We start from the raw sequence: 57,671 nt of genomic DNA on the forward strand, positions 1-57,671 counted from the left end.
GGCCGGCATTTAGCAGAATTGCTAGGCCGTGATTTTATTGATAGCGATCATGAAATCGAACGTAAAACAGGTGCCACAATTCCATGGATTTTTGAAAAAGAAGGGGAAGTCGGATTTCGGTTACGCGAAACCAATGTATTGAATGACTTAACCTCTCGTCCATTATTGGTATTGGCCACAGGCGGTGGTGCAGTCACGCAAGTCAAAAACCGGGAATTTCTTAAACAGCGTGGTATCGTTGTCTATCTTTATACGCCTGTAGAGCTCCAGCTACAGCGCACCTATCGCGATAAAAATCGCCCTCTCTTACAAGTCGAAAATCCAGAGCAAAAACTACGTGACTTATTGGCCCTGCGTGATCCTTTATATCGCGAAGTCGCACATTACGTCATTGAAACAAATCAAGGTGCGGCACGGGATTTGGCACAACGTATCTTGCACGTCATTTTATCTAAACAAGTTAAGTAATCGCTGGTTGGTTGTTATTATGCAAACGTTACATGTTGAGTTGGGTGACCGTCGTTATCCCATATTTATAGGCAGTCATTTAGACCCGAAAACATTGCTTGAGCCGTATTTACATGGTCGACAAGTAATGCTGGTATCTAACTCAACAGTTGCGCCTTTGTATTTACAACATTATATGGATGCCTTGATCCAGCTGGATAAACAGGTTGCGCAATGCATTCTGCCTGATGGTGAGCAATATAAAGATCTTCAGCATTTGAATCTTATTTTTGATGCTTTGCTTGAAGCCGGTTTTAACCGTGACTGTACCGTACTGGCATTGGGCGGTGGAGTGATTGGCGATATGGCTGGTTTTGCCTCAGCCTGTTTCCAGCGTGGCGTTTATTTTGTGCAGGTGCCGACAACGTTATTGTCACAGGTTGACTCAAGTGTCGGTGGCAAGACCGGGATTAATCATCCCTTGGGTAAAAATATGCTGGGGGCTTTCCAGCAGCCACAAGTGGTGCTGGCGGATATGGCGCAACTGGAGACCTTGCCAGATCGCGAACTGTCTGCGGGACTATCAGAAGTGATTAAATATGCCTTATTGGGTGATGTTGATTTTCTGGTCTGGCTAGAGCAAAACATGGATGGATTGATCGGACGTGATGCAAATTTATTGGCAGAAGCGGTTTATCGCTCATGTGCTCATAAAGCGCGGATTGTGGCCAATGACGAAAAAGAGCAGGGCGAGCGTGCCTTATTAAACCTGGGGCATACCTTTGGCCATGCCATAGAATCTTATCTGGGTTACGGCACCTGGTTACATGGTGAAGCGGTGGCGACCGGTATGGTGATGGCAGCAGATTTGTCTCATCGTTTAGGCTGGATTTCAGCCGAAGATGTGCAACGTACAAAAAATATCATTCAACGTGCCAATTTACCGATATCATGTCCAAAAATTCCATTAGATGAATTCTTGGCTTATATGTCGCATGACAAAAAAGTCTTAAACGGTCAATTACGTCTGGTTTTATTGAAAAGCTTGGGTCAGGCCGTCATTACCAAAGACTTTGACGTTGAGTTAATGAAACAATCTATTCTTGCGAATCAATCTGCATAATTAATTATTTGGGTAAAGCATGGCTGTGTCACGATCAATTTGGCAAAATATTCAACAATATAGCTGGCTGGTTTTTGCGCTGGCTTGTTTAATTGCTGCGTTGATATTCTGGGGCGTTACCGATACCAAGGCATTGGTGAAAGAGCAACAGCCCGCTGAAACCGAAGCACAGGTTCAGATTCAACCGGAAAAAGTGGCGGCGACTGCGCATCTGGGCGCACTCTCGGACGAAGTCAAACCTTTGGATCTGACCACGCGCGTGGTGGTGGCCAATGACCATGCACCCGAATTTCGTGGCACCAAATATATGAAGGACCATCAACGTCAGTGGACTGTGGAAATTTTCCGCAGTTCCGATGAGGCCATTATTAAAAATTTCTTGCTCAATCGTTCAGACCGCAAGAAGTTTGTGTATTTCCGTCTCAGCGGCGAAGATCAGGTCGAGCAATATGTGCTTACTTATGGTGCTTTTTCAAATGCAGAAGAAGCTACCCGTCAATTTGCACAGCTTAATCTGGCGCTGCCTGATTCGGTCAAACCCAAAGCCCAGCAATTGTCGACCTATGCTGAATTAGTCAATGATTTGGGCTCTGATGAAATGAAATCGGCGTCCAATCAGCTTTATGCGGTTCAGCTCAGACCTGCGGCATTGCCAAAAGTTGATGAAACCCTGTTAATGAATCGAGCACCAGTAATGAGCAACCGGACGGCTGAATCATCAACCACAGTAAAAACCACGGTGACTCAACGTGATGCACAGGGCAATGTGGTAAATGTCAAACAAAGCCAATCTGCACCTTCAGCACCAGCAAATGCTGAAAAAATAAAAGAAAATTCAGATTCTTCTAAACGAGAAGTCAGCGATCCATTTAATTAATGGTGCACTAAAATTGTGCACACATGATTCTTTTTATAGCACCCTGATTATTTTTGGTGCACTTTTCAGACAGGGGCAAGTGGTTTGCCCCTTATAACTTAAAGTTATTTTAATTTTTTTAATGATTTAGTAAACCTAATTTTACATGGCATGTTTTTTGCATCCTTGTGGTGCTAATTTGTCTGCTCATTGCGCCTTTTGAAACTAAATGATTCATTAGTTTCGTGAAATGGAAAGTTTTTGTGCTTTACAAACTTTTTTGAGGGTGTAATAACTGAAAACACTTTAGATGGCGAAATGCACTGCGTCTTGAAAAAGAAAGGCGTATATTGCAAATCCGCCAGTAAAAATGTTTTCGCGAAGCATTGAACTTTAAATGAGTTGATCGGCAATATCGCAGAAAATGAATTGAATGTTTGTTGCTCGAAAGAGCCATGTTGAAAGAAGGGTACGCTATGCACATGCCATCGCCTAATACTGTAGCTCCCGCTCAAGGTTTATATCAGCCTGACGAGTTTAAGGATAACTGTGGTTTTGGTCTGATCGCCCACATGAAGGGTGAATCAAGTCATCATCTTGTAGAAACCGCGATTCACAGTTTAAGTTGCATGACGCACCGTGGTGGTATTGCCGCAGATGGCAAGACGGGAGATGGTTGCGGCTTATTATTGGCGATGCCAAAGCAATTTTTCCGTGATGAAGCAAAAAAACTGAGTGATATTACACTGAGTGAAATTTTTGCTGTGGGTACCGTATTTTTAAATGTAGATCCGGCATTAGCGCAACATTCCAAAAATATTTTAACCAAAGAAATCGAGTCGGATGGCTTACGCGTACTGGCTTGGCGTGTGGTTCCGACCAATAACGACGTCCTCGGTGAAATTGCGCTGCAATCTCTGCCTGCATTTGAACAGGTCATTGTGAACTGTCCAATGGGGGTAAGTGAGGTTGAGTTTAACCGTAAGCTTTTCCTGGCACGTCGTCGTGCAGAACAACAATTACAAAACGATCCGTCATTCTATGTAACCACGCTTTGCTCGACTGTGATCAGCTATAAAGGCTTGATGATGCCGGCTGCGATTGCAGACTTCTATACCGACTTGGCCGATGAGCGTTTAAAATCGCATATTGTGGTGTTCCACCAACGTTTCTCGACCAACACCTTGCCACGTTGGCCTTTGGCGCAACCTTTCCGTTACCTTGCGCACAATGGTGAGATCAATACCATTACCGCAAACCGTAACTGGGCATTGGCACGTACTCCGAAATTTGAAAACCCGTTATTGCCTGGCCTGACTGAGCTGAATCCGATCGTTAACCGGACAGGTTCAGATTCGTCAAGTCTGGATAACATGCTTGAAATTCTGGTCGGTGGGGGCATGGATCTGTTCCGTGCACTCCGTATGCTGGTTCCACCGGCATGGCAAAACGTTGAAACTCTGGATGCTGACTTACGTGCTTTCTATGAATTTAACTCGAAGCATATGGAAGCTTGGGATGGTCCGGCAGGTCTGGTGATTCAGGATGGTCGTCATGCGATCTGTATGCTGGATCGTAACGGCTTGCGTCCAGCGCGTTGGGTCATCACCAAGAATGATTACATTACCCTTGCCTCTGAAATCGGGGTATGGGGCTACGAGCCAGAAGATGTGGTATCTAAAGGCCGTGTCGGTCCGGGCCAAATCCTGGTTGTCGATACCTTGACAGGCAAAGTGCTGGATACCAAGGATGTCAGCAATCATCTCAAGAACATGCGCCCATATCGTGAATGGCTGCGTGATCATGCGATTCGCCTGCAGGCCAATCCACAGCTTGAAGAGCAACTGGTCGATCAAGGTTTAACCGGCGACAAGTTAAAAGCAGCGCAAAAAATGTTCATGGTGACATTTGAAGAGCGCGATCAACTATTACGTCCGATCGCTGAAAGTGGTCAGGAAGCGGTTGGCTCAATGGGCGATGATACCCCAATGGCGGTATTGTCTCGTCAAGTGCGCCATGTGTCTGACTATTTCCGTCAGCAGTTTGCTCAGGTCACCAACCCGCCAATCGATCCATTACGTGAATCGATCGTGATGTCACTGGAAACCTGTTTAGGCCGTGAACAGAATGTGTTCGAACAAGGCCCGGAACATGCGGATCGTATCATCATTTCCAGCCCAGTCTTGTCTAATTCAAAAATGCAGCAACTGCGTGATGTAGAAAAAGATCGCGAAGGCTATGGTGTAGTGGATATTGACCTGAACTATGCAGAAGCTGAAGGTTTACAGGCCGCGATTGAGCGTATCTGTGAAGAATCGGCACAGGCGGTTCGTGATGGTAAAACACTGATTGTATTAACCGATAAAAATTTCCGCGAAGGGTATTTGCCTGCAAATGCTGCCTTGGCCACAGGTGCGGTACATCACCATTTAATCAAGACCGGTTTGCGTACTGACGCGAACATTATGGTTGAAACCGGTTTTGCGCGTGATCCACATCAGTTTGCGGTATTACTTGGCTTTGGTGCGACTGCGGTTTATCCATATCTGGCCTATGATGTGATCAATGATCTGGTTGCGAAAGGTGAGCTACTGGGTGATCCAATTCAAGCGCAAGCCAACTTCCGTAAAGGGATTGAGAAAGGCTTACTGAAAGTACTGTCTAAAATGGGGATCTCGACGGTTGCTTCTTATCGTGGCGGTCAGCTATTTGAAGCAGTGGGTTTATCCTCTGAAGTGGTAGATAAATGTTTCCTTGGCGTGCCAAGCCGTATTCAAGGTGCAACCTTTGCCGATCTGGAAAATGACCAGAAGAAATTGGCGACCACGGCTTGGCAGAACCGTAAGCCGATTGATCAAGGTGGTTTGCTTAAATTCGTATTTGGTAAAGAGTACCATGCGTTTAATCCAGACGTGATCAATGCCTTGCATAAAGCGGTACGTTCAGGCCAATATCAGGACTTTAAAGAATACGCAGAACTGGTGAATAACCGTCCAGTGGCGACCATTCGTGACTTATTCAAGTTAAAAACCACTGCTGGAATTGCGCTTGATCAGGTTGAAACGATTGAAGAGATTCTGCCACGTTTTGACTCTGCAGGTATGTCTTTAGGTGCATTATCACCAGAAGCACATGAAGCAATTGCGATTGCCATGAATACGATTGGTGGTCGTTCTAACTCGGGTGAGGGCGGTGAAGATCCTGCGCGTTATGGCACGATTCGTAACTCGAAAATCAAACAGATTGCTTCTGGTCGTTTTGGTGTAACGCCAGCTTACTTAACGTCTGCTGAAGTATTACAGATCAAAGTGGCACAAGGTGCAAAACCGGGTGAGGGTGGTCAGTTACCAGGTGGTAAAGTGAATGGCTTAATTGCACGTTTACGTTACTCGGTGCCGGGTGTAACCCTGATTTCACCACCACCGCATCATGATATTTATTCGATTGAAGATTTATCACAATTGATCTTTGACTTGAAACAGGTCAATCCTCAAGCCATGGTATCAGTCAAACTAGTCTCTGAGCCGGGTGTGGGAACCATTGCTGCGGGTGTTGCAAAAGCCTATGCCGACTTCATTACCATTTCAGGTTATGACGGTGGTACAGCGGCATCTCCACTGTCATCGATTCACCATGCGGGTTCTCCTTGGGAATTGGGGCTAAGCGAAGCGCATCAAGCCCTCCGTGTTAATGACTTGCGTGGCAAGGTTCGTGTACAAACCGATGGTGGTTTGAAAACGGGTCTGGATGTGATCAAGGCCGCTATTTTAGGTGCGGAAAGCTTCGGTTTCGGTTCTACGCCAATGATCGCATTGGGCTGTAAATATCTGCGTATCTGTCACTTGAACAACTGTGCAACCGGTGTTGCAACACAGCAAGATCATTTACGTCAGGAACACTATATTGGTGAACCTGAAATGCTGATCAACTTCTTCAAGTTTATTGCAGAAGAAACCCGGGAATGGTTGGCTGCATTGGGTGTCGCTTCACTGAAAGACTTGATTGGTCGTGTTGATTTACTTGAAGTTTTACCAGGTGAAACAGACAAACATGCCCATCTTGATCTCAGTGCATTATTGACTTCACATCCTGCTGCTGAAGGTAAGGCACAATATTGCCAGGTTCAGGGCAATGCACCATTTGATAAAGGTGTCTTGGCTGAGCAAATGGTGGCAGAAATGTTGCCGGCAATTGAAGCGGGTACAGGTGGTTCATTCAACTTCACTGTCGGTAACTGTGACCGTTCGATTGGTGCGCGTATCTCAGGTGAAATCGCCCGTCGTTATGGCAATCTGGGGATGGAAAACAATCCAGTGGTCATGAACCTGATCGGTACTGCGGGTCAGTCACTCGGGGTATGGAATGCGGGTGGTTTGCATATCAAGCTTGAAGGTGATGCCAACGACTATGTCGGTAAAGGTATGGCGGGTGGTCGTGTCTCGATCTTCCCGCCAAAAGGATCGCCGTTCCAGACCCAAAATACGGCCATTATCGGGAACACCTGCTTATATGGTGCGACTGGCGGTAAAGTCTTTGCTGCGGGAACTGCCGGTGAGCGTTTCGCGGTGCGTAACTCAGGCGCATTTGCAGTCATTGAAGGTGCGGGCGACCACTGCTGTGAATACATGACCGGTGGTGTGGTAACCGTATTAGGTAAAGTGGGCCATAACTTCGGTGCAGGTATGACCGGTGGTTTTGCGTATGTCCTTGACCTTGATAATGACTTTGTCGACTACTATAACCACGAACTGATTGATCTGAATCGTATCTCGACAGAGGCGATGGAAGACCATAAAGAAAACCTACTGCGTATTCTGGATGAGCACATTCAGGAAACGGGTAGTGCATGGGCTTACAAGATCCGTAATGAGTTCGACTTCTATAGTCGTAAGTTCTGGCTGGTGAAACCAAAAGCTGCTAATTTACAAACGCTTTTGAAAACCACCCAAGCCGATCCACAATAATTCCACGACTGCATAGACATAGGCAGGTGCAGAGATGAGGGACATCGCTGCGCCTACCCACGGAGAGAGACATGGCAGAGCGCCTTAATAATGACTTTCAATTTCTGGATGTAGCACGCCAAGATCCAGAGAAAAAAGATATTACTGTCCGCAAGGCAGAGTTTGTGGAAATTTATAAACCTTTTACTGCGGAAGTGGCTGCCAATCAGACCCATCGCTGTTTAGGGTGTGGTAACCCTTATTGTGAATGGAAATGTCCGGTACATAACTACATTCCAAACTGGTTAAAACTGATTGCAGAAGGCCAGATTTTTCAGGCCGCTGAATTGTGCCATCAAACCAACACCTTGCCGGAAGTCTGTGGTCGCGTATGCCCGCAAGACCGTTTGTGTGAAGGTGCCTGTACCTTAAACGACGGTTTTGGTGCAGTGACCATTGGTAATGCTGAAAAATATATCAATGATACTGCTTTTGCTTTGGGCTGGCGACCAGACATGTCTGGCGTTAAGTGGACCAATAAAAAAGTCGCGATCATTGGTGCAGGCCCGGCAGGCTTAGGCTGTGCGGATATTCTGGCGCGTGGTGGCGTAAAGCCAGTGGTATTTGATAAACGTCCAGAAATTGGCGGTTTGCTCACATTCGGTATTCCAGAATTTAAAATGGAAAAAGATGTGATGAAGCGTCGTCGCGAAATCTTTACCGGTATGGGCATCGAGTTCCGCTTAAATACCGAGATTGGCGTCGATGTCACTATTGAACAATTGCTGGCTGAATACGATGCGGTGTTCATGGGCATGGGAACCTATACCTATATGAAAGGTGGTTTCCCGGGTGAAGACCTGAATGGTGTTTACGATGCATTAGATTTCCTGATTGCCAATGTCAACCGTTGCCAAGGCTGGGAAAAAGATCCAAGCGAATACATCAGTGTTGATGGCAAGAAAGTCATCGTATTGGGCGGTGGTGATACTGCGATGGACTGTAACCGTACTTCATTGCGCCAAGGTGCGCACGATGTGACCTGTGCATATCGTCGTGACGAAAGCAACATGCCGGGTTCTGCACGTGAAGTGAAGAATGCCTATGAAGAGGGCGTCAAATTCCTGTTCAACCGCCAACCGATTGAGATTGTCGGTGAAAACGGTAAAGTGACTGGCGTTAAAGTCGTGACCACGCAAATGGGTGAGCCTGATAGCCGTGGCCGTCGTAGCCCTGAGCCTGTTCCTGGTTCTGAAGAAATCTTGCCTGCAGACGCAGTGTTGCTTGCCTTTGGTTTCCGCCCAAGTCCTGCAGACTGGTTTGGTGGCGCCAATGTAAGTCTAGATGGTTCAGGCCGAGTGGTTGCGGCAGAACAGCAAGAATTCAAGTTCCAGACTTCGAATCCAAAAATCTTTGCCGGTGGCGATATGGTACGTGGTTCTGATCTGGTTGTGACTGCGATCTGGGAAGGCCGTCAGGCAGCGGAAGGTATTCTGGATTATCTTGGCGTGTAAGCTCTTTTTCAGTATTTAATTTTTAAATGCCCAAGCCTCATGCTTGGGCATTTTTCTATATGAATTAAAGGCATTGGATAAAAGCGATTGATGGTCAGCATCTATGCAATAAGTAGAATAATGAAAAGACTTGAATAAAAGCGCAATAACTTGCTATCCTTTAAATGATAATAATTCTCATTTTAAAGCAGATAGAATAATGACATCAAAACTTAATGACAGGCTGTTAATTGCCGCACTGTATACCAGTACCTTTCTTTGCCTGGTTGATTTGAGCAGTGTCAATCTGGCTTTAGCTGCAATCCAGACGCAGTTCAATAGTCACCTTGCCGATTTACAATGGGTGATTGATAGTTATGCTTTGAGCATGTCGAGCTTGATGCTCGCGGTGGGGGCGTTAAGCCAGTGGCTAGGACGTAAACGCTTATGGTTGGCTGGTGTCGTGATTTTTATTTTCGGCTCGGTGATTTGTGCGGCAGCACCTGCTTTTAACGTATTGATCGTGGGGCGAGTGATTCAGGGCATTGCAGGGGCGATATTGATTCCCCTGACTTTGGCGATCATCGTGCATCATTTTACCCAAGCCAATCGGAAGGCACGGGAAATTGGCAACTGGAGTTCATTCAGTGCCTTTGCCTTGATTGTTGGGCCCTTGATGGGCGGCCTCATGGTGCATTATCTGGGCTGGCAAAGTATTTTCTGGTTAAATCTTCCGGTTGGATTGTTGGCATTATTTTTAGGCTGGAAAGGCATTGTTGCCGATGAGCATCAGCAAAGCATTAGGTTTGACTATTTGGGACTAATTTATAGTGTAGTTGCAATTGCCAGCTTAACTTATAGCATCATCATGGTACAGCAAGTACATATTGGCTATCTGATTGTCTTTAGTTTCCTGCTTTCGATGGTGTTTGCGCTGATTTTTATACGACATCAGAACACGGCTTCGTATCCGCTTATTCCACGTCATTTATTCCATAACCGTATTTTTTTACGATTTAATCTGATCTCCTTTCTGTTGGGATTTGCAGGCTATAGTTCCTTATTTGTTTTTGCCCTGTTTTATCAGGAGCAGGTGCATTTAAGTGCGGCCCAGGCCGGTTGGTTGATCGCCCCGCAATTTCTGATGCAGGCGGTGGTTTCTATTGGCTTTGGTCGCTTACAGCAAAGTTATGGCGTATTGCCCTTACTCAAAATGGGGTTGCTCATTTCGGGTATCGCCTTGATCGCGATGATCAGTTTCCAGAGTAACGCTTCTTATCTGTTATTTATAGGTTTAAGCGGCATGCTGGGGGCCGGTATTGGCTTGATTGTCCCCAGTTCCAGTAGCTTGAGCTTGCATGCGGTATCGCAGACAGATGCCAGTTTTGCTGCGGCAATTTTAAATATGCTCAGACAACTAGGTCTAACTTTTGGGATAGCAGTATTGGGTACGCTGACTGCATTTATGATCAAATGGGCGGTGACAAGCTTGCATTATTCCATGGCTCAAGCCCAGTTATTGGCCTTTCATAGTGTGGTTGCCATCATGGGTGGATTATTTCTGGCAGCCCTATTAAGTCTGAGGAAAATCAAACAAGAGGAATGTGTCGCGCCTGTTTCATCGATCTAGACCAGTCATCATTTTGGTAGTTTTGGCAAATCTTCTAAGCTTTTTTGCCCTGTCCTAGAGTTTTTTACAGCGCAATACTCGAAGACGGACTATAAAATGAACAAGGTAATCGCGATGGCACTTGCAAATGCGAATGTAGGAAAAAGCTATTTAAATCGTCCCAAGGCATTGGGGATTACTGTACGTCGTCTGCAATTTAACCCAGAAAAAATCAAGCGTCATTATTTTGCCAATTCACCTGTGATGTCGCATCTGCTGACGGCACTGTCTTCCACTTTCCCGATTGGCGAGCAGTATTTTGTCAATAGTGTCCGCAATGTTCGCGACAAAGTAAAAGATCCCCAATTACAGGCACAAATTGCGGCTTTTATCGGGCAAGAAGCGATGCACTCCAAGGCCCATACCGAATTTAATGATGCATGGCGACGCGATGACTATAATCTAGACCGTTTTCAGGCGTGGCTGGCAAAACGCGATGAGCTGCTTCGTAATATTCATCCTAAATTACAGCTGGCCTTGACCTGTGCCTTTGAACATTTTACTGCCATGCTGGGCGGCTATATCCTGAAACATCCAGAAATTTTAAGTACGCTGGATGAGGATGCCATGAAACTGTGGGTATGGCATGCGATTGAGGAAATTGAGCATCGTTCGGTAGCTTTCGATGTCTATCAGCACGTTTATGGTGATGACCGTATCCGCCGTCTATTGATGCGTAGCGTGACTACGGGCTTTGCCAGCCTGACTTTTTACGCCACGTCACGGCTGATCTGGCAGGACAAATGGAAAAGCCTGCCTAAACTGGGTGGCAATCTGTTCGGGACCTATTTACTGGCGAAAATGTTAATCCAACTGATTCCAGAATATTTGTCCTATTATCAGGCGGATTTTCATCCGGCAAAACATGATTACACGCAGTTGGTCAATTACTGGAAGGCACGTATGGCCGATGAGTATGACATGGCCAGTTTTCAGGAGGGCGCCACACCTCAATTGTATAGTTAAATTCCCTCTTAAAATAAAGTTTGCTTAGCGCGGCATTACATCAACAGGCTTGAGTAATGCCTTTTTTATTTAAACAGTCTCATTCATCAACTTTAATAAATGTTACACAGCAGGCAAAAAAATCCCATTACAATGAACTAACGCAAAAATATAAAGAAAAACTTGAGGATAAATTTTTATGAAAGTCATGAAACAAACCGCACTGGCAACCGTATTGGCAAGCACGCTTCTGTTCACAGGGTGTGGCTATAACACTTTACAAGTGAAAGATGAGGCGGTGAACGCATCGTGGTCTGAGGTACAGAACCAGTATCAACGCCGTGCTGACCTGGTGCCGAACCTGGTCAATGTGGTAAAAGGCTATGCCAAACACGAAGAACAGGTGCTCACTGAAGTGACTCAGGCGCGTTCGAATGTGGCAGGCTTGAAAGTTGATAAAGAAGTGCTGGAAGATCCTGCATTATTTGAGAAATACCAACAGGCGCAAAGTCAATTGACCGGTGCATTGTCACGTCTGATCGCCGTTTCGGAAAACTATCCTGACCTGAAAGCCAATGAACAGTTCCGTGATCTTCAGGCGCAGCTTGAAGGCACTGAAAACCGTATTGCGGTTGCGCGTAACCGTTATATTACAACGGTTCAGGACTATAACGGCTATGTACGTCAATTCCCTCAAGCCTTGACCGCTAAAGTGATTGGCATGAAAACCAAGGAAAACTTCAAGGCGGAACAGTCTGCCCAACAGGCGCCAACAGTTTCATTTAACTAAGTTTTGAAATTGTTTTTGAATGCTGGGGAGTGACCGTATGTTCGCAATGTTAACGCAAAGATTAAAACAGCAGCTTGGGGCTGCATTGTTGCTGGTATTTGCGACATTTTGTTTTCAACATACGGTCTGGGCCGAGGTTGCAACTGCAACGGATCAAAGTGATCTGGTGGTTGCAGGCAAAATTATTCAGGAACAGCAAAACAATAAAACTGCTCCTGCAAGTAGCTCGAATGCTGAAACACCGGTATTGCCCAAAGTCGCCGATGATATGGCGGAGGGTGAGTCCATTCGTGGCTTACCCACGTTAAACCAGCCGGTCATTGATCAGGCCAAAATCCTGAGTGAGGCTGAAATGCAGCAGCTCAATCAGAAAATTCTAAGTCTTTATCAGCAAGGGAAGGCCCAAGTCGGTGTGATTATCGTGCCGACCACCGGGCAGGAAGCGATTTTTGATTTTGCCCTGCGAGCTGGGGAAAAATGGCAACTGGGTTCAGCCAAACGTGATAACGGTTTGTTAATGGCAATTGCGGTGAATGACCGTAATATCCAGATTCTGACGGGTTATGGTCTGGAAGGTGTACTACCAGATCTGGTACTGAGCCGGATTATTCGCAACCAGATCACACCTTATTTTAAACAGGGCCAATATGCACAGGGCATCTCAGCGGGTCTGGATGAAATCACCCGTATTGTGAATTTAGACCCTGAAATTGCCCAGCAGGCGGCTCAAGAGTTGAAAGACCGACATGAGCAGGCCTTACATGCGCAGCAAGCCAAAGACAATACCCTCATGATGGCCTTATTTATCCTGATTGCGGGTGTGGTCGGCTCATTTATTATCGGCAAGCGCTTGAGTGCCTCAACCGCCGCCGTGGCAGCAACGGTTGCTGGCTTGGTCAATGGTGCAGGTCTGGTGATGAGTTTGTTACTCGGTGTCGGGGTGTTCTTTTTATTGATTACCTCACTGGCACAACTGATTTTCCAGATGTTCTTGTCAGGTAGCGGCCGCGGAGGCGGTGGTGGTGGAGGTTTTGGCGGCAGCGGCGGTGGCTATAGTGGCGGCGGTGGTAGCTTTGGCGGGGGAGGAGCATCAGGCTCATGGTAACCAAGACAGATACAACACAGATTATTACCCAGCCGAAACTGGAAGAGCATGTTCAACCGAGTTTAAAACGCTGGTTCAAGCATTTCCTCTATGTTTCATCGGCGCATCGTTATTTTAGCAAGCAGGACCGGACCGAAATTGCCAAAGCGGTACAGCAGGCAGAAAAAGGCCATGTCGGTGAAATACAGGTGGTGATTGAAGGGCATATCCCATGTTCTCAAGCCTATCAGCAGAATACCCGCTTACGGGCACAGCAACTGTTTGCTGAACTGGGTGTTTGGGATACTGAGCTGAATAGCGGAGTGTTGTTGTATTTGAATCTGTGCGAGCGTAAAGTTGAAATCGTGATTGATCGTGGCTTAAAGAACGCGACCCAGACTGAAATCTGGAATGGCATTTGTCAAAGTATTGTCGTATTACTTGCTCAGAAGCAATATCTGCAAGCGGTGACCAACGGAGTGACAGAAATAGGGCAGATTCTAGATCAGTATTATGTAAAATCAGACCTGAATGATCAAAATGAATTGCCAAATGAACCGATCATTTTAAATTAAGTTCGGTTTTTAATTTTCATCAAAAATCTGGCTTGTTATTTTAGAAAAAATAAACTATTGTGCAGACTATTCTGTATATATAAATTTCTGAATCACAAGCCTTCTTATCAGCTTCCGATAAACGGCAAGAAATAATAAAAAATAATTGAAATAAATTTTGTGTGATTCAGGTCGCTCAATTTAAATACAATTCGAAAGTAGTCAAATTTGATATCTAAAAAAACGCATAATAAAGCAGTAAAGCTGACGTTATTTGTCATTTTTTTTCTTAAAACGTCTAAATTGCTCTGCTTTTATACAACATGAAAATTTTTTAAGTCCCTGTTTTTTTAGAGTAAAATTGGCTAAGCTAAGGACTGGCATAAAACATGCTAAATACTAAGTAGCTGAAAAAAGCTTATAAAAAATATCCATTGGAGAAATGTTATGAAATCAATGCAAAAGGGTTTTACTCTTATCGAATTGATGATCGTTGTAGCGATCATTGGTATTTTGGCTGCGATTGCGATTCCGCAATATCAAAACTATGTGACTAAGTCGCAAGTAACTCGTTTTGTTGGTGAAACTGGTTCACTACGTACTTTAGTTGATCTATGTTTAAGTGATGGTAAAGAATGTAACTTCAACGTACCTGGTTCTAGCTTAGGTGAAGATGGTGTAATGCCTGAAGGCGGAGCTAAGGATGCGAATGGTTTACAACAACCTGCTTTAGCATTCGATATGGCTACAGGTGCCGGTACCATTACAGGTACGTTTGGTGTGGGTGCAAGCGGTGTATTAAAGGGTAAAACAGTTATATGGACTCGTGCGGCAGATACAGCTGGTGGTGCTTGGGGTTGTAAGACAACTGCAGATACTAAATTTGCACCTGCAGGTTGCCCAGCAGAAGGTAGCTCATCAGGCGATCAATAAAATTATTATTTTTTTAAAAACACCTCTCATTTGAGAGGTGTTTTTATTTGTTCAATATAAATATCTATATATCTAAAATTTGAGAATATTTTATGTCTAGAGAGTTGAAAGTTTCTGAATATATTCTTGTGATATTTTTACTTATTTTGGTTGTGGTCTTTATTTATTTTTATGTCAATACGATTGAACGAAATAAGCTCATTGTTAAATTGTATCCAGTACAAGCATATTTTGAAAAAAAAGCGATACAATGCTCTAAAAATAGTCCAGCTTGGTTGAAAGATACGATTTTAGAAACAACAATGACACATCAGGCGCCGAATAACCAGATTGCCTATTTGGATCCAAATGGAAATTTATATCATTGTGAAAGTGGTTATTTGGGTTGGCCACTGTTCTCAAAAAAAGTAGATGAAAATACTCGTTTTCGTTATGCCAGTGTTTCTAAGCTATGGGCCAGTGATGCAATTTTAGATTTAGTTAAACAAAACGAAATTCATCTAGAAACACCTATATTCAAACTATTACCCCCTATGCCTACGCCAAGAGATAAACGTATTGAAACTATAACGGTACAAGATCTACTACTCCATCGGGGCGGGTTTAGTCGTAAGGGATTGATGGGAGATGAAATGTTTCAATCCAAGCAACCTTTCTGTCCAAATCATCTGGAAAAATTATCACAAATGCAATTGAGTGCAGAACCAAATACAGTGTATCAGTATTCAAATTTGGGATATTGCTTACTCGGTGAAATTATTGCTGATCAAAGTAAAATAACATATCAAAAATATATTAAAAAACATGCACAGATTCAAAAGGATCAGATTCAGTTTCTTGAAAATAAGCGTTTTGATGACGAGGCTAAATATTATTATATAGAGACATCATTATCGGGTTATAGTGATATCTATACGGCATTTGATTATTCTGCCTTAGGTTCATCCGCAGGACTTTCTGGAAGTGCAATAGCATTAAGCTATCAAGTCAAAAAGATGATTGAAAAACCTCAACCAAATATTTTAAGTGAACCTAATTTAGAATGTAATTTGGCAAAGTTACATGACTGTTATGGTTATGCCATGTTGCCTTATCAGCAGAATAAAAATAGTTTAAAAGTCTATTTTAGAGATGGCGTTTTATTAGGTGCAACTTCCTTAGTTGTTGTAGATGATCGTGGTGGAGTTGTAGCACTTTTATCCAGTGGACAAGCTGAAAAAAGACAGTGGCAATATGATCAAACAAAGATGAAAATTTATCTAAATCTTGTTCAAACATATTCGTCGCGCTAGATGCACTCTTTGGGAATTAAATAGTAGGGAATCCCTACAGTTTTACAGCTATATTTTCCTAAAGGAGTGCGTGTAAGATAAATTTCGGCTGTGGTTTCTAATGATGACTTATCTTTAAGAGAACAACTTAAAACTTTGGTTTCTGTCTGATTGAGGTCAGGAATCGCTACATTAATACTACATGTGCTGGTTTCTGCTTGAATATATAAATCAGCAGGTGTTATTAATGCAGGTGCATTTTGAGTTACTATAATTTCATAAGCTGGTTTTGCAGCAGAAATTTCATACATGGCGGTATGAATCCGTGTTTTAACAGTGAATAGATGATAAACAGGAATAGCAATTGCTGTTAAAATGCCAATGATTGCAACTACAATCATTAACTCAATTAATGTAAACCCCTTTGGCATAACATATTCTCTTAGTTTGAATATTTATATAGGCAAGAATTATGCCTAATTTAAAAAACAATATAAAACAGTTGTTTATTTTGTTTTTGTGAGTTAGGGTTGATAAGAAATGGCAGCAAGATGACAATTTTTGTTATATCTCATCATATTTTATGGTGTTGTTTTAGATAGAGTAATTGTATGCCATTCATATATAATTATTACAACACAATTTTATGGATAGTATTTGTGTCAAAACGCATAAAATTTTTTATTAGTCATTTAGCCATTTCTTTTTTCATTGCTTTAATTGTTATTGGGGTGGTTTTCTTTCTATGGTATCCAGCCCCCTTAGCAAAAGCGGTAGGGGTTACCAATATCTTTTTAATGATGCTGGCGATTGATGTGATCATTGGCCCTGCACTAGGCTTGTTGGTTTATAAAGAAGGTAAAAAAACGCTCAAAATGGATTTGACCGTCATTATTGTCATTCAATTAGCTGCGCTTTGTTATGGGGTATATAGCATTGCACAAGGGCGTCCTGTCTGGATTGTACAGAATGGCGAGCGCTTTGAACTGATCCGTAGTAATGATATTAATAAAGAGCATCTCGATAAAGCCAAAGCGCAATATCAGACACCGTCTTGGTTTAGACCTCAATTTGTTGCGGTAAATGCGGGAAATACAGTTGAAGAGCGCAATAAGAATCTATTTCAAGCGGTGACAACCGGAATTTCTAATGCGATGCGTCCAGAGCTTTATCAAGCCATTGAAATGAATAAGCAACAAATACAAAAAAATGCCCATCAGCTTGAAGCATTAAATGACTTTAACCAGATGCATGACGTTGAAGAAATTATAAAAAAATATCCGCAAGCAGATGCATGGTTACCTTTAAGCTCTACAAGCATGGATATGACCGTTCTCATTAATAAAGAAAAAGGCGAAGTAGTTAAAATTGTCGACTTACGTCCGTGGAAGTAAATTGTAGTTTTTATCTAATATTGGATTTCTATCCCAAGGCTTAACGATATAATTCGCTAGGCCTTTTTTCATGTATGACCTATGCAATTTTTATGCTTTTTACTTGCCAGCATCTTGTTTAGTTTTGCTTGGCTATCTCCAGTCCATACCTATCCCTGGGTGACTTTTTCCAGTGAACTGGCAAGCTTTGGCGGTGGCGTGGCGTTATTAGCCCTGCTGTTCAATAAAAATGTAAAAATCCCGCGTCCACAGATTTTGATGCTGGGCATTGCGTTTATTCCGCTATGCCAGTGGGCTTTTGGTTTAATTACGGATTTTAGTACCGCATTCCTGAGCTTCGGTTACCTGTTTGTGTTCTGGTTAATGATTGTTGCGGGCTACAACTTAAGCCTGCAAGCAGAGCAACGGGAACGAATCATGCTGGGCGTAAGCTATCTATTGCTGAGTATTTCGTTCATCAGTGCAATTATGGCCATCGTGCAGTGGTTAAATCTCGAAGCCTATATCGATGGAATTATACAGCTCAAAACCAGACGACCTTATGCCAACTTTGGACAACCGAATAATCTGGCCACCTTTTTAATTATGGGCCTGATGGGTGGCTTATATTTATATGAAAAAAGAAGGTTGACCTTATGGTTGTTAATCCCAGCAAGCTTGGCCACACTCTTTGCCATCACGCTGACGCAATCCAGAACTTCCTGGGTGGTGTGTATATTCCTGTTCTTTTACTGGATTTATAAACAATATAAGAATTCACCGCGATTTAATTTCCCAAGATTACTGCTTTGGGTTGGATTGTATTTAGTCATTGCTGGTTACTTACTCCCTGTGCTGAGCCAGCTCTTAAGCTCAAGTATTGATACGGGGGTAACCCAGACGGCATCCATTGCGCAACGTGCAGGGTCGGGCCATGAGCGCCTGGGTATGTGGGTGCAGATTTTACATGCCATTGTCGAGAAGCCATGGTTTGGTTATGGCTGGAGTCAAACCAGTATTGCGGTGTTCGAGAGTATTCAGTTCAATACTGTACAGGTCTGGTTTAACAGCGCACATAATGTACTGCTGGATCTTCTGGTCTGGAATGGTGTGCCACTCGGGCTGTTGATTATTGGCTATATCTCGCTGTGGTTGTTCTGGCTGAATAGGAATGCCAAGGAAACCAGCTCGATTATTGCGATCTTGATGGTCTGTGCCATCCTGATTCATGCCATGCTGGAGTTTCCACAACGATATGCTTATTTCCTGCTACCTATGGGCTTCTTGCTGGGATTGATTCAGGCACAGACACCAAAACTAAAAGGCATAACGGTCACTAAGCATGTCATTCGCTGTATTGGAGTGCTGGCGTTGATCGTGGTATTACTGATCTGGCGTGATTATAAGCTTTATCAGGAAAATAGCCGTCTGGTCTTTAAAAACCAAATGCCTACAGCAGAAATCCTGGGCAGTTCAAAAATATTATTACTGACCCAGTTTCAACAACGTCTTGACTGGATTGCTTTAAAACCGCAAACCAAAATGTCTGAGACTGAGCTAAGCCTGTTGGGAGAAATGGTCAAGAATAAAGCCACCCCTTATAACCTGAAGAAGTATGCGCAGTTACTGGCCTACAATCACAAGTTGGAGCAAGCAGAGCAACAGTTGGTGGTTTTGAGGCAGTTGTATAAGCAAAAGGTGAGTCTGGCAGAGATTATCGAGTTAAATAATAAGACACAGATAAAACAGTCTTAAGCTAGGCTGTTTACAATAAAAAAAAACCAAAGCAAAGCTTTGGTTTTTTTTTATTTGTTGCAGGTTTAAATCTGGCTTTGAATATAGTTTTCAATACCCACATTTTCAACCAGATCAAGTTGGGTATCGAGCCAGTCCCAATATTCTTCTTCTTTCTCTAGAATTTCCTGGACCAGATCACGGGTCACATAATCTTGTTGAGCTTCGGCAAGCTCAACCGCTTGCTTGATCGCTTCAATATTTTCTTTCACTTTACGAATATCACAGTTCAGCACTTCTTCGGTATGTTGGCCGATATAGAGTTTGCCTAAATGTTGTAAATTCGGTAAGCCTTCCAGAAATAAAATACGCTCAATGACTTTATCGGCGTGTTTCATCTGACGGATCGATTCTTTGTATTCAGCTGAACCTAACTGTTCAATCCCCCAGTCATTAAACATACGCGAGTGTAAGAAATACTGGTTGATGGCGGTTAAATGGTGGTAAAGCACCTGATTCAGTTGGTTGATAACTTCGCGATTGCCTTTCATTGCGTTTACTCCAAAAACACCAAGTGTTGATGCCCTAGTAGCTAAGGCAATTTATCTTATATTAATCAACAAATAATGTTCTGGCGAGTAATTTATAGAACGGCAAATGAAAATCACAATCATAAGAGGAGTATTTGAAACAACCGAAATTCAGTTAGGGATGTGATTTTCATAAAAAAACCGCTGGATGAGGAACCTTTGCGGTTCTGCAAGAAGCGGTGGAGTCGTAAAAGATACTTTACATGAATAAGTTGTTTTTAAATTAAATCAGGCTGCAATGGAAATACGTGCTGCAATTTCAGCAAGCTCATCACTAATAATTGCGCGTGCTTCAGGCGCACAGCGACCACAACATGTACCTAGGTCGAGTAGGTCACGGATTTCACGATAGCTTTCAGCACCGTTTGCAACAGCGTCTTTGATATCCTGATCTGTAATTCCACGACATAAACAGACATACATGGGAGTGATCCACAAATATAAATGCGATAATTGATATTATTGATAATTGTTATCGTTTGTCAATGAATTTCATTCTAATGCAGCTCATAACTTTATTGGGAATTTGAATAAAAAAATACCGCTTGATCGGCGGTATTTTGAGTGTTTTTTATCTTATTGATAATTATAAGTTAAAAATATCTTATGCAATGATGACAATGCCATCCATTTCGACCAGTGCACCTTTGGGTAGACTCGCGACACCCAGTGCTGCACGTGCTGGATAAGGTTGAGCAAAATATTCGCCCATGATCTGGTTCACCAGTTGAAAGTGTGAAAGATCGGTCAGGAAAATATTCAGTTTGGCAATATCCGCCAAGCTACCGCCAGCAGCAGTACATACTGCTTTCAGATTGTCGAATACACGGCGGATTTGCGCTTCAATGCCTTCTACAAGTTCCATACTGTACGGATCTAAACCAATCTGGCCTGAGAGATAGAGCGTGTTGCCAACAAGAATTGCCTGAGAATATGTTCCGATAGCAGCAGGGGCGTGTTCAGTATGAATAACTTGACGTGACATTAAGCTCTCCTAAGTCCTATGTTTTCTCTTAAACAATGCGACTTTAACACAAAAGTGCAGACACGAAAGCGCTGAATACTGTTTAGTCGCTGTTGTTTGAATCTATTCTTGAGTTTTTACTGGATTCGAATCTGTGCAATGTTGATTACGGCACAGCCTGGGGGTTAATGCACTGTTTCGGCTTTGGCAACTTCGGGCTGCACAATTGGCATATTCAGGCGTTCAATACGCGGGAAACCAAAGTGCATGCGTAAGTCACGAATGATCTGGGCAATCTGGTTACGGTTACTGACGACGATGTTGACATAGGTTTTCTGGTCTTGGGAATGGACCATTTCAACGCCTGTTTTGGCCTTACGGCATTGATAGATCAGGTCAGAGATTTGTTCATCATTCATTTCCATATGAATGCATAGATATGCACTGAAGCGGACATCATCAATTTCTTCAGATTGCCAGTTGAGCGGCATAATATTTTCTGGATGTAAGTGCTGTTCATGCAATAAATTACGACAGCGTGAGCGATGCACGATTAAACCCCGTCGTGATAAGTGTCCCTGAATCGGATCGCCTAGAACCGGATTGCAGCAATGCGCATATTTGACATCGACCCCTTCAGTCCCTGCGATCAAGCGGTCGGACGTTTCCTGATGCTGTGAATAGTCTTGCGAGAATAAGTGATTAGCCACCAGTTGTGGTAGCAAATCACCGACAGCAATCTGTTCAAACAGGGTATCTTTGCTACTTAAATGACGCCATTCAAGTACGTTAATCCAGTCGGTTTGCGACAGGTCGTTGATTGAACGCTGGAACAGTTTTAAGGCCCGGTTCAAGGCTTGCTGACCGACCAGACGTTGCTCATCAATGTCTTGTTCACGTAGCATGTTCTGTAAGGCACGACGGGCTTTCTGGGTATTGATAAAGCTGAGCCAGTCCGGATTGGGTGTGGCCAGTACATCGGTAATGATCTCGACCACCTGTCCGCTATGCAAAGGGGTCGATAAAGGACGGATTTCGCCATCGACTTTGGCACCGACCGCATGGTTGCCTAAAAATAGGCTGGCTGAATAGGCAAAATCAACCACCGTTGCGCCTTGCGGTAATTCGTGTAATTGCCCGTGTGGGGTATAGACCCAAATTTTTTCCTGATGCAAATAGTCCAGCAAGTCGCTAAATGTGGTTTTGGCACAACCGCTATCGATCAAGGTATTCAGATTCTGCATCGACGCTTGGATCGCAGAACGGCAGGCCTGTGGCGCATTTTCACCCAGCACCACGCCGAAACGTGCAGCTTTACGCATCAGTTCGGTTTGAATGGTCAAGGAAAGCGTGGTTTTCTCGCCCTTGAGCTTGATCATTAAGGACTGGTTACCCCCCGGAAGAGGGCGGCGAATATGGTCGCTATATTGTAAAACCTGAAAATTATCTTTGAGCGCATCGACCAGACGGTCACAGTCAGCGATGCTTTGTAAAATGATTTCAAAGGCATGGCTATGGCTGAGTTCATTCAGATCGATTTCATTTTTAACAAAGTGACGCAGTAATTCGATATTGTTATTTTTCTTTTTAATGCGACCTTTTAAGTCATGATTTTTTAATAGATCGGTCAGTTTCTGTTCCCAGATGGCCTGATATTCACAACGTTTGGGTTTGGTTTCCAATAAGGCAGTTTGCACATCATTGAACATATCCAGATCAAGATTTTGATAGCAGAGATGTTCAAGGTTATCTGCCATTTCATTCATACCGACCAGACGTGCCATCGGTACAAAAATATCAAAAGTTTCCTGCGCAATACGGGCGCGTTTATCGGGACGCAGTGCGCCCAAGGTGGTCATATTATGATAGCGGTCTGCCAGTTTAATAATAATGACACGCGGGTCTTGTAGTGTGGCTTGTAAAATTTTTCGGAAAGAGGCAGCTTTGTTATATTCTTTATCGCTGGAATGGCTGAGTTTGGTCACGCCATCCACCAGTTCGGCTACCACCAGACCATATTTCTGTCCGATTTCGTCTTTGGTAAAGTCAGTGTCTTCAATCACGTCATGTAGTAAAGCGGCCATCAGGGTATCGGCATCCAGACGCATATGCGCAAGAATACAACTGACCGCAATCGGGTGTAATACATAGGGTTCACCGCTTTTACGGGTAATACCGCTATGGGCTAAATCAGCAAAATCGCAGGCAGCAAGCACACGTTGAACGTCACTATCCTTGAGATAGGCTTCAATGATGACTTTGAGCTGTTGCTTGGCTTGGCTGACTTCTTCGCCTGGCATATAACACCTTTTTAACATGAATTCAGTAATGAATAAGCTTATCTTCTAATGAAAAGCAAATTGCAAAGCTTGTCAATTTGTTCATTATAAAAACTCGTAAATTTTTTCAATGAAGTATATTGTTTTTACCAATATAACGCCGAATTTTATAACAAACAAAAAAGCCCAGTGTCTTCACAATGGGCTTTTCAGCAGAGCAAATTCGATTTAGAAAGTGAAACCTTCTAAGTTTAATGAATTTGTAGACAACACCATATCAAGGTTTGATGTTTGATAGTCTTGATCGCGTTGTTTTAAAATTTCTTTAGTCACATGTCCTACTGCGATCTCGCGTAATGCAACCACTGTTGGTTTGTCATTATCCCACTCTACAGTTGGTTCCATGCCTTGACGTGCCAATTGACGTGCACGTTTACTCGCTACCAGTACCAACTCGAAGCGGTTATCTACATGGTCTAAACAATCTTCAACGGTTACACGTGCCATAAGTTGTCTCGTCTGAACATCACATTTGAAAGACTGAGTAGTATAAAAGGCTTTTATACAAGACTCAAGTTATTCGCGATTAAGGGTAATCAAGTTTTGGATTAATTGCTGGTGGCGGTTGCTTTGTTGCAAGGTCACGAGGCGGTTTGCGGTAATAATGGCTTCCAGGTCATGCACTGCTTTATTGAAATCATCATTGATAATGACATAGTCAAAACTAGCAAAATGACGCATATCCTCTACGGCACAACTCAAGCGGTGTTCAATCACGTCGACAGAGTCTGTACCACGATTTGACAGGCGCTGTCTTAAGTCATACTGGGTTGGCGGCAGAATAAAGATCTGTTTTGATTCAGGAAAAAGTCGACGAACCTGTTCAGCACCTTGCCAGTCAATTTCGAGTAAAACATCATGACCTTGTTCAAGCTGCTCTTTCACTTTGGCTTGTGACGTACCGTAATAGTTTCCAAACACTTCGGCATATTCGATGAAACCACCTTCATCGACTTGTGCTAAAAAACTTTCTTTACTGGTAAAGTGATAGTGAACGCCATCGAGTTCACCGGGACGCTGACCGCGTGTAGTATGTGAGACAGAAACGTGCAGGTTGCTGACTCGATCGAGTAGGGCTTTGACCAAAGATGTTTTGCCCGTTCCTGAGGCTGCAGAAACGACAAACAAGAGACCCGACATGATATTTTTCCTGAATATGATAAAATATCTTGGCTATTGTAGTGTAGCGTGCCATTAAACGAAATAGTTTGGCGTAAAAATTCAGTTGATCAGAGAGGTTGTTATGGAAATCGTGTTGGCCAATCCACGAGGCTTTTGTGCTGGTGTTGACCGTGCTATAGCAATCGTCAATCGGGCACTGGAATGTTTTAATCCGCCAATTTATGTGCGTCATGAAGTGGTACACAACAAATTTGTGGTTGATGACCTACGTCAGCGTGGCGCCGTGTTTGTGGATGAGCTGGATCAGGTACCTGATGATTCCATTGTGATTTTTAGTGCGCATGGCGTATCCAAAGCAGTACAGCAAGAAGCAGAACGCCGTGGTCTAAAAGTATTTGATGCGACTTGCCCCTTAGTCACCAAAGTACATATCGAAGTGACTAAATATGCCCGTGAAGGGACCGAAGCCATTCTGATTGGACACGAAGGCCATCCAGAAGTTGAAGGCACCATGGGTCAGTATGATAAAACCAAAGGTGGCGCTATTTATCTGGTTGAAGATGAAGAAGATGTGGAAGCCTTGATGGTCAATCATCCTGATAAAGTCGCTTTCGTTACCCAGACTACGTTGTCAATTGATGATACGGCGAAAGTGATTGATGCATTACGTACGAAATTTCCACAAATTCAAGGCCCGCGTAAAGACGATATTTGCTATGCCACACAGAATCGTCAGGATGCGGTACGTGATCTGGCGGAGCAGTGTGATGTGGTATTAGTGGTGGGTTCACCCAACTCATCCAATTCAAACCGTTTACGCGAACTGGCCGAGCGCATGGGCAAATCTGCTTATCTGGTCGATAATGCCGATCAGTTGCAAAAAGACTGGTTTAAAGCCGACAGTAAAATTGGGGTGACAGCAGGGGCATCAGCACCTGAAATTTTAATTAAACAGGTGATCCAGCGTTTACAAGACTGGGGTGCAACACCACCAAAAGAGTTACAGGGACGTGAGGAAAATATCACTTTTAGTCTACCAAAAGAGTTGCGTATACAGGTGATACAAGCCTAATTTTATTAGAAAAATGTGAACTGGAAACGGATGGATTGCACTCCATCCGTTTTTTTTGCTGCTTATCTGCTTTGTATTGGTTCTGTAAAAATAAAATTTAAGATAGAGTAGTGAATTTTTAAAAATTGGGTGCTGGGGAAATGGGGAAAACTCGGGGATTCACCTTAATTGAATTGATGGTGACGATTGCGGTGCTGGCGATCGTAGCTTCTTTTGCCATACCAAATTTTCGGGCTGTAAAAGCAAAGCAAAAGATAGACTACTCTACAAAAGAACTTGAGAAAACGTTGCTTCAAGCTCGCTATGATGCAGTTTTGCATCGACAGAAAATAACGCTGAATTTGGGTGAAACAGGAAATGCGAGTTCCCAGGTTTTGTACTGGAATATTCCAGACGGCCAGCAAATCGAATATTTAGAATTTAAATGTGAAAGTAATCATTGGAATGCTGAGGCTATTGCAGGCGTAGATAAATTAATCTTCTCAACAGATGGCACAGCCCAACTCTCTCGTGGTTATACCGATGATGAAGGAAATGCTCAAAGAACTGATGTTGCGCTTTCGGCAATTGAGATAGCGATTTCAAATGGAGATATAACCAACTATGTCGAAATTACGTCCTTAGGCAAAATAACGACAAAGAAAGAGTCGAGACAGGGGCAGGAGTGTTCATAAATGCAAGCTAGGCATCAACGCGGAGTAGGTTTGGTTGAAGTGCTGGTTGCACTTCTACTGTTAGCAGTTGGTATCTTAGGTTTTGCCTTATTACAGGTTAAGGCATTGGATTCATCGATTGAAGCCTCTAAACGTATTCAAGCCATGGGTTTGGCTAAGGATATTGCTGAACGTATTCGTGCAAATCAAGATGGTCTGACCAAAGAAATAGAAACAACTAATGAGCAAGGGACCAAAGAAATTTATAAAGCTTATGTAAAGGCATTTTCGGGCAAGGAAAATTTAAGTTCTTATAATTATTCGGCTTGCTTTGGTACAGCAACAGCTTGTAATAGCGAGACTTTTGCAACTGAGGATGCAAAACAGGCACTCTATAAAGCCTATCAAATGGGGATGAAAATAGGAATGAACCAATGTGCGGGTTCAGGTATCCAGCGAAATCGTTATTGTATTTACGTTGCATGGGATGAAACAAATCCCAAAGATGGTTCAGACAGTAATGACTGCACCACAAATGGTAATTACGGTGCGGATACGAAGTGTATCGTATTGGAGGCATACTAAAGTGAAAAAACAATTAGGTATGACTTTAATCGAATTAATGATTGCATTGGTTTTGGGCTTAATTATCGTTGCAGCGGGTTTTCAGTTATTCGTTTCTGGTTCTATTAATTATAACTTACAGAAAACATTGGCTGAGCTTCAGGATAATGGAAACTTTGGTTTGAATTACATTGCTAAAGATATACGTTTAGCAAATTTAGATGCCAATTTGGCAGTGATTAACGATCGTAATTTATATAGTGGACTCGTGCTAACCGATTTGAAGAGTTATAGCTCTTTATCTACGGAAGATCAGCCTGCACAATCTGCAAATCTTCCTTTTCATTTGACGGATGAAAAAACAACAAAGATTACTTTGCTGACTCAGGGAGATGGCCAAACGGGTTGGAATGGTTCGAGTAATACTAATGAATATAAAAGTGATCAATTGGTGATTCAATATAAAGCGGTATTGCCTGGAGCAATGGATTGTGAAGGGAAAAAAATAACGAAAGAAGAAATAGATAAAGGCTTATTTATCGTACAACGTTATTTTTTAAGAAAAGATGGCGATGATCTTGCACTGGCTTGTGATGCTGGTCGTTATGAGACGTTATTAGAGACGACTAAATTACCTACGGGAATTAGTGACTATGGTGGGAATGGCGAAGTGATTATGCGCCGAGTTGACCATTTTCATGTGTTGTTGGGTGTTAAGGATAATAGTAAAGACGAATTTAAATATATGTCTATAAAAGATTATATGGGAGCTACCAATAGCTTGGTAAAAGATACGACACCTCGTGCTCGAATTATGTCGGTGCAGCTGGGTATATTAATGCGTGGTGTTGAAAGCCTGCCAAGTAATCAGGATTTTCCAGAAAAATTTCAAATTCTAGATCAGAAAGTGACTTTAACTGAGGATGCTAAAGCGAAGAAATATGTTCGAGAAGTGATCACCCAAACTGTTGCATTGCGTAATGGTTATGGATTAATGGAGAGCTTGTAATGCGTATTTCGATTCAAAAAGGTGCAACCCTTATTACAGTACTTTTTATTCTATTATTGATGACTATCATCGGTACATTTGCGGTTAAACAGAGTATTGTAGGTTTGAACATTGCGACTAATAGTCAAGCTAGAAATTTAATGCAACAAACTGCTGATGCTGTATTTTTTGCAATAGAGCAAGATAATAAAAATAACAGTATCTTGCAGAAAAATTTAAGCTCTTTGGGTATGTTGGGAATGGTGAAGTCCGATAGTTTTTTAAAGAAGGAACTGGTCTTCTGCTATCGGCCTAAGACACAAAAAAATATGTTCGATTTAAAAAATGCCAGTATCGTGTCTTGGCAGGAAGTAACTGATCCAAGTGACAATACCAAGAAAATTACTCAAATTAAAAATGATGAATTAGGGGTGACAGGCTTTTGCCAATACACATCGAATGATTTTAGTAGTGGTCGAGATATTATGATCTCACAAATCGCTGTTAAGAAAAGCGCTGTGAATAGTGATGTTCCTTTTAAGTTCTACCCTATTGGAACTGACACTTCGACCGTGCAACTGGATAACATTCAGCCTGTAAGAGTAGTGGTCACTACCATTATTCCAGGGATGGCGACGGGTGGAAGTTCTTGGTCTTCAAATACGACTGAAATTAATAAATGTTTTAAAAATTATACCAACGAGAAATCGACTGAATATTCAGATACGGAGACAGTCACGGACTGTTTTGAAAAGATTGGTGTGCCTTATAGTCAACAAGTGATGGATTATGCTGTGGTGAGCTATGCCACTAAAAGCAGCTAATTGGGGATAATGCAATGAAAATTATGAAACTAAAAAAAATAGTCGTTGCTTGTCAAACGGCTGCAATGACCATGGTAACCAGTGTTGCTGTGTCTACCCAAGCAAGTGATGTGGAACTTTATAAGGCACCTCAGACCTCCGAAACAACGATCATGTTTATGGTTGATGTTTCCGGAAGTATGACATCCACAGATGGTGGGAGTGTCAGTCGAATTAATAGTGTAAAAAATGGTATGACTAAATTATTACAAGGAGACGCGGCAGCAGGGATCGCACCTTTACCAGATAAGCTTGTAACAGGTTTGTCTGAGTTTAGTTCTTCAGGTCAAGCAAATGGACCTTTTGGTCGTATTAAATTAGAAGCTCGAGCTTTAGGAGAGGAAACGGCGCTTCCAGGAAGTCGCCCTATTTTTCAAACTCAGCAAACCTTTACTCAGCCTGCAACACGTACAGTTACACAAAGTCGTACGTGGGGATCAACAACACAGACTAGGACTCTGACAGGTACGAGAACAAGAAACTGTGGTTGGTTTGGTAGTAGTTGGTGTGATGTTTCTACAGTAACAAACTGGACAAATCCAAGTTGGTCTACCGAAACCAATAATAGCAGTGGGGGGAGTTGGAGTGATTCTAATACACCTGATTGGACTTTAACAGGCAGTGGGACACCAACGAGTAGTGCTATTAACCCTAAAGAATGTATTACATGGAGTAATAACAGTCCCTATAACTGTACGCAATGGGCAAACACTACAAAAACAATAGCTGATTTTGATGCTTTGACACCACAAACAGCGAGTTCAACGCCAAGTTTTACTAATATTGCTCAATTAGGTTCCTATTCATCACAGCAAGATCTACCTATAAGCTATGGGCCAGTAAGTAATTCAGCTTCGTGTACAAATAATAGTGCTAATTGTAAAAATGACCAGAGACGCACGGCGACTATAACCAGTACAAGGACGTATACTCAAAGTGCGACAGGTTCCTATACTGTTACGACGACGTATTATGGTACAGCTAAAGAGACACATCGTAAGAAGATGCTTCGTGCTGTAAATGGGTTAGCTCCTGATGGAGGCACACCTACCGCATATGCGTATGCAGAGGTTGCTGCATATTTAATGGGACAGACTACAGCGGGCGTCACAAACGCAACAACAATGTCTGGTTTTGTTGCAAATACAACGAATATTAGTGGTGCAACGAATTATATTAATCCCGCTTCAATAAGTTCAACGAAACAGTGCAATACACAAGGGATATATTTTTTAACAGACGGCGCACCAACCTATTATAAAGATATGGGCAATGCCCCAAATCAATATAGACGTGATGTATTAGAAGCATTTATGAAAAAGTCTTTAGGTTCTAAAGCAAGTTCTTTTTCATGTAGCAACACAAGTACGTTAGGTAATTATACAAGTGGTTATACATCCGGTATGGCTACTCCAAATGGTTGGGATTGTATTGGTGCATATGCTAAAGCATTGTTGGACCCTGCATTAAATCCTGCTGGAGTTAAAATTAAAACAGCTGTAGTAGGCTTTGGTTCAGATTTTAGTAGTAAAAGATCTTCAGATGAAAAAGATGCTGATAAATGGGGAGTGCTAGGTGAAGGTGGGAGCTATATTGGTAATAATGATCAAGATGTCATTAATAGTGTACTAGCATTCCTTAAAAAACTACAAAAGTATATCCCTCCTGTAACTACAGGTTCAGTCACAATTCCTGTTGATAATCTTGATACTCAAAATATTCAACCATGGGGATATTTCCCACAATTTGATCCAGCACCCAATGCCAAAGTTACTACTTGGGTCGGAAACCTGAAAAAGTACCAAGTGGTCGATAATGTTCTAAAAGATCAGGATAATGCCAATGTAATGATTACATCTGGCACAAAAAAAGGTGAAAGTGTTGATAATCCAAATGACTATTGGGCAGATCAATCAATTACCAAAGTCATCACTAAAATTGAAACAGTGAATAATGTAGATAAAGAGGTGGATTATACTGTTAGAGTTGGTGGCGCATTAAGTCGTCTAATTTTAGGTTCGGCAACCACAACTGGTACCAATCCTGTCACTCTAGAAAGGGCCATATTTACAGATCGTAAGATCAGTCTAGCAAATGATAATGCAACTTATGTAGCGAATCCGATAGAGAATGGGGATCTTTTAAAAATCTCTACAACGGATTTAAAAAATAATAATGCAACGAATAATTTTAGTTATGACTCAAAACGAGGATATTTAGCCGCTTTATTTGGCTATGATGTCACAAAAGCAATGGCTTCTGGGCTGACACAGGCCAGTAATACTGCATTTAATAATTTCTTGATTCAATCGAATGCAACGCTCCGTCAAATGGGAGCTGTCATGCATTCAAAACCAATTTTGATCACACAAAAAGGTACGACTAAGTACGATGAGAAAACAGAAACGATTAGTTATGATGATCGTGATGATCTCATCGCATTTGGAACCACCCAAGGTCTTTTACATGTCGTACGCGCAGGTAAGAGTGCGACAGATAGTGATGCGGGTAAAGAGGTCTTTGTCTTTGTCCCAAATGAAATGATCGAGAATCAATCTGCTGGCTTTTTAACTCAAGAAAGTCAAGATCCAGCCTTACAATATGGAATAGATGGGCAATGGACTGCATATACAGAATATGCGACAAAAGCAGGTACTAAAACCAATGAACCTGTTGTTAGTGTTGCAAGCGCCAATGGTGGTAAGCAGTGGTTGTATGGTGGCTTACGTATGGGTGGGAAGAGCTATTATTCATTAGATCTGTCAGATGTGACCTCAGATGGAGGTACGCCAAAGCTTAAATTCCGTATTAACCCTACTGGAACCTGTAGTGCTAGCAATGGATTAGGTTGTATGGGACAAAGCTGGTCGAAGCCATCGATTGCATGGGTAAATTGGCAAGGAAAACGTAAACTCGTCATGTTTGTTGGCGGTGGATACGATACGAATTATGAGAATTCGGCCGACTACCTGCCTTCATCTAGCTATATTGATCAGGGGGCCGGGGTATACATGTTTGATGCCAACGATGGCAGTTTATTGTGGTGGACGAGTGCAAACGCGGGTTCTTCTAATACAGCAGCGAATAAAACATATGCTGCTGACATGAAGCGTAGTGTAGTAAGTAGCATCAAAACAGTTGACCGTAATAGTGATGGGCTTGTTGATCATCTTTATTTTGGTGATCTAGGTGGGCAGGTTTGGCGCGTGGATTTAAATGCTTCTACTAAAGCAGGTGTTGCAACAGATGGGGAAAACTTTGCTACACGTGTCGTACGTATCTTAGATATGTCCGGAGAAACGAAACCTCCTCGTTTTTATAATACACCTGCATTTACCATACACAGCATACCATCTGGTGGTTTATTTGCAGCTATCAGTATTGGTTCTGGAAATGTGAGCTATCCAATGTCTGCTACAACTAATGATGCGGATGCGGTTTATGTGGTATATGACAAGGATGTTACCCGTCGTAACTTGCCTGTTTTATCAGAGAGTGAGTTATATACACATGATATTAAGCCAGGTGGTGCAACAGGGAAAAAACTTGTAAAAAATACGTCTGGAACTGTAGAGACAGCATTGAGTAATGGGGGGTGGTATTATCCACTCGGTACTCAAAAGCGGATATTGAATGATTCTGTAGCAATCGATAGTGACTTGTATGTAAGTATTTTTGACTCCTCCAAGGATATTGAAGATGTTGATTGTTATGGAGGGGTGCGTGGCGAAAGTAATTCAAAATTATTCTGTTTACCTTATGGCGATGCTGCATGTAAACCTGTAAGCAGTGGTTCCGGCTCAGGGAGCGGAGATGATGAGATTTTCTTGGGTAAAGGGAATGTTGGTATTAGCTTTGGTGGCATAAACCGAGATCGAGGAATGGTTCTCAATCTAGCAACTGATAAAACACTGAGAAAGTATAAGGGTAAAACTAAATTTGTTTCTCAACGTTGGTATGAGCGTTAATGAGGAGACTTTTATGAAACATAAAGGTTTTACCTTGATTGAGTTAATGGTGGTGTTGATAATTATTGCTATCCTCGCTGCAATTGTCATACCGAGTTATCAGCAGTTTGCGCGTCGTGGTGCAGCCTCTCAGGCAGAGCATGAAATGCAGCGTTTAGCGACTTTACTAGAGCAACATAAAGCACGTAATTTAAATTATAGAGGTTTTACAACGACTTCTATGGCCGTTCCTGTTAGTACCGTTGGTTCGCAAAAAAAATATACGATACTTGTTAGAGATGCTACTGTGCCTACAGTAGCATTGAATGATACCAATGCTTTAGGACAAGGATGGGTGATATTGGCGGAAGCGAACTCTACAGTAAATTATGGATCAGGATGTACCACGTGCAATGCTCTACAAGACCAAAATTATAGTTATCTCTTAACAAGTGGAGGTGTTCGCTGTAGAACAAAAGATAAACTCATTGGGTCTGAAGTATTGACCAGCACAAAATTATCATCAACGAATCCTTGTGGAGCAGATAGTGAAAACTGGTAAGAGCCTTGGTTTTACCCTGATTGAAATAATGATCGTTGTTGCGGTGATTGGCATACTGGCTGCGATTGCGTATCCCTCTTACAATGAATATGTAAGAAAGACTAAACGTGTGGCAGTGGAAAGTGAAATGCTTGATATTGCTGCTCGTTTACAGCGTTATAAGGTTATCAATTTTACATTTCTAAAAAATGGGGTGCCGATTTCTTTGGATGATATTCATCACAATGGTCTAAGTCCCCAGACTGGATTAACTTTATATAATTTACAGTTGTCTGATGTAGCTGCAGGCACATGGACTTTGACCGCAACCCCCACAGGAACACAAACTGGCGATGGTCATCTGGTTTTAAATAACCGCGGACAGCGCTGCTGGACCAAAGGCTCTGATAAGAATAGTGGTACGGCCTGTGTTCCCTCTGCAACCAGCAACTGGGATGGTCGTTAGCCTTATAACTGTAATAGCTTCATAAAAAAGCAAATCCTAGCGGTTTGCTTTTTTTATAAATACTTTTTTTTAATTCATTTAACATTATTAACAATAATAACAAGTAAATGTGATCAAATTATCACTTATCTGCTGTTCTATACCTTTTATCCCCTAATGGTAGCTTTTCGTGTATTTTAGGTTGAAATTGATAACTAAACATGAAAACAATCACGAAAAAATAGTGCTTCTCTCATTTATATAATGAATTGATTTTACTTACTTAAAATACTTGAGAGCGCTGTTACAACAAAAAGATTTGTGCATATGGAGGACTATATGCAACAAGCCCATTACGACGTGGAGCATCTCTCTTTATCTTGTGCACAGGTTAAACCTCGCTCGGGATTTACGATGATTGAACTGATCATCACCATCGCTGTTTTGGCAATCATTGCTTTAATGGCAGCTCCTTCATTTGCTGCCATGTATAACCGCCAAAAGTTAGAGTCCTCGGTACGTGAGCTGACTATGAAGGTGTCAGAAGCAAGAAGCCAAGCCGTTTTACTTCGCCAGACTACCGGCCTATGTCTGGCATCTTTATCACTCGAAGACTGTGCAACTGCAATTGCGATTCCCAAAACTGAAACACAACGCATTTTTATTGCCCGTTTAGAAAATGGCGTGTCTCAAACCAATGCCTCTGCGACAAGTCTCAGTTTTAGAACGAATGGCAGTATTGCTGCACAAAAAGACTTTGTGTTGGAGCGACAAGGCCTTTCCTATTGTGTTCGGGTGGGGGTAATCGGGGATACCATTATCACGGAAGGAGCCTGCCCATGAAGATAAAACAACAAGGTGTGGGGCTGGTCGAAGTCTTGGTCGCGCTGGTCTTATTGGCGATCAGCGTATTGGGTTTTGCGGCCTTGCAACTACGGGCAGTGGATTCCAGTCTGGAGGCCAATAAACAGGTGATTGCCTTAACCATTGCACGTGATCTGGCAGAGAAAATGCGTGCCAATCCACAGGCGACCCGGGCTGGAAAATATAAGGTTGCAGCGGTAGAAGTCCCAAAAGCGTCAGTATCAAATGTAGCGGATAAACCTGAAAAAATCGTGATACAGGATTTACAGAATGCGGCCCTACAAGCCAAAGACAGCGGGATGAATCTTGCTGTAGATCAATGCCCAACAGGTAATAACCGACAATGTATTTATGTCGCCTGGGATGAAACCAATCTGGCAGGAAATGATGGAATTGCCTCATGTATTAAAGATGGGGCTTATGTTTCAGGATCACACTGTCTGTTTCTGGAGGCGTATTAACATGGATAAAAGCCTCGCAGACTGTAAATCCTATAGCAACAGCCAATCTGGCTTTACCCTGATTGAGCTGATGATCTCAATCACTTTAGGGCTATTGATTGTTGCAGCGGCCATTCAACTCTTTATTACCGGAATCACCAGTTATAAATTGCAAAAAGCCATGGCACATATTCAGGACAACGCCAGTTTAGGCCTGAATTTTATTGTAGATGATATCCGTAAAGCCAATCTGAGCTCACCTGTACCCGCAGTCAATGACCAGATTGGTTATGCCGGAATTTTGCTGACTTCAAGCAATGTCGGTGAAAAAATTGATCTGAATTGTGCAGATTGCTTTGCCAATAACCAGCTTAGCAGTTTTGGCAATGCTAATGTGACGGGGCTGACCAATGACCAGTTACTCATCCGTTACCAAGCACCCCAAGGCGGACTGGACTGCTCGGGCAAAGACGTGAGTAGCGGGACATTTGTGGTACAGCGTTATTATGTAGGATCAACCGCAAAGGATTCACGTCAATCCCTACGCTGTCAGGCAGCCCAATATCGTCAGGCTTCACTTGATGCAAAAACCTCAACAGATCGTTTGAAACTTGCCTGGGCAGGCAGTCAGGTGATTTTACCCAATGTCGATTTCTTTCAGGTGCGTTTGGGGTATATGGACGGTGATCTCAATAGTGCCAACAGTACCTTGGCTTATGCCGATATTAAAAACTATATGGCTTTAAAAGCAACTTCAAAAAATATTGATGGGATAACACAACTTGTCCGACCGCATGTCCATGCCATTCAATTAGGCGTATTGGTTCGTTCTGATGACAAAACGGGCAACCAGTCGATTATTAAAGAACGCAATAAAGAACCATTTCAGGTCTTGGGGACTTCCGTCAAGCTGATACCGGCCTATCAGGATAATTATTTACGTCAGGTCGTGAATCAAACCGTCTCTTTACGCAATGCAATGGGGTGGGTTTCAGAAGGTTGTGATAGCAGCAAAACCACAACCTGTACAAATGGGGGGACTGGAACATGATTCAGGCTCAACGTGGTGCGACACTTATTGTTGTACTCATGATTTTATTAATGATTACGATTATTGGGACACTGGCGATACGTCAAAGTATCAGTTCATTAAAGCTGGTGAGTAATCATCAGATCCAGACTTTGCTGGCCCAGAATGCGGATGCAGCCCTGATGTATTTTCAAGATCCAAACACGCAGCAAAATCTTGCTTCTGCAAATGGTGTAGTCGGATTCTTTAAAAATGAAAATAACAAAGATGCAGAGCTGGTATTTTGCTTTTCAGGAGCAGATCCCTTTGCCTTGAGTAAAGCGGGTTATCGGCTAAACAGCCAATCTTTTAACATTAATAGCTCTGGTGCGGGTGCATGTACTGAAACCTCGGCAAAAACCTCAAGTGGCCGTAAACAGGTGGTGACTCAGGTCTATATCAAAAGACAGTTAACACCTACCCAACCTTTTGCTGATCTATCCCGTGGGACAGAGGTAACAGGGGCAAAGACTGAGAACAATATTCGCTTGCGTGTCTATGTGGTGTCGGTGATGCAAGGGTTGTTAACGGCTGATGCTTTATTTAAAGCAGACAATGATCCTGACAAAGGTTGCCTAACCAAGAGCATAGATAATAAAGGTATCAATGAGGTTGCCAGCTGTCTTAAAAAAAATACAGAAAAACCGATATATAACATACAAGTCGCAGAATATCGTTTCTTGTCTGACTTTGAACCAACAGGTTCATAAGGGAGAAATGCCATGAATAATAACAAGATGAAGAGACTAGAAAGATATGAAGGTCAGCACAAGAATAAAGTTAAAGGCTTGTTGTTAAGCTGTACGGTGTTGTCCAGCCTTCTCATTCTTTCATCGGTGGCATCAGCCAGTGATATTGAAATTTATCAACCTGCCGCTGGCAATAAAAAACGTTTAATGCTGATGGTGGACCAGTCTCGTAGTATGGGCGGAGCAGGATTATTAGACCTGGTGAAAGACTATCCACTCTGTGTTGATCAAGGTGTCACCGATGTACTGGGTAAAAATGGATTAAATCTCGGTATAAAAATTGCGGGTCAGACCGATCTCATTAATGTCACAAAAGAAGCCACTGATCTGATTAATCAGGCGATTTTGAAAGGTGTGCTCGGCAATGGACAGGGACAAGGAATTTTAGATTCTATTGCTGAAATCAAAACCGAACAGCCGAATACGACGTATCCATTCCCGCGCCAATCCTGTACGGTCGTAACAACAGATGCAACCGTCAAGCTGTTAGATAATTTATTGAATGGTCTATTAGGGGTAAAAACAGGTTTATCGGCAGAACAGTATATTCGTGAAACCTGCGATCCGTTGATTGATATTAGTTTACTCAAATCCATTACCAATTCATCTACTGTGGGAATTTATCGCTGCTACGATAAAAACTCCCGCGTCCGTATGGCGCTGACTGATGTGTTAAAAGGTAAGAAGGGTGAGGCGGGTCTGCCAGATATGGAGCGGATACCTGATAGTACTATGGTCGGTTTATCAATTTCACCTTATAACCATATTGCCAATGATCGTGCTGGGGCAATTGTATTTGAGCCTAAATTGCTGAGTGATGTCTATACCTATAACGGAAAAACACAGAGTCATCGTCAGCACATCATTGATTATATTGCCAGCGCCAATATGGACTCAAAAGGTGAGTTTAATCTGCAAAGTTTATTGACGATTGTTCCTAAACTGGTGGGTGGTTTGCTTAATGATGTGGTTGCAACGCTTGGGCGAGTTTTAAAGAATCCATTTGATGCAGTGGGTGAACTCTTAAATTTAGAAAACACTAACAATGCATTAAAAGATGTTTTGAATATGCTGGGGCTAGGTGGTAACAATCCAATGGCAAGTACCTATGCAGAAACAGGAGCTTATTTACTTGGCAATACCACCAAAGGGACTGGAGCAAGACAATATGGAAAACGCAATTATCTTCTTAAAATAGGAGGGTTGGGAATTCCAACTAGTTATAAATGTACTGGATGGGAGACAGATGGTACAACATGTGCAACTTGGGATGATGTTGGGTTTTTAGGTCTAGGTAGTCTAGATACGAATGGCTATAAATCTGTTGATGCGAATTTGCTCAATGTGTTAGGGATATTAAGTGTAGGATCACAAGAGATATATTATGAATATCGCTCTGATGTAAATGCGAAATATAGCGGTTTTACGGATAGCCAAAAGAATAACAGTACAATTAATCCACTGATTAAAAGTAACGGTAATTTTTATCAAGCACCTTCAACTGCCCCACAATGCGATGCCAATGGCTTAATGGTCATTGCGGGTGGCGTACCGACAATAGCACCGACTTTAACTGACTCTTTATTACAACCTAAAGGCAGCCAATCCGAAGCGACTAAGGTCGCAATGGAACGTTTAATGGCGCGCTCTTTGGATAACTCTCAGAGTTTAAATGTTCAATATAAAGATGGCCGTTTGAATGATAGTTGGAGTTTTAGATGTAATTCAACAGATTTGAAGTCGACCACGCTTGGTAATAACAAGAACTCAAATGACAATACTGACTTTGCGACATGGCAGTGTATCGGCGCCTATGCACGTGATATTCGTGCATTAAAAACCAATCCAATTAAGACGGCCGTGATTGGTCTTGATCGCTCTTTCTTACAACTTCCTGAATATATCGCTGGACAAGAAAATAGCACGGATACGAAAGGCCTAACCCAGATTTCAACTACCAATGTTGCACAGGATCAGTTGTTAACAGGTATTGTGCCTAAAGCGGTAAGAGATTTGCTGGGCGTAACTGGTTCCCTCTTGGATGGTTTATTACCAAATAGTCTGATTGGAAGTGGCCTGACCACAGGAATTACCAGTTTGTTAGATCGTTTATTACCGCGTAATCCAGAAGACATCAAGAATATGGCGCGTTGGGGTGTGATTGGTGGTGGGGGGTGGTATAACGCAGCCAATAGCCAGAATATTGCGCAAAGTATTAAGGATTTTCACGATAATTTAGGTGTAACCGATGGTGATCCGATCGGGTTGCAGACGATACCTGAAGATCCGCTTACGCCTTATCGCATGAGTAACGATGTTTATAAAAGTATGTTTGAACCGACTGAAAAAGCCAGTTGGATCGGGAACTTCAAAAAATACTACGTTGAAACAGACAACTCGGTGAATAAGCTGAAAGATGCCTGGGATATTTCAGCAAACAGCTATGATGTACAGGACTGGAATAAGGGCGGGTTACTTGCCAAACTTAAAAATCTGAAAAATAAAACCGATAATTCAGATCCGACCAAGCCGATCATTACAGAGCGTAAAGTCCTGATCAATCGCGACTGTCAGCAAATTGACAATACCACCGCCTATCAATTCACTGAAGTGGGTGCCTTAAAGACAATTAATAATAAATATCTGGACATCAAATGTGGCTCCGCTACAACAGCCCGTTCCGATGATAAAGGTTATCTGCTGATGAATCTGTTGGGATATAACGTGGGGAATGCCGCAACTACAGCAGATCTGACAGAAGCAAACCGGACCAACTGGAAAGTGGGTATGAACCTGCATTCCACACCGGTTAAATTGACTCAGGAAGCGGTCTTTAATGCAGACAACAGTGTAAAAGAGCGTAAGGACTATATGTTATTTGGCACCACCCAAGGTGTTTTACATGTGGTTGATGCCAAAACCGGTGAAGAAAGTTTTGCTTTTGTACCGAATGAAATGCTGGAAAATACCCAGCAAAGCAAAGCATTTCTGGAAAAGCCAGCGGGTGTAAAAGCTGATATGGCTTATGGGGTCGATGGCGCTTGGACCATGTATAGCGAATACGCTTACGGCATGAAAGCGGTGAGTAGTGGTAGCGTCAGCAGTGAGATTGTCGCGACTGTGGGCGAGATCAAGAGCGATGGTAAAGTTGTCGCGAAAGGTAAGCAAATCGCCTATGGTGGTTTACGTATGGGAGGACGCAGTTATTACGCCCTGGATCTCAGCGACATCAGTCAACCCAAACTTAAATTTCATATTGATCCGGATCGTAATCGCATTATTAGCCTGCAAGCTGATGGGTCTTATAAAACCACCACCAATACGGCTTTAGCTGCGATGGGGCAAAGCTGGTCTAAACCGACCATTACCAGCATTATGTATAACGGTGCAGCAAAACGTGTCATGGTTGTTGGCGGTGGCTATGATATGGAATATGAAAAAACCGCACCCGTGATTACCAATGCAACCAAAGGACGTATGGTATATATGTTCGATGCAGACAATGGTGACCTGATCTGGTATGCAGGCGGCGATAATCAAAGCACATCATGTGGTTCTGGAGATAGCAATCATGGCATGAAAATGAAAGACTTATATAGTGTGGTGAGCCGGATCAATGCAGTGGACCGAGACGGAGATGGACTGGCTGATCATCTTTATTTTGGTGACTTGGGAGGACAAGTCTGGCGGATCGATTTGAATAAGGATCTTGGAACCAAAGATAGCGGATGTGGCAGTTATACGATGCTGTTTAAAGATAGCAATAGCCGTTTCTATGAAGCACCAAACTTTAGTGTCTACGGTTATGAGCAACCTCTTGCCGTGGTGAGTATCGCCTCAGGAAACCGCAGCCTGCCATATAGCGATAAGAACTCAAGTAGTACGGTTTATAATATTTTTGATCAGGATGTGGTGCGCAGCAACTTTTCGATCGGTAATAGTAGTAGCACGCCAAAACTTTTGGCAACGGATCTTAAAGCGATGCTGACAGCCAGTGATCTAAAAGGCAAAAATCTGGTGCAAGTCAAGGCCATGATTCCAAATGGCTGGTATGTACAAGCCAATAGCGTTGTTGGAAAAGAGCTGGATGACCAGGGGAATGAGACGGCTTTAAGCAGCCAGACCGGAAGTAAAGTTCTGGGCGAAATGGTGGTGATGAACAAGAGTCTCTATGTCAGTGTTTATAATCCAAATACTACTGCAGGGAATGGTTGTAAAATTCAAGCCAATGGTGCTACGACAGTGCAACGTTATTGCTTACCTTTTGGGGTTTGTGAACAAGATGTCAAAGATAGCACGATGAGCTTTGGCGCCGGGCATGGAATTGTTGAATCGATGGTGGGCGCAGGTATCGGACTCAATGACAAAAATGGAATTACCCGTCAGTTACTTAATCCGAATGCCAAGGATAAAATCGGAAGTAGCAAATTATCTGCGAATACCATGCGTCGCCAACTGGTTCCACTGACTTGGTATGAACGTAATGAATAAAAGGAAGCGATATTATTATGTTGCCCTAAAGGGTAGGAGAGATATGCACTCTCCTTCCTGCGACGAAAGTAGATTAATTAAAGCTACGGGCTTCACTTTGATTGAACTGATGATTACGGTGGCGATTGTTGCAATTATTGCAGCGATCGCGATACCGAGTTATGAGGTCTATATCCGTCGTGCGGAACTGTCTACGGCACAACAGGAGATGCTTAAGGTTGCAGAACTGCTGGAAAAGCATCGGGCACGTAACTTTAGTTACGATGGTTTTGTGCTAAAAGGCACCTCGACCAATCAGGGACCCTATTATTCGGTAGCGAGTGCAAGCAATAACAGCCTGTTGTTACCTTTGGATGCAAGCAGTGGCAAGCAGAAATTTACCATGACCTTAACGCTGAATGCGCAAACATGGGCTTTAACAACGGTGAGTGAAAACCCCCGAAATTATTCCTTGCTTTTGACCAGTGCGGGAATTAAATGTAAGACCAAAACACCTGCAAATATAACCGCTCAAGCTTGTGGACTCGGGCAGGAAGACTGGTAAGCCGGCAGATTTTATCAATTAAATTCAAAGCTGTGGATAAGCCGAAAAATAATCTTTATTTCAGAGTTGATTTAACGTAGAATATCGCCCTCTATGAAAGGGGTTTGAAGTGTTGCCGATGGTCGGCGCAGGGATAATCCGTAAAAATTATAAGGTTGTTCTCATGGTTGTTATTCGTTTAGCGCGCGGTGGTGCAAAAAAACGTCCATTCTATCAAATCGTTGTAACTGATAGCCGTAACGCACGTGACGGTCGTTTCATCGAACGTATTGGTTTCTTTAACCCAACTGCACAAGGTAAAGCTGAAAAAGTTCGTTTAGACGCTGACCGTTTTGCTCACTGGGTTGCTCAAGGTGCTCAACCTTCAGAGCGCGTTGCTTCTTTAGCTGCTCAAGCTAAAAAAGCTGCAACTGCTGCGTAATTGTAGTAGGTAGCCCATGACATCGACACAGAATGTGCCAGAAGATCGTATTCAGATTGGACAGTTACGTTCAGCTTATGGATTGAATGGGTGGCTCTGGGTTTATTCAAATACTGAACCTATGAGTAATATGTTTGACTACCTTCCTTGGTACATTGAGACCAAGGCAGGTTGGCAAACCATAGATGTGAAACGTTGGAAACCACATGGCAAAGGCTTGGTTGTTGCATTAAAAGGCGTAAATGATCGCACGGGTGCAGAAAATCTGGTTGGCGCAAATATCTGGATTGCCAAATCTCAGCTTCCAAAAGCAGATGTAGACGAGTACTACTGGTCTGATCTTAAAGGTCTAACGGTGTTAGGTCTTGATGATGAAGAACAGGAAGTCAATCTCGGTCAAATCTACGAACTGTTTGAAACCGGTGCCAATGATGTCATGGTGGTCAAAGCGACTGCTGATAGTGTTGATGCTGAAGAGCGAATGATTCCGTGGCATAAAGATGTGGTACAACGCGTTGATCTTGAAGCTGGTCGTATTTACGTCAATTGGGGCGTAGACTACTAATCCTTTTGGGGAAAGTAGCGCAGCAGGAAAATAGAGGAGTCTGCGGTGTTTTTTGCAGTCATCACATTGTTTCCTGAAATGTTTGAAGCGATTACAGCGTACGGGATTAGCGGACGTGCAGCAAAGCGTGACATCGTGCAAGTGACTTGCATTAACCCACGAGATTTTGCTGAGGGCAATTACAAACGGGTGGACGAACGTCCTTTCGGTGGTGGCCCTGGTATGGTGATGATGGCTGAGCCTTTGGCAAAAGCAATTAATCATGCCAAACAACTTGCTTCACAAGCAGGCTGTGTTCATGCCCCAGTGGTGTATATGTCACCGCAAGGCAAAACCTTAAATGAGCAGGCAGTACAACAATTCGTTGATTATGATGGTTTGATTGTATTGTGTGGACGTTATGAGGGTGTCGATGAGCGTTTAATCCAGCATTATGTTGATCAGGAATGGTCAATCGGGGATTACGTTTTATCGGGTGGTGAACTTCCTGCCATGGTGTTGCTGGATAGTATTATTCGCCGTTTGCCGAATGTCATGACTGACGAGCAATCTGCGATCCAAGATTCTTTTGTGGATGGTCTGCTGGATTGTCCACAATATACCAAGCCTGACCATTTCGAAGGGCTGGATGTGCCTGAGGTACTTAAATCAGGACATCATGCCAATATTGAGAAATGGCGTTTTTTGCAGCGTTATCAACGGACTTTAGATCGTCGACCTGAACTGGTTGAAAAAGTAGCGTTGAGCAAACAGCAAATGAAATGGTTAAAAAATTCGAAAGGTTAAACTGCTATCAGTTGATCTTCGCACCCAACGAGAAGCTTTGCTTCGAGTTCTACTTAAACTTGGTTTAAGTTAAAAATAGGCTCTTTAGGACTTCCGTCTTAAGGGGAAAGTTAAACGGGAAATATGCGCTTTAGCCTCTATTCCCAGCGGCGTCAGAGACCTCTTCTCTCCCGCACATATTGGAGATTCCACATGAGTGGTAAACATCCTTTAGTTCAAGCTGTTGAAAATGCACAGTTAAAATCAGACATCCCTGCTTTTGCACCGGGCGATACAGTTATCGTTCAAGTTAAAGTAAAAGAGGGTGACCGTGAGCGTCTTCAAGCATTTGAAGGTGTTGTAATCGCGAAGAAAAACCGTGGTTTAAACTCTGCTTTCACAGTTCGTAAAATCTCTAGCGGTGTTGGTGTTGAGCGTGTTTTCCAAACTCACTCTCCAATCGTTGCTAAGATCGAAGTGAAACGTCGTGGTGACGTTCGTCGTGCTAAACTTTACTACCTACGCGAGTTGTCTGGTAAAGCTGCACGTATTCGTGAAAAGTTACCAGCTCGTAAACAAGGTTAATTTTAACTTTGTTGTAAAGCAAAAAAATGCGCCTTTGGCGCATTTTTTTATGCCTGTTTGTGCTTAAAAGCCAATCCTTTTCTAAATCCTCGACCTAGTTTTGCTAAAATAGGTCTTTATGCTTTGACTTTTCTTTTTATGAAAAAAAGTGCTTACCGTCATTTAAGCGGTGTATTCCTATTAAACAAACCTTTAGGTTTAAGTTCTAACTCGGCACTACAAAAGGTGCGTCGTCTGTTTAATGCGCAAAAGGCGGGCCATACAGGGGCACTTGATCCATTGGCGACCGGGTTATTGCCGATCTGTTTGGGGGAAGCGACCAAATTTTCACATTATTTACTCGATTCAACCAAACGTTATCAAACCACGGTCAAGTTAGGACAAACCACGGCGACGGGTGATGTTGAAGGTGAAATTCTCCAGCAGAGAGAAGTACCAGCTTTAACGGCAGAAGGTATTGAGCAGGTGCTGGCACAGTTCAGAGGCGATATTCAGCAAGTTCCGCCGATGTATTCAGCATTGAAGCGTGAAGGTCGTCCATTGTATGAACTGGCGCGCAAAGGGATTGAGATTGAACGTGAAGCACGTCCAGTAACCATTTATGATTTAACTCTGGTGGATTTTACCGAAGATAGCCTGACGCTGGATGTGACCTGTTCGAAAGGTACCTATATTCGCGTATTGGGTGAAGATATTGGTGAAGCTTTGGGTTGCGGTGGACACCTCACCAAGTTACATCGTACCCAAACCGGACATTTTGAGATTAATCCAGGTTATACCATTGAGTATCTTGAAAGTCTGACCCAAGAACAGCGTGATGCGTTATTGTTACCCGTGTATGCACCCATCGAGCATTTCCCGCGTGTGCAATTGCCGGAAGGCCGTGAAAAATATTTTGGCAATGGTCAGGAAAGCAATATTGATCATGAAGCTGCGCCTGAAGTGCTGGTGTTTGATGGCGAACGTTGCCTGGGTCTGGCTGAAATCACTGATAAAAAACGTCTGGTCCCTAAACGTTTGTTAAATCTATAAGGATATTGTCCATGGATTGGGAACTGATTCTGACACTGGTGTTCTTTGCTTTTTGTGCCGGAACCATTGATGCCGCCGTCGGTGGAGGTGGGTTGATTCAGATTCCCGCATTGATGGGTGCTTTACCACAGACCGCGCCAGCCACCTTATTTGGTACTAATAAACTGGCTTCTATTTGTGGGACAGGCTCGGCTGCATTTTCATTTGTACGTCGGGTGAAATTGCAGTGGTCGCTGTTAGGCGTGATTGCGCTGTTTGCCTTTATCAGTTCCTTTATTGGTGCCGCCTGTGTCTCTCTGATCCCCACTCATATCTTAAGACCGATTGTCTTGGTCATGCTGATTGTGATCGCGATTTATACCTTCGCCAAAAAGCAGTTTGGGCAAGTCCATGTTGATCAGCAGATTACCCCAAAGTTACTGCTGCTTGCTGCAATCGGTAGTTTAGCCATTGGTTTCTATGATGGTATTTTTGGCCCGGGTACAGGCAGTTTTTTTATTTTCTTTTTTATTCGTTTTCTACAGGTCGATTTTTTACATGCCTCGGCATTGGCAAAGATTGGCAATCTAATGACCAATCTGGCGGCATTAAGCTTCTTCATTCCAACCGGTCATGTGCTGTTTGAATTAGGCTTGATGATGGCGGTTGCCAATATTGCCGGTTCATTATTGGGGGTCCGCTTGGCTTTAAAATATGGCAGTGGCTTTATCCGTATTTTATTCCTGATTCTGGTGAGTATCTTGATTTGCCGTTTGGGCTATCAAATTTTGAGTGGAAGCTGATTCATCATCGAGACTATCCACCCTAGGATTATCCTCCTTGCTCAGCAATCATTAACCTGAGGTTAATAACTAGCACAGTAGGTTGATTGATCAAAATTTCATAAAGCGCTTTTATAGATTCAGAATAAAACTGTGATCTATAGGTAAGCATACATGGAAGGTTCAGTTCAGAATAAACAAGGGCTATGGAACAAGCGACGTCAGGCCAAACAACTCAAGCTGGATATGGTCAAGTCGTACACCGATGGTGTCGTCATTCCCACCTCAGACATTATTAAAGTCCTAGAAACACTGATCACACCCGGTGATAAAGTGGTACTCGAAGGCAATAACCAGAAACAGGCCGATTTTTTATCACGTTCTTTAGCGCAAACCAATCCGGATGTATTGCATGATCTGCATATGATCATGCCGAGTGTAGGCCGTTCAGAACATCTTGATCTGTTTGAAAAAGGCATTGCGCTTAAGCTGGATTTTTCTTTTGCGGGCCCGCAGAGTTTAAGAATCAGTCAGCTGATTGAAGATGGCCTGTTAGAAGTGGGTGCAATTCACACTTATATTGAACTGTATTCACGTCTTGTGGTCGATCTGATTCCCAACGTGGTGCTCTCTGCAGGCTTTATGGCAGATCGTCAAGGCAATATCTATACCGGTCCAAGTACTGAAGATTCTCCTGCGTTGATTGAACCTGCAGCATTTAGCGACGGCATTGTCATTGTTCAGGTCAATGAACTGGTCGACGATGTTTCAGAGCTGCCACGTGTCGATATTCCTGCCTCCTGGGTGGATTATGTGGTGGTGGCAGACCAGCCTTTTTATATCGAACCGCTATTTACCCGGGACCCAAAACATATCAAGCCTGTGCATGTGCTCATGGCGATGATGGCGATTCGCGGTATTTATGAAAAGCATAATGTGCAATCGTTAAATCATGGCATTGGTTTTAATACCGCGGCGATTGAACTGATTTTACCCACCTACGGTGAGTCTTTAGGATTAAAAGGGAAAATCTGTCGGAACTGGACACTGAATCCACACCCAACCCTGATTCCAGCCATCGAAACAGGCTGGGTTGAAAGCGTGCATTGCTTCGGTACCGAGCTGGGTATGGAAAATTATGTTGCTGCTCGCCCTGACGTTTTCTTTACCGGCCGTGATGGTGCGTTACGTTCCAACCGCATGATGTGTCAGCTCGCAGGTCAATACGCGGTTGATCTGTTTATTGGGGCGACATTGCAGGTTGATGGCATGGGTCACTCTTCGACTGTGACCAAGGGGCGTTTGGCAGGTTTCGGTGGTGCACCAAACATGGGGCATGATCCACGCGGTCGGCGCCACGATACGCCAGCGTGGCTGGATATGCGTTTGCAAGGTGCCAATGAAACAGAAACCTATTTGGCACGTGGTAAAAAGTTAGTTGTTCAAATGGTGGAAACCTTCCAAGAGGGCGGTAAGCCGACTTTTGTAGATCGCCTTGATGCGATTGATGTGGCTAAAACAGCGGGCCTAGCTTTAGCACCGATCATGATTTATGGCGATGATGTCACTCATCTACTGACCGAAGAGGGCATTGCTTATCTGTATAAAGCCAGTAGCCAGGAAGAGCGTCAAGCCATGATTGCTGCGGTGGCAGGTGTGACCAGTATTGGCTTAAGCCAAGATCCGAAAACCACGGCGCGATTAAGACGTGAAGGGTTAGTGGTATTCCCTGAGGATTTAGGTATTCGCCGTACCGATGCCACACGTGAGCTGTTAGCGGCAAAAAATATTGCCGACCTGGTGACGTGGTCAGATGGCTTATATCAACCCCCTGCAAAATTCAGGAGTTGGTAATGATGGCACAAGTTCAATATCAAACCCTCAGCGATAGTCAGCTTCTGGCAGAGATGGCGGTAGAGGCTCTGATTGATGAAGTCAATCTGACACCAAAACCGGCACTGGTTGATCGCCGTGGCAGTGGGGCGCATGCTGATCTGACCTTGGCATTAATGGAGCGTTCGGCAAAAAGTTTACAGCCCATGTTCGAGGCAATGGCTCAAGCAGCCATGCATCATGCTGACCTATGTCTGGCCTTACGTGAAGAGATTGGTGAAATTGGTCGGCAAGGTGAAAAGGCCATGATGTTGGCGACAGAGGGCGTCAATACACATCGCGGGGCCATCTGGGCCTTGGGCCTAATGGTCACTGCAGCAGCCTTGGCACGCGCGAAGCAGCAATATTTATCTGCGGTTGAATTATGTCAGCTGGCAGGGCAGATAGCCCGGCTTGAAGATCGCTTTATTCCCGAGCAGGGTTTAAGCCATGGGCAGCAGGTACAGCAAAAACTAGGTATTTCAGGTGCAAAGCTACAGGCACAACAAGGCTTTCCGAGCATTGTGAATTTAGGTCTAAAGCAACTGAAGCAAAGTCGCCAGAAACCGATGAAAGAAGACTTTGCGCGTTTGGATGCCTTGCTGGCCATGATGACGGATCTGAGCGATACCTGCGTGCTTTATCGTTCAGGCGCCAAGGGTTTAAAACGGATGCAACAAGGGGCACAGCAGGTACTGGATCTGGGCGGCAGTTCAAGTCTGGAAGGTCGACGTGCATTACATTTTTTAGAGATTGACTTGCTGCGCATGAGAGCCTCCGCTGGCGGTGCTGCAGATTTATTGGCCGCGACATTATTTATCGATCGTGTTGAGCAATCCTCTTTCAGGAATAAAGCGGGAGTTTGAGTATGGAAACACTTCATTTTGAGTTTATAGCCACAGAACCCCCTGTAAAACAAGCCTTGGTTGGTTGTGTTGGGTCGGGTGACCTGGAAATTTTGATGCAACCTGGAGAGCCCGGAAAAACCGCTATTCAGGTGGTCACTTCGGTGGATGGCAGTGCGACCCGCTGGAAGAATTTATTTGAACGAATTTTTACGGCGCAGATTCCCCCTGCCGTCAATATTGAGATCCATGATTTTGGTGCTACCCCAGGAGTGGTTCGCTTACGTCTGGAACAGGCATTCGAGGAGATTGAACATGACTGACATTCAGGATTTGCTCAATAAACAGGATTTTATTGAGCTGAGTGCAAGAGCACGTGCCAAAGCTTTGCTGGATGATGGCTCTTTTCGAGAATTGCTTGATCCATTTGCACGGGTGATGTCTCCTTGGCTTATTCAGCAGAATATTGTGCCGCAAGCGGATGACGGGGTGGTGATTGCCAAGGGCACTATTCAACAACGCCCTGTGGTTTTAATTTCGATTGAAGGCTTATTCCAAGGCGGGAGCCTGGGTGAAGTCGGTGGCGCCAAAATTGCGGGTGCCTTGGAGCTGGCGGTAGAAGACAACCTCAAAGGCATTCCCACTGCTGCAGTATTACTGTTAGAAACGGGTGGTGTTCGCTTGCAAGAAGCCAATCTGGGTTTGGCTGCAATAGCCGAGATTCAGGCTGCTATCGTGAATTTACGTCAGTATCAGCCCGTGATTGCAGTGGTCGCGGGGAGCGTTGGCTGCTTTGGCGGGATGTCGATTGCTGCCGGATTATGCAGTTATATCGTGATGACACAAGAGGGGCGTTTGGGACTCAATGGCCCGCAAGTGATTGAGCAAGAAGCGGGCATACAGGAATATAACGCCAAAGATCGTCCGTTTATCTGGAGTATTACCGGTGGCAGCCAGCGCTTTGCCAGTGGTCTGGCCGATGCATATGTGGATGATGACCGCAATAAAATCCGGCAACAAGTGATTGATTATTTGCAGCAAGGTTTGCCTCTTCAACATCGAAGTTCAAATTACCCGTTTTATTTAGCTCAGCTACAACAAGTCGATACTGCGGAGCAGATCACGCCAGCACAGGTTCAGGCTTTGTATCAGGGAGAATCGGCATGAATAGCGCAGTTGAGACATTAACAGCCTCTACTCGAGGCGCACACTGGTTTAAGGCAGTCACGCAGGGCTTTCAGGTGGCTCAAGGTTTCCCGGCTTCAGTCTGGGTGGCGGACGGACAGCTTGATCAACAGGCGGTACGTGTTATTGCAGTGGTTCAGGACAGCAATAATCCGTTCCCACGAGCACGGCAGGGTGAAGTTGGGCTGGTAGAAGGCTGGAGCTTGGCAAAGGCAGTTGATGAAGTGATTCAAGCTGATGCAAATACTGAAACGAAACGCGGCATTTTATGTGTGGTAGATGTGCCGAGTCAGGCTTATGGGCGCCGTGAAGAATTGCTGGGTATCCATCAAGCATTAGCAGGTGCAGTAGATAGCTATGCCAGAGCCAGACTGGCAGGACATCCTATTGTGAGTTTACTGGTAGGCAAATCAATGTCAGGGGCTTTTTTAGCGCACGGTTATCAAGCCAATCGTATGATTGCCTTAAAAGACTCAGGTGTTATGGTGCATGCCATGGGGAAAGAATCCGCCGCTCGTGTCACCTTAAGATCGGTGGATGAGCTTGAACAATTGGCATCAAGCATTCCGCCAATGGCTTATGACATTGAAAGTTATGCAACACTGGGTTTGTTATCTGAACTTTTATCTGTTGAGAACCCTGAACAACCGACAAACGATGATCTTTTGTTAGCGAAGCAGGTAATTGCGCGAGCATTTCAAGCCATTAATGCCGAGCAATCGAGAGGACTGGAACATCGACTTCACGGCCAAAATCGTCAAATGTCTAAGCGGGTGCGTGAATTATTGCGTGAGCAATGGTCATGACTGCTCAGCTTGAAGCCCATGATTTATTGTGGGGCATGTCAGCCGATACTTTGGCTGAAGATGCACCGCTGTGGGTGAAGGCGGTATTACAGCGTGGCGATCCGGTGGTGGTTCGCCGGGCCATAACCGCTGCAGATCAGGTTGCGGTGGGGATCAGAGGTCAGTTTCGTCATCAACGATACGCCGCTGTGATGTCTCGATCAACGATCACCAGACAACTCAAGCCAGAAGCATTAACTCAGGTAGCAATACATCAGTTTAAGCATCTGGCAGAACGCTTACAGAGCATTTCCAGCATTATGAAAAACTTTTCAGGATGTTGGGGATATACAGGAAGTTTTGGCTTTGAGCTGGCAACGGGGATTGCAACCGTCACTGCGCAAAGTGACATCGATTTGCTGCTTCGCACGGAACAGCCTTTTGCCAAACAGCTGGCGATTGAGCTACTCGAAAATTTTCAACAAGTGGGGTTGAATGTGGATATTCAGTTACAGCTCCCCCAAGGCGGATTGGCTTTAAAAGAATGGGCACGGAATAGCGGGAAAGTACTATTAAAACGGCCCGATGGCGCTGTTTTAGTCGGAAATCCATGGCATTAGGGAATAGGTATCATGGCTTCAATTTGGGTTTATCCAGGGCAAGGTGTGCAAAGAAGCAATATGCTGCATGATCTGCCGCAAAGCACGCTGGTGAAAGAACACCTTGAGCGTGCCTCGGATGCACTCAAAGAAAATGTGTTGCTGCTGGACAGTGCAGCGGCATTGCAATCGACACGAGCGGTACAGTTGTGCCTCCTCATTTCTGGCGTAATCAGTTCAGCGCTACTCAGTGCTGAAAACTTAAAACCGGATTATGTTGCGGGTCTATCGATTGGTGCTTGGTCGGCTGCAGTGGTTGCAGGCGTTTTAGCGTACGAAGATGCCGTCCGTCTGGTCGCTTATCGCGGTGAACTCATGCAAAACGCTTATCCGGCAGGCTATGGCATGACAGCGTTGCTTGGTACAGATCGTTCAACAGTTGAGGCATGGATAAAACAGGTTGAGGCAACAACGCCACAGGTATATGTCGCCAACATCAATGCGCATAACCAGATTGTTATTTCAGGACGTTTTGAAGCTATGAATCAAGTTGCTGGATTGGCGAAACAGCAGGGTGTTGTGGCAAAGAAACTGGATGTAGCGGTGCCATCGCACTGTGAATTATTAAGTCAGCAAGCACTGCAACTTGCGACATCGATGGAGGGAGTCACTCTAAAGCAACCTGAAATTGGTTATTTAAGTGGTACCACGGCACGTATCTTGCGCAAGCCAGAACAGATTGCGGATGATCTGGCTTTTAATATGAGCCGTACTGTGGATTGGGAAAGTACGCTTCAGGCTGCATGGGAACGAGGTGTCAGGTTACAGGTCGAAGCTTTACCCGGCACGGTACTTACCACACTTGCACGCCGGATATTTAAAGATGGAACCGTATTGTCATTTCAGGGAACGCGCATAGATAGCATTCGGATGGCCATGCAAAAACAACAGGAAAATCATATTTCTATGGGAATATGATTTAAAAAAACCAAGTAATCCAAGGATATGAGGGATTTACAATGATTATATATGGAACAGCAATTTTGGCGATTTGTCACTTACTCGGTGATTATCTGGGTAATACCCTCGGCATGTTGATCGGTGTCAAAGCCAATGTCGGTGGCGTCGCAATTTCAATGATTTTGTTGATTCTCTCTAAAGAGTTATTGGCAAAAAAAGGTTATTTACCCCAAGTGACACAGTTCGGGATCTTGTACTGGTCAGGTATGTATATTCCGATTGTGGTGGCAATGTCAGCTGGGCAGAACGTCGTGGCTGCACTTTCAGGCGGGATGCTGGGATTGATTGTCTCGGTCGCATCACTGATCGGTACAGTGCTGGTGATCCGTTATCTGAATAAACTTAGTGGCGATTATGAGACCTATGAATGGACGATTGAGGCAAAGGAAAAAATTGCCTGAAAAATCATAATTAACTGACAAAGCAATAAAAAAAGGATGTTTATCATGGATGCTATCATTGCTGTATTAACAAAAAATGCGTTAGTGACAGCGCTTGCAGTCACAGGTTTGATGATATTTGTATCGCATCTGCTTTCCAAATATTTGACCAAAGGAAAGCTGCAAAGCTCTGCAATTGCCATTACTTTAGGGCTGGTGGTGGCATATTTTGCCGGCGTTTATACGCAAGGAACCAAAGGTATTTCCGATATTGCCGTCTTCTCTGGTTTTGCATTATTGGGCGGTGCCATGATCCGTGATCTGGCCATTGCCTCGACTGCATTTGAAGTTGATGTAAAAGAAGTCAAAAAGGCCGGTAGAATTGGTCTCATTGCACTGATACTGGGTTGTATTGTGCCTTTTGTGATTGGTGCGATGGTAGCCTGGATTATGGGATATAAAGATCCTGTATCTATGACGACTATTGGAGCCGGTGCAATGACTTATATTGTAGGGCCGATTACAGGAACCGCGATTGGTGCAAGTTCTGATGTGATTGCTTTATCAATTGCGATTGGTTTGATTAAAGCAGTATTTTTTATGGTGGGAACACCTTTAATGGCGAAGTTTATGTACCTGAAGAGTCCACGTTCTGCTATGGTCTTTGGTGGGCTGGCTGGTACAACCAGCGGTACGGCGGCAGGATTGGCCGGTACCGATGTTCGTCTGGTGCCTTACGGCGCGCTGGTCGCAACTTTTTATACTGGCTTGGGTTGTTTACTGGGCCCCTCTGTATTTTTCCTGACGGTCAATGCCATTTTTGGATAATGTATCCAGAGTCAGTACAGGCAGCTTATTTACAGTGGAATAAGTTGCCCATTTTAAGCCGATCTCAAAACAGGGGAGTCGAAAGCTAAAATTCTATAATGCGGTTCTAGCTTGTCTGACTGCCACGTAAGGTAACCCCAATCGAAGCCACCATAATACAGGCCAATGCCACCCACTGAATCAGGCTGATTCGTTCATGCAGCAGGACTAGACCCGCTAAGGCTGCTAATGCAGGTGCAAGGCTGGAAAGGGTCCCATAACTGAGCTTGGTCAGCCGTTTCAGTGCCATCAAATCCAGTGCATAAGGAATTGCTGTGGCCAGCAGTGCAATCACCAGTGCTTTGCCCCAATATTGGGTATCCATCAGCGCAGGCGCATTATTCCAGAGCCCAAAAGGCAGCAGGGTCAGTGCAGATAAACCGATGGCAATGGTCAGGGCATGCATGCCGATGTTTTGCTGGACGACACGATGCCCAAAATAAATATATAGCGCCCAGAACAAACCGGCACTCAGAGCACACGCTGCACCGATATAGGAAAAATTTTGGGCATTGGCATCGTGCCACGGCACCATTAAAGCAATACCTAAAATCGCAAATGCCACCCAAATATAGTCACTGCGCTGTTTAATCGAGAGTAGGGCTAAACCGAGTGGGCCAATAAACTCTAAACCCACCGCAATCCCTTGAGGCAGTTTGCCCAAAGAGGTGTAAAACAGAATATTCATACAGCACAAGGCAGCGCTATAACAGAGTAAATCTCGCCATTTGAGTTCCTTTAATTTGGCAATGATCTTCCAGGAACGAAACATCACTGCAACCAGAATGGTGGCAAAACATAGTCTTAAAATCGTCACAGTGAGCGGGTCAAGTGTGGCAATCAATTGCTTGGCGAATGAGGCACTGATCTGATACGCCACCATGGAAAGGACCATATACAGCACAGCAACCAACTGGATATTTTTCATGACTGGCCTAAAAAACAATAGAAAAGAGGATAAGCGGGCAACATTTTTATTTCACCTCTTTTTGTTGTCGAGCATGTTGCGTGGTAAAGGTACAGCCAATCGAAGCAATGATAATCGTACCCAAAGCAAGCCATTGATTCCAGAGTAATACTTCACCGAGGAAGATAAAGCCTGAAAGCGCGGCCACCGCAGGTTCCAGACTCATTAAGGTACCAAAGCTCAGCGGGGTTAAACTCCGTAGGGCAATCATTTCCAAGGTAAAAGGCAGGGCGCTGGCTAAAATTGCAAGGCCAATAAAATAATATAAATTCGGCAGTTCAAGCACCCGATCGACTGCGCCTGAGAAGAGCGCGAAAGGCAGTAGACACAGCATGCCAATCGACATACCTAGGCAAACAGTATGATTGCCTGAGATGCCGGAAGGCTTTTGTCCGGCAATAATATACAGTGCCCAACAGGCACCTGCACTGACCGCAAACAATACCCCGATCAGGTCGAGACCTTGCTGGGCCTGTTGCAAAGGGAACAGCAAAACCAGACCGAGAATGGCACAACCGACCCAGATAAAGTCGTATTTTTGCCGGGCATGATATAAAGCAACACTTAAGGGACCGATAAACTCAAACGCGACCGCCAAACCCAGAGGTAAACGTTCAAGTGATAAATAGAACAGGGCATTCATGCCTGCCAGTGCGACACCATAAGTCAGAATGGCTTTCCAGCGGACCACTTTAAAATTAATGGTCCAGATTTTAAAAATCACAGCCAGAATCATCGCACCAAAAAATAGGCGCATGGCAGAGACAGTCAATACAGGAAAGCTTTGAAACAGGATTTTGGCTAAAGAACCACTGCCTTGTACACATAACATGGCAATCAACAACAGCAATAAAGCATGCAGAGGTGTTTTCAGTACAGGGCTAGACATCTTATTTTTTTACATTCGGTATAATATTCACATAATAATTCAAATGCCCATAAAAAAGCCACAGCATCAGCTGTGGCTTTTTCAGCATATTTCTAATTATAAATTAGAACAATACGCGAACGCGGATGGTGCCTTCAACATGGTTCAAGGTATCTAGCGCTTCTTGAGAGGCAGATGCGTCAACATCCATCACCAGGTAACCGATATCACCTTTGGTCATTAACGACTGACCAGAGATGTTGATGCCTTGTTCAGCGAATAGGGTGTTGATCTTCGATAACACACCTGGCATGTTTTTGTGGATGTGCAGTAAACGGTGCTGACCATCAGAAAGTGGCAAGGCGATTTCTGGGAAGTTCACCGCAGAAAGCGTCATACCTTTATCTGAATAAGCAACGAATTTTTCAGCAACTTCCAGACCGATGTTGGCTTGCGCTTCCATGGTCGAACCACCCACGTGCGGGGTTAAGATTACGTTGTCTAAGCCACGAAGTGGAGACTGGAATTCTTCACCATTGGCTTTTGGTTCTTTCGGGAATACGTCAACCGCTGCGCCTGCAATGTGGCCCGCTTTGATCGCATCCGCCAAGTCTTCAATCACCACACAGGTACCCCGTGCAGCGTTCAAGAAGATTGAGCCTTTTTTCATTTTCGCGAACTGTTCTTTCTTGAAGAAGTTACGCGTAGATGGAACATCTGGAACGTGTAAAGTTACCACATCCGCAGTTTCTAAAAGTTCATCTAAAGAGCCAACTTGACGTGCATTACCTAATGGCAATTTAGTCACAGCATCAAAGTAGATCACTTTCATACCCAAGCTTTCTGCCAAAACAGAAAGTTGTGAACCGATCGAGCCGTAACCGACGATACCTAAAGTCTTACCACGAGTTTCAAACGAACCCACCGCAGATTTATTCCAGCCACCCGCATGTGTATCTTTCGATTTTTCAGGTACACGACGAAGTAACAAAATGGTTTCAGCAAGAACCAGTTCTGCAACCGATCGTGTATTTGAATACGGTGCGTTGAAAACAGGGATACCACGAGACATTGCCGCTTTTAAATCGACTTGGTTGGTACCAATACAGAAACAGCCAACCGCGATCAGTTTGTTCGCAGCTGCAAAGATTTCTTCAGTCAATTGAGTACGGGAACGGATACCAATGAAGTGAGCGTCTTTAACCGCTTCTTTCAAAGCTTCGCCTTCAAGCGCAGTTTTGTGGTAGTCGATGTTGGTATAACCCGCTGCGTTTAAGGTATCGATGGCATTTTGATGCACACCTTCTAACAGAAGGAAACGGATTTTGTCTTTAGGTAGTGATAGATGTTGGCTCATTACGGCTCCGCTACAAAGGCCAAAATTTAGTTGCAGTACTATAGCATACAGCTTTGAGATATAAATATTTGGTTTAAAATTAGCACAGCAGAATTGCTGATAATTTTTCAGTTGCAGCTGAATTTTATGGGTTAAACACATTTTGTTATTACAGTATCTTTATCCTGCGCTTTATCCCATGCCTGCTTCTATGTAAAATGCAGGTATCTGATAGTCAAACCTGAAACCCTCAGGTTTGTGCTGTTCTGCCGAGTTTCCATATGTTGGATATTACAATTTAAAATATTGAAAAATATTGTATTGTTATCCAGACGCTCTATCTTTAGTTCTTGCTAGGCCTGTAAACGATGAATGCTTCAGTCGCTTTAACACCTGAGTTATTGACCCAATTAACGGCAATTGTGGGTGAAAACCGTATTAAAACCGATGCCGACAGTTTGGAAAATTGGGGACGTGATCATACTAAACATTTTGATCCGAACCCATCAGTCATCGTTTTCCCTTCAAGCACTGAACAAGTGCAGGCCATTGTCAAACTTGCCAACCAGTTTAATGTCGCAATTACCCCATCGGGCGGTCGTACCGGCCTTTCTGCGGGCGCGGTCGCAAGCAATGGCGAGATCGTGATTAGCTTTGACAAGATGAACCAGATTCTTGAGTTCTACCCAGCGGATCGTATGGTACGCGTACAAGCAGGCGTCGTGACCGAGCAATTACAGAATTATGCCGAAGAACAAGGCATGTACTATCCAGTGGACTTTGCTTCAGCGGGTTCAAGCCAGATTGGCGGTAATATCGGCACCAATGCAGGCGGTATTAAAGTCATTAAATACGGCATGACTCGTAACTGGGTGCTTGGCTTGACCGTGGTAACAGGTAAAGGTGATGTCCTGCGTTTAAATAAAGGCATGATCAAGAATGCGACGGGTTATTCGCTTCAGCATTTATTTATTGGTGGCGAAGGCACATTGGGTCTAGTGACTGAAGCTGAAATCAAGCTTGAGCGTCAGCCACAGAACTTACAAGTATTGGTGCTCGGTGTACCTGATTTTGATGCCGTGATGCCGGTACTCCATGCATTCCAGAAAGATATTGACTTAACCGCATTTGAGTTCTTTGGTGAACTTGCGATGCAAAAGGTGCTCGATCGTGGACATGTACAACGTCCATTTGAAACACAATGCCCATTCTACGTATTGCTTGAGTTTGAAGCGCCGTATGAGCCAATTGTCGACAAGGCCATGGAAATCTTTGAGCATTGTATGGAGCAGGGTTGGGTGCTGGATGGCGTGATGAGCCAGAGCCTTGATCAGGTCGAAAGCTTATGGCGTTTACGC

The 57,671-nt window shown here is 43.7% G+C and carries 54 protein-coding genes (2 of these 54 cut by a window edge); 44 read left to right on the plus strand and 10 right to left on the minus strand.

What is annotated here, in order from left to right; translation table 11 throughout:
- The 12 genes from aroK to IEV39_RS10990 form a co-directional block, all read left to right on the plus strand.
- Positions 1-468, plus strand: the 3' portion of a protein-coding gene (gene aroK / locus IEV39_RS10935; RefSeq protein WP_104021896.1) for a shikimate kinase AroK. The gene continues 102 nt to the left of window position 1, outside the view; 468 of the gene's 570 nt are visible here — the last part of the coding sequence; its start codon lies beyond the left edge, outside the window; its stop codon occupies positions 466-468.
- Positions 469-487: 19 nt separating this feature from the next.
- The gene (gene aroB, locus IEV39_RS10940) at positions 488-1,570 is read left to right on the plus strand and encodes a 3-dehydroquinate synthase (RefSeq protein WP_005282683.1); all 1,083 of its coding nucleotides are present in this window, start codon (positions 488-490) and stop codon (positions 1,568-1,570) included.
- Positions 1,571-1,589: 19 nt separating this feature from the next.
- Positions 1,590-2,447: a hypothetical protein gene (locus IEV39_RS10945; RefSeq protein ID WP_005282693.1), complete on the plus strand. Its 858-nt coding sequence runs from the start codon at positions 1,590-1,592 to the stop codon at positions 2,445-2,447.
- 461 nt (positions 2,448-2,908) lie between these two features.
- Positions 2,909-7,390 carry a glutamate synthase large subunit gene (gene gltB, locus IEV39_RS10950; protein WP_171067867.1) on the plus strand — a complete coding sequence of 1,494 codons (4,482 nt, stop codon included), beginning with the start codon at positions 2,909-2,911 and terminating at the stop codon, positions 7,388-7,390.
- Positions 7,391-7,461: 71 nt separating this feature from the next.
- Positions 7,462-8,883 carry a glutamate synthase small subunit GltD family protein gene (locus tag IEV39_RS10955; protein ID WP_004776047.1) on the plus strand — a complete coding sequence of 474 codons (1,422 nt, stop codon included), beginning with the start codon at positions 7,462-7,464 and terminating at the stop codon, positions 8,881-8,883.
- A gap of 199 nt (positions 8,884-9,082) precedes the next feature.
- Positions 9,083-10,492, plus strand: coding sequence for an MFS transporter (locus IEV39_RS10960; RefSeq protein WP_005282696.1), 1,410 nt, complete (start codon positions 9,083-9,085; stop codon positions 10,490-10,492).
- Positions 10,493-10,606: 114 nt separating this feature from the next.
- Positions 10,607-11,497, plus strand: coding sequence for a metal-dependent hydrolase (locus tag IEV39_RS10965; RefSeq protein WP_032883132.1), 891 nt, complete (start codon positions 10,607-10,609; stop codon positions 11,495-11,497).
- A 178-nt stretch (positions 11,498-11,675) separates the two neighbouring features.
- Entirely contained in the window at positions 11,676-12,266 is a 591-nt protein-coding gene (locus IEV39_RS10970; RefSeq protein ID WP_005227639.1) for a LemA family protein, read from the plus strand.
- A 37-nt stretch (positions 12,267-12,303) separates the two neighbouring features.
- On the plus strand, positions 12,304-13,371 hold the full coding sequence (locus IEV39_RS10975; protein WP_005282698.1) for a TPM domain-containing protein: 1,068 nt from the start codon (positions 12,304-12,306) through the stop codon (positions 13,369-13,371).
- Entirely contained in the window at positions 13,365-13,925 is a 561-nt protein-coding gene (locus tag IEV39_RS10980) for a TPM domain-containing protein (RefSeq protein WP_005282699.1), read from the plus strand. The genes IEV39_RS10975 and IEV39_RS10980 overlap by 7 nt, the downstream gene beginning before the upstream one ends.
- Positions 13,926-14,351: 426 nt before the next feature.
- On the plus strand, positions 14,352-14,837 hold the full coding sequence (locus tag IEV39_RS10985; protein ID WP_005282700.1) for a pilin: 486 nt from the start codon (positions 14,352-14,354) through the stop codon (positions 14,835-14,837).
- A gap of 92 nt (positions 14,838-14,929) precedes the next feature.
- A complete protein-coding gene (locus IEV39_RS10990; protein ID WP_005282716.1) occupies positions 14,930-16,129 on the plus strand; it encodes a serine hydrolase domain-containing protein in 1,200 nt (399 codons plus the stop codon).
- On the opposite strand, the gene IEV39_RS18625 is transcribed toward IEV39_RS10990, so the two are convergent.
- Complete coding sequence (locus tag IEV39_RS18625; RefSeq protein WP_005282717.1) at positions 16,126-16,539, minus strand: prepilin-type N-terminal cleavage/methylation domain-containing protein; 414 nt, start codon at positions 16,537-16,539, stop codon at positions 16,126-16,128. The two genes, IEV39_RS10990 and IEV39_RS18625, sit on opposite strands and share 4 nt — an antisense overlap.
- 228 nt (positions 16,540-16,767) lie before the next feature.
- On the opposite strand from IEV39_RS18625, the gene tfpZ reads away from it, so the two are divergent.
- Both tfpZ and IEV39_RS11005 read left to right on the plus strand, forming a co-directional pair.
- Positions 16,768-17,502: a TfpX/TfpZ family type IV pilin accessory protein gene (gene tfpZ / locus IEV39_RS11000; RefSeq protein ID WP_032883133.1), complete on the plus strand. Its 735-nt coding sequence runs from the start codon at positions 16,768-16,770 to the stop codon at positions 17,500-17,502.
- Between the two features lie 81 nt (positions 17,503-17,583).
- Positions 17,584-19,236 carry a PglL family O-oligosaccharyltransferase gene (locus tag IEV39_RS11005; RefSeq protein ID WP_005282719.1) on the plus strand — a complete coding sequence of 551 codons (1,653 nt, stop codon included), beginning with the start codon at positions 17,584-17,586 and terminating at the stop codon, positions 19,234-19,236.
- A 65-nt stretch (positions 19,237-19,301) separates the two neighbouring features.
- Here the strand turns inward: IEV39_RS11005 and bfr are convergent, their stop codons facing one another.
- The 6 genes from bfr to gmk form a co-directional block, all read right to left on the minus strand.
- Complete coding sequence (gene bfr, locus IEV39_RS11010; RefSeq protein ID WP_005227625.1) at positions 19,302-19,766, minus strand: heteropolymeric bacterioferritin subunit Bfr; 465 nt, start codon at positions 19,764-19,766, stop codon at positions 19,302-19,304.
- A 267-nt stretch (positions 19,767-20,033) separates the two neighbouring features.
- Positions 20,034-20,228: a bacterioferritin-associated ferredoxin gene (locus tag IEV39_RS11015; RefSeq protein WP_004776027.1), complete on the minus strand. Its 195-nt coding sequence runs from the start codon at positions 20,226-20,228 to the stop codon at positions 20,034-20,036.
- A 181-nt stretch (positions 20,229-20,409) separates the two neighbouring features.
- Positions 20,410-20,790 (minus strand): deaminase RidA, encoded by a 381-nt coding sequence (gene ridA, locus IEV39_RS11020; RefSeq protein WP_005227623.1) that lies wholly within the window; start codon positions 20,788-20,790, stop codon positions 20,410-20,412.
- Positions 20,791-20,954: 164 nt separating this feature from the next.
- On the minus strand, positions 20,955-23,069 hold the full coding sequence (locus tag IEV39_RS11025) for a RelA/SpoT family protein (protein WP_005282720.1): 2,115 nt from the start codon (positions 23,067-23,069) through the stop codon (positions 20,955-20,957).
- Between the two features lie 207 nt (positions 23,070-23,276).
- Positions 23,277-23,555 carry a DNA-directed RNA polymerase subunit omega gene (rpoZ, locus tag IEV39_RS11030; protein ID WP_004657467.1) on the minus strand — a complete coding sequence of 93 codons (279 nt, stop codon included), beginning with the start codon at positions 23,553-23,555 and terminating at the stop codon, positions 23,277-23,279.
- A 69-nt stretch (positions 23,556-23,624) separates the two neighbouring features.
- On the minus strand, positions 23,625-24,248 hold the full coding sequence (gmk, locus tag IEV39_RS11035) for a guanylate kinase (protein ID WP_005227618.1): 624 nt from the start codon (positions 24,246-24,248) through the stop codon (positions 23,625-23,627).
- Between the two features lie 103 nt (positions 24,249-24,351).
- Between gmk and ispH the strand changes: the two genes are divergently transcribed.
- The 29 genes from ispH to madM all read left to right on the plus strand — a co-directional run bounded on the left by ispH (position 24,352) and on the right by madM (position 53,103).
- On the plus strand, positions 24,352-25,302 hold the full coding sequence (gene ispH / locus IEV39_RS11040) for a 4-hydroxy-3-methylbut-2-enyl diphosphate reductase (protein WP_005282722.1): 951 nt from the start codon (positions 24,352-24,354) through the stop codon (positions 25,300-25,302).
- 140 nt (positions 25,303-25,442) lie between these two features.
- Positions 25,443-25,976: a pilus assembly FimT family protein gene (locus IEV39_RS11045; protein ID WP_005282723.1), complete on the plus strand. Its 534-nt coding sequence runs from the start codon at positions 25,443-25,445 to the stop codon at positions 25,974-25,976.
- Positions 25,977-26,540 carry a type IV pilus modification protein PilV gene (pilV, locus tag IEV39_RS11050; protein ID WP_005282724.1) on the plus strand — a complete coding sequence of 188 codons (564 nt, stop codon included), beginning with the start codon at positions 25,977-25,979 and terminating at the stop codon, positions 26,538-26,540.
- Between the two features lies 1 nt (position 26,541).
- Positions 26,542-27,528, plus strand: coding sequence for a PilW family protein (locus IEV39_RS11055; RefSeq protein ID WP_005282725.1), 987 nt, complete (start codon positions 26,542-26,544; stop codon positions 27,526-27,528).
- A complete protein-coding gene (locus IEV39_RS11060) occupies positions 27,528-28,331 on the plus strand; it encodes a pilus assembly PilX family protein (protein WP_005282726.1) in 804 nt (267 codons plus the stop codon). Before IEV39_RS11055 ends, IEV39_RS11060 begins: the two co-directional genes overlap by 1 nt.
- Positions 28,332-28,345: 14 nt before the next feature.
- Positions 28,346-32,338 carry a PilC/PilY family type IV pilus protein gene (locus IEV39_RS11065; RefSeq protein ID WP_005282727.1) on the plus strand — a complete coding sequence of 1,331 codons (3,993 nt, stop codon included), beginning with the start codon at positions 28,346-28,348 and terminating at the stop codon, positions 32,336-32,338.
- A gap of 13 nt (positions 32,339-32,351) precedes the next feature.
- A complete protein-coding gene (locus tag IEV39_RS11070) occupies positions 32,352-32,879 on the plus strand; it encodes a type IV pilin protein (protein WP_005282730.1) in 528 nt (175 codons plus the stop codon).
- Positions 32,880-32,907: 28 nt separating this feature from the next.
- Positions 32,908-33,324 carry a type IV pilin protein gene (locus tag IEV39_RS11075; protein WP_252512718.1) on the plus strand — a complete coding sequence of 139 codons (417 nt, stop codon included), beginning with the start codon at positions 32,908-32,910 and terminating at the stop codon, positions 33,322-33,324.
- Positions 33,325-33,642: 318 nt separating this feature from the next.
- A complete protein-coding gene (locus tag IEV39_RS11080; protein ID WP_005282741.1) occupies positions 33,643-34,146 on the plus strand; it encodes a GspH/FimT family pseudopilin in 504 nt (167 codons plus the stop codon).
- A complete protein-coding gene (gene pilV, locus IEV39_RS11085) occupies positions 34,143-34,628 on the plus strand; it encodes a type IV pilus modification protein PilV (protein ID WP_005282743.1) in 486 nt (161 codons plus the stop codon). The genes IEV39_RS11080 and pilV (IEV39_RS11085) overlap by 4 nt, the downstream gene beginning before the upstream one ends.
- Position 34,629: 1 nt before the next feature.
- Complete coding sequence (locus IEV39_RS11090) at positions 34,630-35,658, plus strand: PilW family protein (RefSeq protein WP_005282746.1); 1,029 nt, start codon at positions 34,630-34,632, stop codon at positions 35,656-35,658.
- Positions 35,655-36,386: a pilus assembly PilX family protein gene (locus tag IEV39_RS11095; RefSeq protein WP_005282748.1), complete on the plus strand. Its 732-nt coding sequence runs from the start codon at positions 35,655-35,657 to the stop codon at positions 36,384-36,386. Before IEV39_RS11090 ends, IEV39_RS11095 begins: the two co-directional genes overlap by 4 nt.
- 12 nt (positions 36,387-36,398) lie before the next feature.
- A complete protein-coding gene (locus IEV39_RS11100) occupies positions 36,399-40,916 on the plus strand; it encodes a pilus assembly protein (RefSeq protein WP_005282755.1) in 4,518 nt (1,505 codons plus the stop codon).
- A gap of 43 nt (positions 40,917-40,959) precedes the next feature.
- Complete coding sequence (locus IEV39_RS11105; protein ID WP_005282759.1) at positions 40,960-41,460, plus strand: type IV pilin protein; 501 nt, start codon at positions 40,960-40,962, stop codon at positions 41,458-41,460.
- 163 nt (positions 41,461-41,623) lie between these two features.
- Positions 41,624-41,881, plus strand: a complete 258-nt coding sequence (gene rpsP / locus IEV39_RS11110; RefSeq protein ID WP_004776006.1) for a 30S ribosomal protein S16 — start codon at positions 41,624-41,626, stop codon at positions 41,879-41,881.
- Between the two features lie 16 nt (positions 41,882-41,897).
- The gene (gene rimM, locus IEV39_RS11115) at positions 41,898-42,446 is read left to right on the plus strand and encodes a ribosome maturation factor RimM (protein ID WP_004776004.1); all 549 of its coding nucleotides are present in this window, start codon (positions 41,898-41,900) and stop codon (positions 42,444-42,446) included.
- Positions 42,447-42,491: 45 nt separating this feature from the next.
- The gene (gene trmD / locus IEV39_RS11120; RefSeq protein ID WP_005282761.1) at positions 42,492-43,232 is read left to right on the plus strand and encodes a tRNA (guanosine(37)-N1)-methyltransferase TrmD; all 741 of its coding nucleotides are present in this window, start codon (positions 42,492-42,494) and stop codon (positions 43,230-43,232) included.
- 192 nt (positions 43,233-43,424) lie between these two features.
- On the plus strand, positions 43,425-43,796 hold the full coding sequence (rplS, locus tag IEV39_RS11125) for a 50S ribosomal protein L19 (protein ID WP_004657502.1): 372 nt from the start codon (positions 43,425-43,427) through the stop codon (positions 43,794-43,796).
- A 138-nt stretch (positions 43,797-43,934) separates the two neighbouring features.
- Positions 43,935-44,828 carry a tRNA pseudouridine(55) synthase TruB gene (gene truB / locus IEV39_RS11130; protein ID WP_005282765.1) on the plus strand — a complete coding sequence of 298 codons (894 nt, stop codon included), beginning with the start codon at positions 43,935-43,937 and terminating at the stop codon, positions 44,826-44,828.
- Positions 44,829-44,839: 11 nt separating this feature from the next.
- Entirely contained in the window at positions 44,840-45,610 is a 771-nt protein-coding gene (locus IEV39_RS11135; protein ID WP_005282767.1) for a sulfite exporter TauE/SafE family protein, read from the plus strand.
- Positions 45,611-45,763: 153 nt separating this feature from the next.
- On the plus strand, positions 45,764-47,443 hold the full coding sequence (gene mdcA, locus IEV39_RS11140; protein WP_005282768.1) for a malonate decarboxylase subunit alpha: 1,680 nt from the start codon (positions 45,764-45,766) through the stop codon (positions 47,441-47,443).
- Complete coding sequence (locus IEV39_RS11145; RefSeq protein WP_005282770.1) at positions 47,443-48,327, plus strand: triphosphoribosyl-dephospho-CoA synthase; 885 nt, start codon at positions 47,443-47,445, stop codon at positions 48,325-48,327. Before mdcA ends, IEV39_RS11145 begins: the two co-directional genes overlap by 1 nt.
- Before the next feature lie 2 nt (positions 48,328-48,329).
- A complete protein-coding gene (locus tag IEV39_RS11150) occupies positions 48,330-48,629 on the plus strand; it encodes a malonate decarboxylase subunit delta (RefSeq protein ID WP_005282772.1) in 300 nt (99 codons plus the stop codon).
- Complete coding sequence (locus IEV39_RS11155; RefSeq protein WP_005282774.1) at positions 48,622-49,473, plus strand: biotin-independent malonate decarboxylase subunit beta; 852 nt, start codon at positions 48,622-48,624, stop codon at positions 49,471-49,473. The genes IEV39_RS11150 and IEV39_RS11155 overlap by 8 nt, the downstream gene beginning before the upstream one ends.
- Positions 49,470-50,297 carry a biotin-independent malonate decarboxylase subunit gamma gene (gene mdcE, locus IEV39_RS11160; RefSeq protein ID WP_005282775.1) on the plus strand — a complete coding sequence of 276 codons (828 nt, stop codon included), beginning with the start codon at positions 49,470-49,472 and terminating at the stop codon, positions 50,295-50,297. The genes IEV39_RS11155 and mdcE overlap by 4 nt, the downstream gene beginning before the upstream one ends.
- Positions 50,288-50,896, plus strand: a complete 609-nt coding sequence (locus IEV39_RS11165; protein ID WP_032883135.1) for a malonate decarboxylase holo-ACP synthase — start codon at positions 50,288-50,290, stop codon at positions 50,894-50,896. Before mdcE ends, IEV39_RS11165 begins: the two co-directional genes overlap by 10 nt.
- 12 nt (positions 50,897-50,908) lie before the next feature.
- Positions 50,909-51,853, plus strand: coding sequence for a malonate decarboxylase subunit epsilon (mdcH, locus tag IEV39_RS11170; RefSeq protein ID WP_005282790.1), 945 nt, complete (start codon positions 50,909-50,911; stop codon positions 51,851-51,853).
- Positions 51,854-51,894: 41 nt separating this feature from the next.
- Positions 51,895-52,296, plus strand: coding sequence for a malonate transporter subunit MadL (madL, locus tag IEV39_RS11175; protein ID WP_005227554.1), 402 nt, complete (start codon positions 51,895-51,897; stop codon positions 52,294-52,296).
- A 45-nt stretch (positions 52,297-52,341) separates the two neighbouring features.
- A complete protein-coding gene (gene madM / locus IEV39_RS11180; protein ID WP_005282792.1) occupies positions 52,342-53,103 on the plus strand; it encodes a malonate transporter subunit MadM in 762 nt (253 codons plus the stop codon).
- Positions 53,104-53,209: 106 nt separating this feature from the next.
- On the opposite strand, the gene IEV39_RS11185 is transcribed toward madM, so the two are convergent.
- The 3 genes from IEV39_RS11185 to serA all read right to left on the minus strand — a co-directional run bounded on the left by IEV39_RS11185 (position 53,210) and on the right by serA (position 56,334).
- Positions 53,210-54,070 carry an EamA family transporter gene (locus IEV39_RS11185; protein ID WP_005282793.1) on the minus strand — a complete coding sequence of 287 codons (861 nt, stop codon included), beginning with the start codon at positions 54,068-54,070 and terminating at the stop codon, positions 53,210-53,212.
- 46 nt (positions 54,071-54,116) lie between these two features.
- On the minus strand, positions 54,117-54,998 hold the full coding sequence (locus tag IEV39_RS11190; RefSeq protein WP_005282794.1) for an EamA family transporter: 882 nt from the start codon (positions 54,996-54,998) through the stop codon (positions 54,117-54,119).
- A gap of 103 nt (positions 54,999-55,101) precedes the next feature.
- Positions 55,102-56,334, minus strand: coding sequence for a phosphoglycerate dehydrogenase (serA, locus tag IEV39_RS11195; protein ID WP_005227546.1), 1,233 nt, complete (start codon positions 56,332-56,334; stop codon positions 55,102-55,104).
- Positions 56,335-56,681: 347 nt separating this feature from the next.
- Here serA and IEV39_RS11200 point away from each other — a divergent pair, with 347 nt between their 5' ends.
- Positions 56,682-57,671 carry the 5' portion of a D-2-hydroxyglutarate dehydrogenase gene (locus IEV39_RS11200; protein WP_005282795.1) on the plus strand. The gene runs 420 nt beyond the window's last position, so only the first 990 of its 1,410 coding nucleotides appear in the window; it begins with the start codon at positions 56,682-56,684; its stop codon lies off the right edge, out of view.

Source organism: Acinetobacter courvalinii (genome assembly GCF_014635545.1).
Classification (GTDB): domain Bacteria; phylum Pseudomonadota; class Gammaproteobacteria; order Pseudomonadales; family Moraxellaceae; genus Acinetobacter; species Acinetobacter courvalinii.

Coding starts and splice junctions, on each gene's coding strand:
- IEV39_RS10970 (WP_005227639.1), top strand. CDS start 11,676: ATGAAAGTCATGAAACAAACCGCACTGGCAACCGTATTGGCAAGCACG.
- IEV39_RS10955 (WP_004776047.1), top strand. CDS start 7,462: ATGGCAGAGCGCCTTAATAATGACTTTCAATTTCTGGATGTAGCACGC.
- IEV39_RS11025 (WP_005282720.1), bottom strand. CDS start 23,069: ATGCCAGGCGAAGAAGTCAGCCAAGCCAAGCAACAGCTCAAAGTCATC.
- IEV39_RS11105 (WP_005282759.1), top strand. CDS start 40,960: ATGCACTCTCCTTCCTGCGACGAAAGTAGATTAATTAAAGCTACGGGC.
- IEV39_RS11100 (WP_005282755.1), top strand. CDS start 36,399: ATGAATAATAACAAGATGAAGAGACTAGAAAGATATGAAGGTCAGCAC.
- IEV39_RS10980 (WP_005282699.1), top strand. CDS start 13,365: ATGGTAACCAAGACAGATACAACACAGATTATTACCCAGCCGAAACTG.
- IEV39_RS11090 (WP_005282746.1), top strand. CDS start 34,630: ATGGATAAAAGCCTCGCAGACTGTAAATCCTATAGCAACAGCCAATCT.
- serA (WP_005227546.1), bottom strand. CDS start 56,334: ATGAGCCAACATCTATCACTACCTAAAGACAAAATCCGTTTCCTTCTG.
- IEV39_RS11165 (WP_032883135.1), top strand. CDS start 50,288: ATGGTCATGACTGCTCAGCTTGAAGCCCATGATTTATTGTGGGGCATG.
- IEV39_RS11155 (WP_005282774.1), top strand. CDS start 48,622: ATGACTGACATTCAGGATTTGCTCAATAAACAGGATTTTATTGAGCTG.
- madM (WP_005282792.1), top strand. CDS start 52,342: ATGGATGCTATCATTGCTGTATTAACAAAAAATGCGTTAGTGACAGCG.
- truB (WP_005282765.1), top strand. CDS start 43,935: ATGAAAAAAAGTGCTTACCGTCATTTAAGCGGTGTATTCCTATTAAAC.
- bfr (WP_005227625.1), bottom strand. CDS start 19,766: ATGAAAGGCAATCGCGAAGTTATCAACCAACTGAATCAGGTGCTTTAC.
- IEV39_RS11070 (WP_005282730.1), top strand. CDS start 32,352: ATGAAACATAAAGGTTTTACCTTGATTGAGTTAATGGTGGTGTTGATA.
- IEV39_RS11015 (WP_004776027.1), bottom strand. CDS start 20,228: ATGTATGTCTGTTTATGTCGTGGAATTACAGATCAGGATATCAAAGAC.
- IEV39_RS11095 (WP_005282748.1), top strand. CDS start 35,655: ATGATTCAGGCTCAACGTGGTGCGACACTTATTGTTGTACTCATGATT.
- aroB (WP_005282683.1), top strand. CDS start 488: ATGCAAACGTTACATGTTGAGTTGGGTGACCGTCGTTATCCCATATTT.
- pilV (WP_005282724.1), top strand. CDS start 25,977: ATGCAAGCTAGGCATCAACGCGGAGTAGGTTTGGTTGAAGTGCTGGTT.
- mdcE (WP_005282775.1), top strand. CDS start 49,470: ATGAATAGCGCAGTTGAGACATTAACAGCCTCTACTCGAGGCGCACAC.
- IEV39_RS10960 (WP_005282696.1), top strand. CDS start 9,083: ATGACATCAAAACTTAATGACAGGCTGTTAATTGCCGCACTGTATACC.
- IEV39_RS11185 (WP_005282793.1), bottom strand. CDS start 54,070: ATGAAAAATATCCAGTTGGTTGCTGTGCTGTATATGGTCCTTTCCATG.
- IEV39_RS18625 (WP_005282717.1), bottom strand. CDS start 16,539: ATGCCAAAGGGGTTTACATTAATTGAGTTAATGATTGTAGTTGCAATC.
- IEV39_RS11145 (WP_005282770.1), top strand. CDS start 47,443: ATGATGGCACAAGTTCAATATCAAACCCTCAGCGATAGTCAGCTTCTG.
- IEV39_RS11060 (WP_005282726.1), top strand. CDS start 27,528: ATGCGTATTTCGATTCAAAAAGGTGCAACCCTTATTACAGTACTTTTT.
- rpoZ (WP_004657467.1), bottom strand. CDS start 23,555: ATGGCACGTGTAACCGTTGAAGATTGTTTAGACCATGTAGATAACCGC.
- rpsP (WP_004776006.1), top strand. CDS start 41,624: ATGGTTGTTATTCGTTTAGCGCGCGGTGGTGCAAAAAAACGTCCATTC.
- IEV39_RS11080 (WP_005282741.1), top strand. CDS start 33,643: ATGCAACAAGCCCATTACGACGTGGAGCATCTCTCTTTATCTTGTGCA.
- IEV39_RS11075 (WP_252512718.1), top strand. CDS start 32,908: ATGATCGTTGTTGCGGTGATTGGCATACTGGCTGCGATTGCGTATCCC.
- rimM (WP_004776004.1), top strand. CDS start 41,898: ATGACATCGACACAGAATGTGCCAGAAGATCGTATTCAGATTGGACAG.
- IEV39_RS11065 (WP_005282727.1), top strand. CDS start 28,346: ATGAAAATTATGAAACTAAAAAAAATAGTCGTTGCTTGTCAAACGGCT.
- IEV39_RS10990 (WP_005282716.1), top strand. CDS start 14,930: ATGTCTAGAGAGTTGAAAGTTTCTGAATATATTCTTGTGATATTTTTA.
- IEV39_RS10945 (WP_005282693.1), top strand. CDS start 1,590: ATGGCTGTGTCACGATCAATTTGGCAAAATATTCAACAATATAGCTGG.
- gltB (WP_171067867.1), top strand. CDS start 2,909: ATGCCATCGCCTAATACTGTAGCTCCCGCTCAAGGTTTATATCAGCCT.
- gmk (WP_005227618.1), bottom strand. CDS start 24,248: ATGTCGGGTCTCTTGTTTGTCGTTTCTGCAGCCTCAGGAACGGGCAAA.
- IEV39_RS10975 (WP_005282698.1), top strand. CDS start 12,304: ATGTTCGCAATGTTAACGCAAAGATTAAAACAGCAGCTTGGGGCTGCA.
- mdcA (WP_005282768.1), top strand. CDS start 45,764: ATGGAAGGTTCAGTTCAGAATAAACAAGGGCTATGGAACAAGCGACGT.
- ispH (WP_005282722.1), top strand. CDS start 24,352: ATGGAAATCGTGTTGGCCAATCCACGAGGCTTTTGTGCTGGTGTTGAC.
- ridA (WP_005227623.1), bottom strand. CDS start 20,790: ATGTCACGTCAAGTTATTCATACTGAACACGCCCCTGCTGCTATCGGA.
- pilV (WP_005282743.1), top strand. CDS start 34,143: ATGAAGATAAAACAACAAGGTGTGGGGCTGGTCGAAGTCTTGGTCGCG.
- IEV39_RS11045 (WP_005282723.1), top strand. CDS start 25,443: ATGGGGAAAACTCGGGGATTCACCTTAATTGAATTGATGGTGACGATT.
- IEV39_RS10985 (WP_005282700.1), top strand. CDS start 14,352: ATGAAATCAATGCAAAAGGGTTTTACTCTTATCGAATTGATGATCGTT.
- IEV39_RS10965 (WP_032883132.1), top strand. CDS start 10,607: ATGGCACTTGCAAATGCGAATGTAGGAAAAAGCTATTTAAATCGTCCC.
- IEV39_RS11190 (WP_005282794.1), bottom strand. CDS start 54,998: ATGTCTAGCCCTGTACTGAAAACACCTCTGCATGCTTTATTGCTGTTG.
- madL (WP_005227554.1), top strand. CDS start 51,895: ATGATTATATATGGAACAGCAATTTTGGCGATTTGTCACTTACTCGGT.
- IEV39_RS11135 (WP_005282767.1), top strand. CDS start 44,840: ATGGATTGGGAACTGATTCTGACACTGGTGTTCTTTGCTTTTTGTGCC.
- rplS (WP_004657502.1), top strand. CDS start 43,425: ATGAGTGGTAAACATCCTTTAGTTCAAGCTGTTGAAAATGCACAGTTA.
- IEV39_RS11005 (WP_005282719.1), top strand. CDS start 17,584: ATGCAATTTTTATGCTTTTTACTTGCCAGCATCTTGTTTAGTTTTGCT.
- IEV39_RS11150 (WP_005282772.1), top strand. CDS start 48,330: ATGGAAACACTTCATTTTGAGTTTATAGCCACAGAACCCCCTGTAAAA.
- mdcH (WP_005282790.1), top strand. CDS start 50,909: ATGGCTTCAATTTGGGTTTATCCAGGGCAAGGTGTGCAAAGAAGCAAT.